This window comes from Streptosporangium sp. NPDC002721, assembly GCF_042888905.1.
Taxonomy (GTDB): Bacteria; Actinomycetota; Actinomycetes; order Streptosporangiales; family Streptosporangiaceae; genus Streptosporangium.
The window spans coordinates 292,317-349,779 of sequence record NZ_JBIAQI010000008.1; the positions used below are offsets into that span (position 1 = coordinate 292,317).

At 71.3% G+C, this 57,463-nt stretch carries 50 protein-coding genes and 2 pseudogenes (1 of these 52 running past the window's edge); 14 read left to right on the plus strand and 38 right to left on the minus strand.

Annotated features, from left to right (window positions below):
• The 3 genes from ACFYWM_RS13585 to ACFYWM_RS13595 form a co-directional block, all read left to right on the plus strand.
• Positions 1-404: WD40 repeat domain-containing protein (locus ACFYWM_RS13585; RefSeq protein WP_389913453.1), on the plus strand; the 404-nt coding region annotated here is incomplete at its 5' end.
• Positions 405-410: 6 nt separating this feature from the next.
• A complete protein-coding gene (locus tag ACFYWM_RS13590) occupies positions 411-1,064 on the plus strand; it encodes an SLATT domain-containing protein (RefSeq protein ID WP_389913456.1) in 654 nt (217 codons plus the stop codon).
• 107 nt (positions 1,065-1,171) lie between these two features.
• Complete coding sequence (locus ACFYWM_RS13595) at positions 1,172-1,444, plus strand: DUF1778 domain-containing protein (RefSeq protein WP_389913460.1); 273 nt, start codon at positions 1,172-1,174, stop codon at positions 1,442-1,444.
• Positions 1,445-1,473: 29 nt separating this feature from the next.
• Here ACFYWM_RS13595 and add read toward each other — a convergent pair whose 3' ends face one another.
• Positions 1,474-2,508 (minus strand): adenosine deaminase, encoded by a 1,035-nt coding sequence (add, locus tag ACFYWM_RS13600; protein WP_389913463.1) that lies wholly within the window; start codon positions 2,506-2,508, stop codon positions 1,474-1,476.
• 179 nt (positions 2,509-2,687) lie between these two features.
• Here add and ACFYWM_RS13605 point away from each other — a divergent pair.
• Positions 2,688-3,143, plus strand: a pseudogene (locus ACFYWM_RS13605) (Clp protease N-terminal domain-containing protein); the annotation flags it as partial.
• A 309-nt stretch (positions 3,144-3,452) separates the two neighbouring features.
• On the opposite strand, the gene ACFYWM_RS13610 reads toward ACFYWM_RS13605, so the two are convergent.
• Positions 3,453-4,487: a GNAT family N-acetyltransferase gene (locus ACFYWM_RS13610; RefSeq protein ID WP_389913466.1), complete on the minus strand. Its 1,035-nt coding sequence runs from the start codon at positions 4,485-4,487 to the stop codon at positions 3,453-3,455.
• Positions 4,488-4,665: 178 nt separating this feature from the next.
• On the opposite strand from ACFYWM_RS13610, the gene ACFYWM_RS13615 reads away from it, so the two are divergent.
• A complete protein-coding gene (locus ACFYWM_RS13615; RefSeq protein WP_389913469.1) occupies positions 4,666-6,066 on the plus strand; it encodes an NAD(P)/FAD-dependent oxidoreductase in 1,401 nt (466 codons plus the stop codon).
• A 184-nt stretch (positions 6,067-6,250) separates the two neighbouring features.
• Positions 6,251-7,864 carry an amidohydrolase gene (locus tag ACFYWM_RS13620; protein WP_389913472.1) on the plus strand — a complete coding sequence of 538 codons (1,614 nt, stop codon included), beginning with the start codon at positions 6,251-6,253 and terminating at the stop codon, positions 7,862-7,864.
• Between the two features lie 4 nt (positions 7,865-7,868).
• On the opposite strand, the gene ACFYWM_RS13625 is transcribed toward ACFYWM_RS13620, so the two are convergent.
• Both ACFYWM_RS13625 and ACFYWM_RS13630 read right to left on the minus strand, forming a co-directional pair.
• Complete coding sequence (locus ACFYWM_RS13625) at positions 7,869-8,471, minus strand: DUF4276 family protein (RefSeq protein ID WP_389913475.1); 603 nt, start codon at positions 8,469-8,471, stop codon at positions 7,869-7,871.
• A complete protein-coding gene (locus ACFYWM_RS13630; RefSeq protein ID WP_389913479.1) occupies positions 8,468-9,619 on the minus strand; it encodes an AAA family ATPase in 1,152 nt (383 codons plus the stop codon). The genes ACFYWM_RS13625 and ACFYWM_RS13630 overlap by 4 nt, the downstream gene beginning before the upstream one ends.
• Positions 9,620-9,970: 351 nt before the next feature.
• On the opposite strand from ACFYWM_RS13630, the gene ACFYWM_RS13635 reads away from it, so the two are divergent.
• The gene (locus ACFYWM_RS13635; RefSeq protein ID WP_389913482.1) at positions 9,971-10,387 is read left to right on the plus strand and encodes an Imm10 family immunity protein; all 417 of its coding nucleotides are present in this window, start codon (positions 9,971-9,973) and stop codon (positions 10,385-10,387) included.
• 49 nt (positions 10,388-10,436) lie between these two features.
• On the opposite strand, the gene ACFYWM_RS13640 is transcribed toward ACFYWM_RS13635, so the two are convergent.
• From ACFYWM_RS13640 to ACFYWM_RS13655, 4 genes are all read right to left on the minus strand, one after another.
• Positions 10,437-11,651 carry a cytochrome P450 gene (locus ACFYWM_RS13640; RefSeq protein WP_389913485.1) on the minus strand — a complete coding sequence of 405 codons (1,215 nt, stop codon included), beginning with the start codon at positions 11,649-11,651 and terminating at the stop codon, positions 10,437-10,439.
• A 76-nt stretch (positions 11,652-11,727) separates the two neighbouring features.
• Positions 11,728-13,338, minus strand: a complete 1,611-nt coding sequence (locus tag ACFYWM_RS13645) for an acyl-CoA reductase (RefSeq protein ID WP_389913488.1) — start codon at positions 13,336-13,338, stop codon at positions 11,728-11,730.
• On the minus strand, positions 13,335-14,729 hold the full coding sequence (locus ACFYWM_RS13650) for a hypothetical protein (RefSeq protein WP_389913491.1): 1,395 nt from the start codon (positions 14,727-14,729) through the stop codon (positions 13,335-13,337). The genes ACFYWM_RS13645 and ACFYWM_RS13650 overlap by 4 nt, the downstream gene beginning before the upstream one ends.
• Entirely contained in the window at positions 14,726-16,348 is a 1,623-nt protein-coding gene (locus ACFYWM_RS13655) for a beta-ketoacyl reductase (protein ID WP_389913494.1), read from the minus strand. Before ACFYWM_RS13655 ends, ACFYWM_RS13650 begins: the two co-directional genes overlap by 4 nt.
• A 296-nt stretch (positions 16,349-16,644) precedes the next feature.
• On the opposite strand from ACFYWM_RS13655, the gene ACFYWM_RS13660 reads away from it, so the two are divergent.
• A complete protein-coding gene (locus ACFYWM_RS13660; protein ID WP_389913497.1) occupies positions 16,645-17,247 on the plus strand; it encodes a hypothetical protein in 603 nt (200 codons plus the stop codon).
• Between the two features lie 53 nt (positions 17,248-17,300).
• Here the strand turns inward: ACFYWM_RS13660 and ACFYWM_RS13665 are convergent.
• Positions 17,301-20,483 (minus strand): annotated as a pseudogene (locus ACFYWM_RS13665) (type I polyketide synthase); the annotation flags it as partial.
• 68 nt (positions 20,484-20,551) lie between these two features.
• Entirely contained in the window at positions 20,552-21,313 is a 762-nt protein-coding gene (locus tag ACFYWM_RS13670; protein ID WP_389913500.1) for an EF-hand domain-containing protein, read from the minus strand.
• 381 nt (positions 21,314-21,694) lie between these two features.
• Here ACFYWM_RS13670 and ACFYWM_RS13675 point away from each other — a divergent pair, with 381 nt between their 5' ends.
• Entirely contained in the window at positions 21,695-22,510 is an 816-nt protein-coding gene (locus ACFYWM_RS13675; protein ID WP_389913503.1) for an MBL fold metallo-hydrolase, read from the plus strand.
• 347 nt (positions 22,511-22,857) lie between these two features.
• Here ACFYWM_RS13675 and ACFYWM_RS13680 read toward each other — a convergent pair whose 3' ends face one another.
• The gene (locus tag ACFYWM_RS13680) at positions 22,858-23,109 is read right to left on the minus strand and encodes a DUF6343 family protein (RefSeq protein ID WP_389913506.1); all 252 of its coding nucleotides are present in this window, start codon (positions 23,107-23,109) and stop codon (positions 22,858-22,860) included.
• 314 nt (positions 23,110-23,423) lie between these two features.
• Between ACFYWM_RS13680 and ACFYWM_RS13685 the strand changes: the two genes are divergently transcribed.
• On the plus strand, positions 23,424-23,930 hold the full coding sequence (locus tag ACFYWM_RS13685; RefSeq protein ID WP_389913510.1) for an SPW repeat protein: 507 nt from the start codon (positions 23,424-23,426) through the stop codon (positions 23,928-23,930).
• Between the two features lie 157 nt (positions 23,931-24,087).
• Here ACFYWM_RS13685 and ACFYWM_RS13690 read toward each other — a convergent pair whose 3' ends face one another.
• From ACFYWM_RS13690 to gap, 5 genes are all read right to left on the minus strand, one after another.
• Positions 24,088-24,435: an RNA polymerase-binding protein RbpA gene (locus ACFYWM_RS13690; RefSeq protein WP_012892502.1), complete on the minus strand. Its 348-nt coding sequence runs from the start codon at positions 24,433-24,435 to the stop codon at positions 24,088-24,090.
• Between the two features lie 77 nt (positions 24,436-24,512).
• Positions 24,513-24,743, minus strand: coding sequence for a preprotein translocase subunit SecG (gene secG / locus ACFYWM_RS13695; RefSeq protein WP_030905020.1), 231 nt, complete (start codon positions 24,741-24,743; stop codon positions 24,513-24,515).
• A 132-nt stretch (positions 24,744-24,875) separates the two neighbouring features.
• On the minus strand, positions 24,876-25,661 hold the full coding sequence (tpiA, locus tag ACFYWM_RS13700) for a triose-phosphate isomerase (RefSeq protein ID WP_389913513.1): 786 nt from the start codon (positions 25,659-25,661) through the stop codon (positions 24,876-24,878).
• Between the two features lie 81 nt (positions 25,662-25,742).
• Complete coding sequence (locus ACFYWM_RS13705; protein WP_389913516.1) at positions 25,743-26,930, minus strand: phosphoglycerate kinase; 1,188 nt, start codon at positions 26,928-26,930, stop codon at positions 25,743-25,745.
• A complete protein-coding gene (gene gap, locus ACFYWM_RS13710; protein ID WP_362685673.1) occupies positions 26,930-27,934 on the minus strand; it encodes a type I glyceraldehyde-3-phosphate dehydrogenase in 1,005 nt (334 codons plus the stop codon). Before gap ends, ACFYWM_RS13705 begins: the two co-directional genes overlap by 1 nt.
• Before the next feature lie 216 nt (positions 27,935-28,150).
• Here gap and ACFYWM_RS13715 point away from each other — a divergent pair, with 216 nt between their 5' ends.
• Positions 28,151-28,666, plus strand: coding sequence for a hypothetical protein (locus ACFYWM_RS13715; RefSeq protein ID WP_389913520.1), 516 nt, complete (start codon positions 28,151-28,153; stop codon positions 28,664-28,666).
• A 194-nt stretch (positions 28,667-28,860) separates the two neighbouring features.
• Here ACFYWM_RS13715 and whiA read toward each other — a convergent pair whose 3' ends face one another.
• The 7 genes from whiA to uvrA form a co-directional block, all read right to left on the minus strand.
• A complete protein-coding gene (gene whiA, locus ACFYWM_RS13720) occupies positions 28,861-29,841 on the minus strand; it encodes a DNA-binding protein WhiA (RefSeq protein ID WP_329079024.1) in 981 nt (326 codons plus the stop codon).
• Positions 29,842-29,934: 93 nt separating this feature from the next.
• Positions 29,935-30,882 (minus strand): uridine diphosphate-N-acetylglucosamine-binding protein YvcK, encoded by a 948-nt coding sequence (gene yvcK / locus ACFYWM_RS13725; RefSeq protein WP_389913523.1) that lies wholly within the window; start codon positions 30,880-30,882, stop codon positions 29,935-29,937.
• Positions 30,879-31,751 carry an RNase adapter RapZ gene (gene rapZ / locus ACFYWM_RS13730; protein WP_389913526.1) on the minus strand — a complete coding sequence of 291 codons (873 nt, stop codon included), beginning with the start codon at positions 31,749-31,751 and terminating at the stop codon, positions 30,879-30,881. Before rapZ ends, yvcK begins: the two co-directional genes overlap by 4 nt.
• The gene (uvrC, locus tag ACFYWM_RS13735) at positions 31,748-33,694 is read right to left on the minus strand and encodes an excinuclease ABC subunit UvrC (protein WP_389913627.1); all 1,947 of its coding nucleotides are present in this window, start codon (positions 33,692-33,694) and stop codon (positions 31,748-31,750) included. The genes rapZ and uvrC overlap by 4 nt, the downstream gene beginning before the upstream one ends.
• A gap of 203 nt (positions 33,695-33,897) precedes the next feature.
• Positions 33,898-34,371, minus strand: coding sequence for a Rieske (2Fe-2S) protein (locus ACFYWM_RS13740; protein ID WP_389913529.1), 474 nt, complete (start codon positions 34,369-34,371; stop codon positions 33,898-33,900).
• A 191-nt stretch (positions 34,372-34,562) separates the two neighbouring features.
• On the minus strand, positions 34,563-35,072 hold the full coding sequence (locus ACFYWM_RS13745) for a Rieske (2Fe-2S) protein (RefSeq protein WP_389913532.1): 510 nt from the start codon (positions 35,070-35,072) through the stop codon (positions 34,563-34,565).
• 89 nt (positions 35,073-35,161) lie between these two features.
• Positions 35,162-38,002 carry an excinuclease ABC subunit UvrA gene (gene uvrA, locus ACFYWM_RS13750; protein ID WP_389913535.1) on the minus strand — a complete coding sequence of 947 codons (2,841 nt, stop codon included), beginning with the start codon at positions 38,000-38,002 and terminating at the stop codon, positions 35,162-35,164.
• Positions 38,003-38,271: 269 nt separating this feature from the next.
• On the opposite strand from uvrA, the gene ACFYWM_RS13755 reads away from it, so the two are divergent.
• Entirely contained in the window at positions 38,272-38,913 is a 642-nt protein-coding gene (locus ACFYWM_RS13755) for an MBL fold metallo-hydrolase (protein ID WP_389913538.1), read from the plus strand.
• 191 nt (positions 38,914-39,104) lie between these two features.
• On the opposite strand, the gene ACFYWM_RS13760 is transcribed toward ACFYWM_RS13755, so the two are convergent.
• The 13 genes from ACFYWM_RS13760 to ACFYWM_RS13820 all read right to left on the minus strand — a co-directional run bounded on the left by ACFYWM_RS13760 (position 39,105) and on the right by ACFYWM_RS13820 (position 52,832).
• Positions 39,105-39,374, minus strand: a complete 270-nt coding sequence (locus ACFYWM_RS13760) for a hypothetical protein (protein WP_389913541.1) — start codon at positions 39,372-39,374, stop codon at positions 39,105-39,107.
• A 129-nt stretch (positions 39,375-39,503) separates the two neighbouring features.
• Positions 39,504-40,337: a CDP-diacylglycerol--serine O-phosphatidyltransferase gene (gene pssA / locus ACFYWM_RS13765; protein WP_389913544.1), complete on the minus strand. Its 834-nt coding sequence runs from the start codon at positions 40,335-40,337 to the stop codon at positions 39,504-39,506.
• Entirely contained in the window at positions 40,324-40,971 is a 648-nt protein-coding gene (locus ACFYWM_RS13770) for a phosphatidylserine decarboxylase (protein ID WP_389913547.1), read from the minus strand. Before ACFYWM_RS13770 ends, pssA begins: the two co-directional genes overlap by 14 nt.
• Positions 40,972-41,098: 127 nt before the next feature.
• Positions 41,099-42,088, minus strand: a complete 990-nt coding sequence (locus tag ACFYWM_RS13775; RefSeq protein WP_389913550.1) for a TerC family protein — start codon at positions 42,086-42,088, stop codon at positions 41,099-41,101.
• Positions 42,089-42,395: 307 nt separating this feature from the next.
• Positions 42,396-43,523 carry a glycosyltransferase family 4 protein gene (locus ACFYWM_RS13780; RefSeq protein WP_389913553.1) on the minus strand — a complete coding sequence of 376 codons (1,128 nt, stop codon included), beginning with the start codon at positions 43,521-43,523 and terminating at the stop codon, positions 42,396-42,398.
• Positions 43,516-45,165 (minus strand): murein biosynthesis integral membrane protein MurJ, encoded by a 1,650-nt coding sequence (murJ, locus tag ACFYWM_RS13785; protein WP_389913556.1) that lies wholly within the window; start codon positions 45,163-45,165, stop codon positions 43,516-43,518. The genes ACFYWM_RS13780 and murJ overlap by 8 nt, the downstream gene beginning before the upstream one ends.
• Entirely contained in the window at positions 45,162-46,061 is a 900-nt protein-coding gene (locus tag ACFYWM_RS13790) for a hypothetical protein (protein WP_389913559.1), read from the minus strand. Before ACFYWM_RS13790 ends, murJ begins: the two co-directional genes overlap by 4 nt.
• A 4-nt stretch (positions 46,062-46,065) precedes the next feature.
• Positions 46,066-47,058, minus strand: a complete 993-nt coding sequence (locus tag ACFYWM_RS13795; protein WP_389913562.1) for a copper transporter — start codon at positions 47,056-47,058, stop codon at positions 46,066-46,068.
• On the minus strand, positions 47,055-48,266 hold the full coding sequence (gene steA / locus ACFYWM_RS13800; RefSeq protein WP_389913565.1) for a putative cytokinetic ring protein SteA: 1,212 nt from the start codon (positions 48,264-48,266) through the stop codon (positions 47,055-47,057). The genes ACFYWM_RS13795 and steA overlap by 4 nt, the downstream gene beginning before the upstream one ends.
• Before the next feature lie 178 nt (positions 48,267-48,444).
• Positions 48,445-50,157, minus strand: coding sequence for a DNA repair protein RecN (gene recN, locus ACFYWM_RS13805; protein ID WP_389913568.1), 1,713 nt, complete (start codon positions 50,155-50,157; stop codon positions 48,445-48,447).
• 90 nt (positions 50,158-50,247) lie between these two features.
• The gene (locus tag ACFYWM_RS13810) at positions 50,248-51,153 is read right to left on the minus strand and encodes an NAD kinase (protein WP_389913571.1); all 906 of its coding nucleotides are present in this window, start codon (positions 51,151-51,153) and stop codon (positions 50,248-50,250) included.
• A gap of 549 nt (positions 51,154-51,702) precedes the next feature.
• On the minus strand, positions 51,703-52,521 hold the full coding sequence (locus ACFYWM_RS13815; protein WP_389913574.1) for a TlyA family RNA methyltransferase: 819 nt from the start codon (positions 52,519-52,521) through the stop codon (positions 51,703-51,705).
• The gene (locus tag ACFYWM_RS13820; RefSeq protein ID WP_389913577.1) at positions 52,518-52,832 is read right to left on the minus strand and encodes a hypothetical protein; all 315 of its coding nucleotides are present in this window, start codon (positions 52,830-52,832) and stop codon (positions 52,518-52,520) included. The genes ACFYWM_RS13815 and ACFYWM_RS13820 overlap by 4 nt, the downstream gene beginning before the upstream one ends.
• Positions 52,833-53,361: 529 nt before the next feature.
• Here ACFYWM_RS13820 and ACFYWM_RS13825 point away from each other — a divergent pair.
• A complete protein-coding gene (locus ACFYWM_RS13825) occupies positions 53,362-53,709 on the plus strand; it encodes an SCP2 sterol-binding domain-containing protein (protein WP_389913580.1) in 348 nt (115 codons plus the stop codon).
• 465 nt (positions 53,710-54,174) lie between these two features.
• Here the strand turns inward: ACFYWM_RS13825 and ACFYWM_RS13830 are convergent, their stop codons facing one another.
• Both ACFYWM_RS13830 and ACFYWM_RS13835 read right to left on the minus strand, forming a co-directional pair.
• Entirely contained in the window at positions 54,175-55,194 is a 1,020-nt protein-coding gene (locus tag ACFYWM_RS13830; RefSeq protein WP_389913582.1) for an HAD-IIA family hydrolase, read from the minus strand.
• 436 nt (positions 55,195-55,630) lie between these two features.
• The gene (locus tag ACFYWM_RS13835; RefSeq protein WP_389913585.1) at positions 55,631-56,062 is read right to left on the minus strand and encodes a tetratricopeptide repeat protein; all 432 of its coding nucleotides are present in this window, start codon (positions 56,060-56,062) and stop codon (positions 55,631-55,633) included.
• Positions 56,063-56,173: 111 nt separating this feature from the next.
• Here ACFYWM_RS13835 and ACFYWM_RS13840 point away from each other — a divergent pair, with 111 nt between their 5' ends.
• A protein-coding gene (locus tag ACFYWM_RS13840; RefSeq protein WP_389913587.1) for a DUF1015 family protein crosses the window boundary here: on the plus strand, positions 56,174-57,463 show its 5' portion. It continues 51 nt past the right edge of the window; 1,290 of the gene's 1,341 nt are visible here — the first part of the coding sequence; it begins with the start codon at positions 56,174-56,176; its stop codon lies beyond the right edge, outside the window.

The following is a 57,463-nucleotide window of genomic DNA, read 5'->3' on the forward strand; positions in this document are numbered from 1 at the left end:
ACCTCGCCACCGGCGGCACCGACGCGACCATCCGCATCTGGAACCCCGCCACCGGAAACCTCATCCGCACCCTCAACGCCCACACCGGCTGGATCCACTCCATCGCCTGGAGCCCCGACGGCACCCGCCTCGCCACCGGCGGCACCGACGCGACCATCCGCATCTGGGACCCCACCACCGGAACCCACCTCGCCACGTTGATCTCCCTGCCCGACGGATCAGCCGCCTTCGGGCCCGACAACCTGGTCTACAAGCTCAGTGGCCCCCCTTCCGGCGTGTTCTGGTGGTCCGTCAACCTGTGCGCCTTCACTCCCGAGGAGCTCGCCCCCTATGTCCCCGGCATACGCCGCGTGCCGTACGACTCCCCCCTGATCGCCCTCCTCCCCCGCCCCGAAGACAGGTGACCCTCGATGTCCACCGCCGGCCCCGCGCCCTCCGGCGACCAAGCCCCGGAGGCAAGAGGCATCTCCGCTCCGGGCGGGCGCCGTACGTCCAGGCAGCCCGATCTCGGGGTCAGGTCCTTCCCGCTGGTCTCGGCCGAGGAGTGGCGCGTGCCCGAGGAGGTCCTGCGCCGGATGTATCTCGAAGCCGAGGAGCGAGCCGTCGAGGCGTACACGTGGTACATGCGCGACCGCGTCAAGAAGCGGGCCTCCTCCAAGACGCTGCGGGGGGCCGCGATCGTGCTGGCCGCCGCGGGCGGGCTCCAGCCGCTGGCCAGCGCGGCCGGGGCGGGGGGCGGCCTGGGATGGGGCTACGTGCTGCTCGCCTCGGCCGGGGTCTGCGTCGCGCTCGACCACTTCCTCGGGCTGTCGTCCCGCTGGATGCGGGACATGGTCTGCGCGCAGGAGATCCAGTCACGGCTGCACGACTTCCAGCTCGACTGGGCGGTGCTCAACGCGCGGGACGCGCTCGACCAGCGGCCGATTCCGGTGGAGGAGTATCTCGACCTGCTCAGGACCTTCATCACCGACCTGTCAGCGATCATGACCAGGGAGACCGGCGAGTGGGTCACCGAGTTCCAGAGCGGCCTGGCACAGCTCAACCTGCCCCCCGGCCAGAAGTGACCTCTCGCCACCTGGCGTATTCACGATGTGCGATCGAATGACCGCCGTCATGATGGTTCGCGGCAGAAGTTTGCCGTACGACCATCACACGACGGGGGGTGACGGTGATGACCGCCAAGACGCATCGCATCGAGGTGCGCCCGGACGCGTCGACCAAGGAACTCATCATGCGGGCCGCACTGGCCATGGGTGAGTCGATCTCCTCGTTCGTCCTGCGCGCGGCCCGCGCGGAAGCCGGCCGGGTGCTCGCCCGGCCCGACGTCACGCCGATGCCCGCCGATCAGTTCGACGACCTGGTCGACTCGCTCGACGAGCCGGACGAGGCACCCCGGCTCCGCGAGGCCGCCCGGCGGCCACGCGCCTATCACGAATCGGCATGACCTGACGGCCACCGGGTCGCGGTGAGCCGTCAGGAGGCCGTCCCGGAGTGCCGGGCGGCGACGGCGTCGATCTCGTCCTGGATCTCCTTCTTGTCCGCCGGGTCCATGGACGAGGCCTCGACCGCGTTGCGGGCCAGGGTGGTGAGGGTCTCGCGGTCCAGGCCCAGCCGGTGGGCGGCGACGTGATACTCACGGCTCAGGGTGGTGGCGAACATGGGCGGGTCGTCGCTGTTGAGGGTGACGAACAGGCCCTCCTCGATCATGCGGGGCAGCGGGTGCTCCTCGACGCGGGCGACCTGGCCGGTGCAGACGTTGGAGGTGGGGCAGACCTCCAGCGGGATCTGGGTCTCGCGCAGGCGGGCGACGAGGCGGGGGTCCCGCACGCAGGAGGTGCCGTGGCCGATCCGCTCGGCGCCCAGGAGGTCGAGGGCCTCCCAGATGGTCTCGGGGCCGGTCATCTCCCCCGCGTGCGGCAGGCTGCGCAGCCCGGCGGCGGTGGCGGCGCGGAAGGCGTCGGTGAAGACGTCGCGATACCTCGGGCGTTCCTGCTCGATCCCGGCCAGCCCGAAACCTACCAACGTCCGGGGAGGTTCCCGCAGCGCGTGGTCCAGGGTGACCCGGGCCGCCTCGGCCCCGTACTCGCCGGGGATGTCGAAAACGTACGCCATCCGCACCCCGTGCTCCTCGCGGGAGCGCCGGGCGGCCAGGTCGAGCGCCTCGGTGACCTCACGCATCGGCATGCCGACGACGTGGTGGGCGTACGGCGTGACGGTCAGCTCGACGTAGCGGCCGTTCTGCGCGGCGAGGTCGGCGGCGAGGCCGAGCACCAGGGTCGCCACGTCCTCCGGCTCGCGGACCAGGGCGTTGACCGCCTGATAGATCCGGGCGAAGTGCGGGAAGTCGGTGAACCGGTAGAAGGCGCGCAGCTCCTCCTCGTTCGTGGGGACGCCGCCGTCGGGGTGGCGGCGGGCGAGCTCCAGCACGGTGGGGACCGAGGCGGAGCCGATCAGGTGGACGTGGAGCTCGACCTTGGGCAGGGCGTCGATGAAGGCGTCGGTCGTCATGCCGGGACCCTACGCACGCCACCCCCGGACACGAAAGCCATTTCCGGTGAATCTAACCCAAAAATGTAAGCTTCCTCTGACAAGAGGACGGGAATTGCCCGGGGAGATGTCCTCCCGCCGAACGGCCGTCTGACGCATAGTGGGGGCAAGCACCTCGACACCCCTCACGGAGGCTTCCCGTGTTCGAGCGCTTCACCGACCGTGCCCGCCGTGTCGTGGTCCTGGCCCAGGAGGAGGCCAGGCGGCTCGGCCACGGCCACATCGGCACCGAGCACATCCTGCTCGGGCTGGTCCTGGAGGAGGACGGCGTCGCCGGTCGCGCCCTGCGGGCCTTCGACATCGGCGGCGAGCGCGTCAGGAACGACGTGGAGGAGATCATCGGCAGGGGCGAGGAGAGCCCCGGCGGCCACATCCCCTTCACCCCGCGCGCCAAGAAGGTGCTCGAACTGTCGCTGCGCGAGGCGCTCGGCCTGCACCACGCCTACATCGGCACCGAGCACATCCTGCTCGGGCTGCTCCGCGAGGGCGAGGGCGTGGCCGCCCAGGTGCTGACGGAACAGGGCGCGCGCCTTGGAGCCGTACGCGCCCAGGTGATCGCGCTGCTCGGGCGGCGCGGACCCGAGCGCGCGGTGACGGCGGAGGAGGGCTTCCAGGTCATGGGAGCGGCGTTCACCGCCAGGCTGGAGCGCATCCAGGAGAGCCTGGACCGGATCGAGCGCAGGCTGGACGCCGTCGAGACCTCCCGCGACGACAACGCGACCCCTCAGAACGACGCGACCCCTCAGAACGACGCGACCCCTCGGAACAACGACGACGGCGCCCCCCGGAAGGACGACGGCACGTCCCCGCCCCAGGAGGGGCAGGCCTCCTGAGGCGGGAGAATACGGCCTCACTGTTTTCGGGACCCCCGAGCGGTCTCGAAACGGGAAGGCCACGCGGTGGGATCAGTTGCTCGGGGACACCGTCGCCATCACGCCCACGGCCAGCCTCGCCTCCACCACGCCGGGGTCCTCGGTGTAGCTCAGGGTCGCGCCGAGCGAGACCAGGAGCCTGCGCATCCTGACGTTGTCGGACAGCAGGGTCGCCCTCACCTCGGCGAAGCCCAGGTCACGGGCCTGGCGGACGAGCATCCCGGCCAGGGCGGTGCCCAGCCCCCTGCCCTGCCAGCGGTCCTCGACCAGGAACGCCATCTCGGCGATGCCGGGGTCGGAGGTGAACATCAGGTTGGCCAGACCGACGACCTGGCCGTCGTGCCCGGCGACGAGCGACTGGCCGTGCGTGCGGTCGCAGAGCCGGTCGAAGACCTTCGGCGGCAGCACCGGCATCGAGGTGAAGTAGCGGAACCTGCGGGCCTCGGGCGAGCAGCGGTCGTGCAGGTCGCGTACGGCCTCGCGGTAGAGCCGGGTGAGCGGGCGGACCTCGACCTCGACGCCGTCGGAGAGCGTGATGTCGCGCTCGGCGCCGGACTGCTCGACGGCGGGCTGCGCCAGGCGGACGAAGGAGGCCGCGCGGGCGGCCTCGGTCAGGGTGAACGGCAGCTCGGCCCGGCGGATCCTGATCGCGCGGCGCGGGGCCACGGGCACGGTCAGCAGGGTCGGGTCCGGAAGATCACTCATCTCCGAACCGTAGACCCAGCGGGAGTCGTCGGCGCGCAGCAGCTCTCCCAGCAGCTCGGGCAGGCGCCAGGGCGTCATGCGCAGCCGGGAGGCGAGCAGCAGGACGCGGGTGGGCTCGTCGGTCAGCTCGTGGGCGGTGGCGGTGACGACCTGGACCCGGCGCCCCCCGGCGGCCTCCAGCGCCTCGCGCACCGCCTCGGCCCCGGCGGGGATGTCCGTGACGAACTCGTCGACCGTGCCGTCCACGTCGGTCTGCACGCTCAGGCCCAGGATGTTGCCACCCTTGGCGGCGAGCGCGGCGGCCAGCGAGGCGAGCCGGCCCGGCCGCTCGTCAACGGTCGTACGAATCCTCAGAAATCCCATCAGAACGCCCCCTCTTGTTGGGGATAGCCTTGCCTGGGACTGTTACGGGACTGCTACACATGAGTGAGCCCATCGTTACGTCTGAGAAGATCACTCATTACGCGGCAGTACGGCGTTTCTGCAACGGTTTCCGTTGACAGGCACACCCCGATAGACGGATATAGCAGGATATGAGGCCATGAGCACGCGCGTTCCCCTGACCGGGGACTTCGTCAACGGAGACGTCTCCTTCTGGTATCGCTCCCTCGGCATCCCCACCCCCGGCGCTCCCCTCGCCGGAGACCTCGACGCCGACGTGGCCATCGTCGGCGCCGGATACACCGGCCTGTGGACCGCCTACTACCTCAAGAAGGCGAGCCCCGGCCTGCGGATCGTCGTGCTGGAGAAGGAGTTCGCCGGGTACGGCGCCTCCGGGCGCAACGGCGGCTGGCTGGTCGGCGAGCTGGCCGGCACCCCCGAGCGCTACGCCAGGACGCACGGCGCGGACGCGGCCAGGCGGCTGCAGCGGGTGATGTTCGAGACGATCGACGAGGTCGTCGCGGTCGCCGCGGACGAGAAGATCGACGCCGACATCGTGAAGGGCGGCGTCACCACGGTCGCCACCAACACCGCCCAGGACCGGCGGCTGCACCAGCTGCTCGCCCACGAGCGCCACTGGGGCTGGACCGAGGAGGACGTGCGGCTGCTCGACCCCGCCGAGCGCGAGGAGCGCCTGCGGGTGGACGGCGCGGTCAGCGCGATCTGGAGCCCGCACTGCGCCAGAATCCAGCCCGCCAAGCTCGCCAGGGGCCTCGCCGAGACCGTACGGAACCTCGGGGTGGACATCTTCGAGCGCACCCCGGTCACCGAGATCGCCCCGCGCGAGGCCCGCACGCCGCACGGCACCGTCCGCGCCGAGTACGTCATCCGCGCCACCGAGGGCTTCACCGCCGAGCTGAGGCAGTACCACCGGGCGTGGCTGCCGATGAACAGCTCGATGATCGTGACCGAGCCGCTGGGCGCGCTGTGGGACGAGATCGGCTGGGCGGGCCACGAGCTGCTCGGCGACATGGCGCACTACTACATGTACGCCCAGCGCACCGCCGACGGCCGGATCGCGTTCGGCGGGCGCGGCAAGCCCTACCTGTACGGCTCGCGCGTGGACGACCGGGGCCACACCCACGAGTGGACGATCGAGGCCCTCTGGGAGCTGCTGACCGGGATGTTCCCCGCGCTGCGGGCCTCCCGGGTGGCGCACGCCTGGTCGGGGGTGCTCGGCGTGCCGCGTGACTGGTGCGCCACCGTGCACGTCGACCACACCACCGGCATCGGCTGGGCGGGCGGCTACACCGGCCACGGGGTGACCACGACCAACCTCGCCGGCCGTACCCTGCGCGACCTGATCCTGCGCGAGGACACCGAGCTCGCCTCCCTCCCCTGGGTGGACCGCAAGGTGCGGGGCTGGGAGGTGGAGCCGCTGCGGTGGATCGGCGTGCACACCATGTACGACCTCTACCGCCGGGCCGACGCGAGAGAGAAGGCCGGGCTTGGCCGCACCTCGGTGCTCGCCCGCGTCGCCGACTCCATCACCGGCCGCTGAACGTCGAGATCACCGGCCGCCGAGCGCCGGGACCACCGGACGCCGGTGGGCGCCGGTGGGCGCCGGTGGACTCCCGGAGAAACTCACGCTGGACCTCGGCCGGTCGAGCGTGCAATGTAAGTGATCAAGCGGCACCCCGGGGCGGCAGCGACATCCGGGCCACCGACAGAAGGATGGTGCACCAGTGAGCGACCTGCTCTTCCGGGGCGGCAGGGTCTTCCTCGCCGCCGACGCCTTCGCCGAGGCGGTACTGGTCCGGGACGGCCGTATCGCCGCCGTGGGCACGGAGTCCGACGTCGCGCAACTGGCCGCCCCCGGCCACGACACCGTCGACCTGGACGGCGGGCTGCTCACCCCCGGGTTCACCGACGCCCACATGCACCCGGTGCAGGCGGGCCTGGAGCGGGCCAGGTGCGACCTGTCCGGGGTCTACGGCCTGCCGGCGTATCTGGAGCGGATCACCGCCTACGCCGGCTCCCACCCGGACCACGGGTGGATCGACGGCGGCGGCTGGGACATGTCGGCCTTCCCCGGCGGCCTGCCGCACCGAACCCAACTCGACGTCATCGACCGCCCGGTCTACCTGATCCAGCGCGACCACCACGCCGCCTGGGTGAACACCCGGGCCCTGGAGGTGGCCGGGGTCACCCGCGACACCCCCGACCCCGCCGACGGCAGGATCGAGCGCGACGCCGACGGCACGCCGAGCGGCGTGCTGCACGAGGGCGCGATGGACCTGGTCGGCCTGCTCACCCCCCGCCCCACGGCGAGCGACCTGCACGACGCGCTGATGGACGCCCAGAGGCACCTGTTCTCCCTCGGCGTCACCGGCTGGCAGGACGCCATCGTCGGCTCCTACGCGGGCTACGACGACCAGCTGCCCACGTACGTCTCGGCGGCGGCCTCCGGCGCGCTGCGGGCCCGCGTCGTGGGCGCGCTGTGGTGGGACCGGGCGCGCGGCGCCGAGCAGATCCCCGAGCTGCTGGAACGGCGCCGCTCCGCCGAGGGCCTGGAGCGGTTCCGCGCCGGCTCGGTGAAGATCATGCAGGACGGCATCACCGAGAACTTCACCGCCGCGGTGATCGAGCCCTACTGCCGCTGCGGCGGCACCGGCCTGTCGTACGTCGACCCCGTGCTGCTGAAGGAGTGCGTCGCCGAGCTGGACCGGCACGGCTTCCAGGTGCACTTCCACGCCATCGGCGAGCGGGCCGTCCGCGAGGCGCTGGACAGCTTCGAGGGGACCGACCCGGCCAACCGGCACCACATCGCGCACCTGCAGATCGTCGAGCCGTCCGACCTGCCGCGCTTCGCCGCGCTCGGCGTGACCGCCAACCTGCAGCCGCTGTGGGCCACCCACCACGCCCAGATGGACGAGCTCACCCTCCCCTTCCTGGGCGAGGAGCGCTCCTCCTGGCAGTACCCCTTCGCCGACCTGCAGCGCAACGGCACCCTGTTCTGCGCGGGCAGCGACTGGCCGGTCTCCGAGGCCGACCCGATCCAGGGCATGCACGTGGCCGTCAACCGCACCGAACCCGGCGGCTCGATACACGCGGGCTACCCCACGGCGCAGACCCCGTTCCTGCCCGGCCAGAGCCTCACCCTGGCCACCGCCCTCACGGCCTACACCGCGGGCTCGGCCCGCATCAACCACGACGACGACGCGGGCACCATCGTCCCCGGCAACCGCGCCGACCTCGTCGTCCTTGACCGCGACCCCTTCACCGAACCCGCCGCCGACATCTGGCGCACCAAGGTCGCCATGACCTTCCTCGACGGCGAGGAAGTCTACCGCCGCTGACCCCTCATGCCCCGGCGGCCCGCATCAGGCGTTCGACGTCGCGCCAGAACTTGTCGAAGGAGGGCGCGTTCTTCCGCGCCTGTGCCATGTCGAAGATCGCGGCCAGGGCCGCCTGATCGGCCGTCGGACGGTAGGAGGTGCCGTCGGTCTTGCGTGCCGAGAGCCACCCCTTCGCGTCGCGGGGCCCCTCGGGATCGGCGGGTGGTTCGAGGGGGTCGGCCAGCCCCCTCCGGCCCGCGAGCGACGTGGCCGCGGCGAGGAACCACGCCTCGAACTCCCGGTTGGCGAGGACCGCCGAGATCTCCCGATCACCGCGTGCCAGCCGGGCCCGCTCCAGGAGCGCGGGGCCGGTCGTCGCGGGACAGTCGTCGTCGGCGTCGATCAGCAGCAGGATCCCGCCTCGCCCGTCGACCTGGTAGGAGGCCTGGAGTACGGCGCTCTCGATCCCTCCAGGAGCGACGAGCTTGGAGCGCGGAACCCGGCGGGGCGTCGGGATCCGTATCGCCCAGACCGAGAGTTCCTCCGCGATCCTGCGGAGCAGGACGGGCAGCGCGGCGACCTCTCCCTCCCCCTCGACGATGGCGGCGATGGTGACCGCCCCGGTCATTCGACCTCCTCTGCGCCGGGCCTGAGCTGGTTGCCGCGCATCAGCTCCCCGATGGTGGCCCGCCGGTCGTCGACGAGGCGGCGGCTCACGTCGTCGATCTCACCGATCGTCGTGAGCCCGTCCGTCATGGTCACGACGCGTACGGACGCCGGATCGAAGTCGTCGCGGTCGAGCAGGTCCGCGCTCTGCGTGGTGACCACCACCTGGACGTGCTCGCTCGCCTCGCTCAGCGCGTCGAACAGCACCCCGGCGGCCGCCGGGTGCAGCGACGTCTCCGGTTCCTCGATTCCCAGCAGGGTCGCCTCGCCTTCGAGTACGGCGGGCTGGAACAGCGCGGCCAGCAGCCCCGCCGCGCGCAGCGTCCCCTCGGACATCGCCTCGGGACCGAACACCAGCTCTCGATCCGCGTGACGGGTGAGGAGCTCGACGGTGGAATAGGTGTCCAGAAGCCGCTGATCGACCCCCACGGCCCCGGGAACGATGGCTCTCATGTAGTCGTCGATCCGTGCCTTGAACGCCGGATACCGCTGCGAGAGGGCCCCGAGCACCGATCCCAGCCTCCTACCCTCGTCATCCAGCGTGGCCCCGGCGGACCTGGACTGGACCTGCCGCATCAGGCCCACGTCCAGGTGGTAGAAGAGCATGCGGCGCAGGCTGCGGTAGACCTCGCTGAAGACACCCTGGGTGGCGGCCAACGGCAGATAGAGCCGATCCGGCTCGATACCACCCTCACCTGTCTGGTTGAAGAAGCCATGGGTCATGACGAAACTGACTTCTTCGAAACTCGACCGCGGCTGAGTGGCACGGACGAAACACTGCTCTTCGAGCACCAGAAGCGGACGGCGACCGGCGGGGTCCCGGCCGATGACGAAGCTGTACGTGACCGACAACGGCTCCTCGTCCGGCTGGATGACGAACTCCAGAAGGACGCCGAAACCCTTCGTGTCCTTCTGGCCCCGCCGGCTCACCTCGTCCAGTCCACCGCGTCTCATCAGGGCGTCGGCGGGTGTCGTCTCCAGCGCGTCCACCACGAACCTGAGCACGTCAAGAAAATTGCTCTTCCCCGCCGCGTTGGGACCGAGCAGGACCAGGAGAGGCGTGAAGGTGACATCGCACGACGCGATGCTCTTGTAGTTCCCCACCTTCACGCGTCGCAGAAACGGTACGGTCTGCCCCATCACACCCCCGCCATGTCGATCTGTCCTGTGACGGCGGCCGTGACCGGCGCCTACCCGCGTTCCACCGGGAAACCGGCGGCACCACGATAGCGGTTCGACCGGTCCAGAGATCGAAAAGGCAGTCAGGTCCCGAAGGCCGCCAGGTCTCCGGGAGCGATGCGCGCGGAATCGAAGAACACCTCAGGAGACGGGTTCGCCGACATCTGGCCTACCCAGGTCGCCATGACCTTCCTCGACGGCGAGGAGGTCTACCGCCGCTGACCTTTCCCAGCGGTGATCGACGCACCGGAACTGTCGCCGTGGCCCGCTACGCTCCGCGGCATGACTGTTCGGTTCACGGCCCGGGTCGCGGGAGTGGTGGAAGACCGCGAGCTGGAGTGCCTGTCCGCCGGTGTCGCCGAAAGCGACGACGGCGAAGGCATGGAGCTGATCTTCCAGTGCGGCCTGTTCGAGGACGAGGAGGAAGCGGAGGAAGAGGACGAGGAGACGGACAGCCACTGCCTGGTCATCACCGGCCAGGCGACCGCGTACGGAGCCGTCAGCGAGATCACCCTTCGCGACAGAGTGCTTCGCGTCGTCATCGCTCCGCACGCTCTGGAGGAGCTGGGGCTTGACGACCCCGAGATCGAAGCGGTCCTCGAGGTCGACGACGAGGTGATCGACCGGCTCCGGCCCGCCCTGCGACGCATCATGGCCTACGGCCCGGTCGAGGCGCGCCCGGCGGTCGTCCGGCTGTGACGTGCCGCCGGGCTTTCCTCCGGTGACATCCAGGACGCGGACGACCGCTCTACCGGCGCTGCCCCAGTGGCACCCGGAAGCGTACGGGCAGCCGGTCGAGACAGATGTGGCGGCCGTTCTCGTAGAAGCGGCGGGGTTCGCCGGCGAGCTCGTAGCCGGGGTGGCGGGCCAGCTCGCGCAGCACCACGAGGAATTCGGTGCGCGCGAGCTGGGCACCGATGCAGAAGTGCACGCCCGTCCCGAAACCGAGGTGGTGGACCTGCCCCCGGTCGAGCCGAAACCGCTCCGGGTCGGGGAACTCGGCGGGGTCGCGGTTGGCGGCCCCGGCGAGCAGGACGACCCGCGATCCCCGGGGAATCGTGACGCCGCCGATCTCGACGTCCCGGGTGGTGAGCCGGGTGCCGTGGTCGACCGGCGTCCAGAGCCGCAGCGTCTCCTCGACGGCGGCGGGCATCAGCTCGGGCCGCTTGCGCAGCCGGTCCTGCAGGCCGGGTTCGCGGGCCAGCTGCCACAGCAGGTGCGACAGGGCGTTCATCGAGGTCTCGTGGCCGGCGACGGCGAAGCCGACCATCATGACGTGCAGCTCCTCGTCGGTGACGGGCCGCCCGTCGATCTTCTCGCGCACCAGCGTGGACAGGTAGTCGTCGCCCGGCCGCTCCCTGGCCCGGCGGATCTCCTCCTGGAACAGCTCCGCGAACCGCGGCCAGAAGCCCTCCGCGCTCTCGTCGCTCGGCATGCGCGCCCAGGTGTTGCTGGTCAGCTCACGGATGCGGTGCTGCGCGGCGTCGGTGAAGCCGACCGCGAGCGACACCACGGCGAGCGGCAGCGGCACCGCGAGCTCGGCGACGAGGTCGCCGCAGCCCCGCGCGACGATCGGCTCGACCAGGTCCGCGACCAGGCGGCGGAGCTCGGGTTCGAGCTGTCGTGCCCGCGCCGGGGTGAACGGGGGCCTCATCAGGGCGCGGAACGCGGTATGCCGGGGCGGATCGTACTCCAGCGGCGCGAACGGCGGCGTGCCCGCGGCGCGGGGGAAGAAGACCCCCGAGGCCGAGCTGAAGGTCTCGTGGTCGCGCAGCGCCGCCTCCACGTCGCGGTAGTGCGACAGGATCCATACGCCGCCGTACGCGCGGGAGAAGGCGACCCGCGACCGGCCGCGGATGCCGCGGTGGACCAGGCAGGCCAGGTCGGGGTCGAAGCGCGGATGGTGGTGGTCGAAATCGGAGATGAGCTGCTCGACGACGTCCGCTTCCCGCTCCGCCCTCACGGCCGCTCCCTGTGGTTGAAGATCACCGAATGTCGGGGACAGGAGCCGTAGACGCCTGCCGCGAGGTGAGGACGGCTCATCGCGCGTCCCACGGGGGCGCCCCGGGATGCAGGTGGCCGAAAGGGTGGGCGTCGGCGGGGTCGTAGGTCTCGTCCACGATCCACTTGACCATCCGGCGCAGCGGCTCGATGGCGTCCTGCGGCAGCTCGCCCCGCACGCGGGTGGCGTAGCCGAGGGACACCAGCCGCTGGGCGCCGTAGAGGGGCACGACGTCGCGCAGCTCCCGCTTGAGCGCCTCGGGGTAGACGCCCACGGTCTGCGTGTAGGCGTTCATGCCGCGCACCGCGTCCCAGGCCGAGGCGACGGGCACCACGTTGACCACCCGGCCCGACAGCGAGGGGTGGAACTCCACCGGCTCGGGCAGCCGCGAGACGATGACCGCGCCCTCGTCGCGGCGCCCGCCGATCACGTCGTACCAGTCGGCGCTCGCCCGGATCGCGAGCAGGTCGGCGCGCAGCCCCGGATCGAACCGCCTGGCCTCCGTACTGACCTGCTCGGGAAGCCGGAGGATCTCCTCGTACAGCAACCCGCCCCAGCGGACGGCCCGGCCGGGGTCGGTGACGGCGTAGACCACGCGGGCGTTGAAGCAGCCGAGCTGGTTGAGGGCGCCGACGTCCACGGCGGCGAGCCGGGCGGTCTCGGCCATCCGCTCGTCGTCGGCGAACGCCTCGGGGCCGATGACGGTCGCGCTCAGCTTCGGGTCGAGGGAGACCAGCTCCAGGCCGGGCCTGACGTAGCCGGTGACGTGCCGGATGGAGGCCAGCCCACCCCAGGCCACGATCTTCTCGACGTGGGCCGGCTGGTAGAGCCGCCGCTCGAACGCCTCGGAGCCGCCCTTCCAGTACGCGACCGAGAGATGGCGGGTGAGCGGGTGGCCGGGGGCCATCTCGGCCATGGTCCGGGCGATCGCGAGCGCGGTCAGCGGGTCGTTCGACGGCGTCTTGACGATGGCGTCGCCGCGGGTGACGGCGTTGCGGATCACGGTGAGCGCGGCGATGACCGGGCTGTTGCCGGCGATGATGTGCACGGTCCGCGCGCCGAGTGCCCGGACCGCCGCACGGCCCCCGTCGGCGGTGGGCACCTCGTGCCACCCGTCGAGGTACCCGGCCCCGACGGTCCGCTCCACCACCGCCCGCACCGCCTCCGGGCGGAACAGGCCGGGAAGCTGCTCGTACGACGCGGCGAGCAGCGGCGGGGTCATGTCCGACCACGCGGCCGACCGTTCGAGGGCCTCCCGCAGCAACGCGTTGCGCGACAGCGCGAGGCGCGGCCCGAGCTCGGCCAGGAAGCCGACGATGTCGTCGACGCGCAGCGCGTGCAGGTCCCGCATGCGCGCCGGGTCGCCCAGCGGCAGCCGGTCGAGCAGGCCCACGGGGTCGGGGGCGAGGAAGGACGCCTCCTGTCCCCGGCCGGTGAAGGGGACCAGGCCGGTGGCGACCGTCTCGCCCCGGATGAAGGCGGGAATCGTCAGTTCGGCTCCCACGGCCTCCGCGGCCTCCGGGGCCCCCACCGCCTCTCCGGCTCTCACGGCCTCCGGGTCGTTCCCGGCAGAGGTCTCCCCGCGGGTCCAGGTCTTCCGCCCTACCGAGTCGTTCCCGGCGAGGGTCTCCTCCCGTCCCGCGCTCATGCCAGCGCCCCGTTCAGGAAGTCGAGGGCCTCGGTGAGCGCCTCGGGGGTCGCGGCACACGTGATCTTGTCGTCGCCGCCGCTGCCGCCGAACCTGCCGATGGCGGTGGACAGGCCGGGCGTGGTACGCCCGCACCGGCACGCCGACCAGTCGACCGTGACCTCGTCGCCGGAGACGAACCCACCCCAGTGCACGTCGGCCATGAGGTCGAGGAAGGCCGCCCGGCCCGTCCGCACCCCGTCACGCGGCAGCGGGGCCCCGGTCTCCGGGTCGAGGACGTAGAGGATCACCCAGGGCTCGATGTGGTAGCGCTCCGCGTCGCAGAGCAGGTTGACCGCCATCACCTCGGTCATCGCGTAGCAGAGCCGCAACCGGTGCACCCCGAAGAAGCGCCCGACCGGCTCCGCCCAGTCGGCCGGCAGCGCCGTGCCCTTCGCTCCCCCGCCGGAGAAGACGAACGAGTCGGGGGCGAAGACGGCCTCGATGCCCCGGACCAGCCCGGCGGTCGCCATGGCGTGGTGGACGCTCCACAGGCCGAGCGACGCCACGCGGCGCCCGCCGAGCGTGTCGGCCAGTTCCTCGACGAACCGCGCCATCCCGGCGCCGGTGGCCCGCTGCGCCTCCTCGAACTCCGCGCGGCGCGCCTTCAGCGCGGGCGGGATCTCCAGCCGGTCGACCTCACCCCTCGCCGCCGCCGCCCGCAACCGGCCCGCGAGGAACATGACGTCGGCGCTGAGCGAGCGGGGGTGCAGGGCGTGGAACCGGTCGGGGGTCCCCGCCATCTGCTCGGCCATCGCGCCCGCGTGCCGGTCGATCCCGCCGCGCCCGGCGCGGAAGCCCGGCCAGACCACGTCCATGGGCTCCCGCCACGACACCCCGTCGGGGAGCGCGTCCAGGCGCACCGTGCGGTACAGGGCCGCGTACTCCTGACGGGTGTGCGGGACGAACGACATCGTGCCGGACGTACCGGAGGAGTGGGCCGGCCGCAGGTCGGTCCGGGCGTCGAGGAGGTCCAGCCAGGCGTCGATCGAGTCGCAGCCGGAGAAGTCGATGCCGCCGAGGTCGACGGTGGTGAGCCTGCCGAGCCAGGTCGCCAGCTGGTCGAACCGGTTGTCCAGGAGCAGGGAGACGGGGTACGACTTGTAGACCGTGTGCGGGAACAGCAGGGGCGCCGCGTCGTCCAGCGTCCCGATCTCCCCGATGCGCTGCTCGTCGGCGATGGTGCGCAGCACCGGGATCCGGTCACGGAGCTCGGCGTAGCGCATCCGCAGCGCGGCGAGCTGCAGCGCGGCCAGCCGGTCGGGGGCGAGCGTGTGCATCCGCCATCGCGAGGGTCCGAAGAACCCGACGGGATCCTCCGCGAACAGGCGCACCTCGGTGTCCGCCGTCATACGTCACTCCTTCGTTGCTCGGCCAGGTAGTCGGTGATGTCGGAGACCGTGGGGCGGTTCCACAGCAGGCTCATCGGCAGGCCGACGCGCAACCGCTCGGAGAGGGTCCGGCGCAGCATGACCGCCAGCAGCGAGTCGACGCCCATCTCCGCGAGCGGGCGCCGCACGTCCACCGCCTCGGGATCGGTACGCAGGGTGGCCGCGACCGCTCGCCGCACCTCGCCCCGCAACAGGTCGGTGAGAGAGGTGCCGGACAGGGTCCGCCAGTCGGGGCCCTCGTCCGCGCCGGGGGCCGGGGGCGGGCCGGGGTCGCCGGCCAGGTCGCGCAGCAGCGGCGGACGGAGGATGCCGGGGGTGAGGGGCAGGACCCGCAGCACGGCCAGGTCGGCGCCGCCGGCCGGCCCGGCCGTGACCAGCGACTCCCACGCCAGGAACGCCTCGGCGGGGGTGATGTCCGCCGTGCCCCGGGCGCGCAGCTCCGCGTCGACGACCTCCGAGGAGGCCGACATGCCCAGGCCGTGCCAGCTCGTCCAGGCGAGGGAGAGGACCGCGTCGTCTCCCCCGGCCCGCCGGTACCTGGCCAGACCGGACAGGAAGGCGTTCGCCGCCGCGTACGACGCCTGCCCGGGAAGGCCGAGAAGCTGCCCGGCGGAGGAGAAGAGCACCAGGAAGTCCAGCGTCCCCGGCGGGAACGCCTCGTGGAGCGCGAGCGCCCCGGCGACCTTGGGCCACATCACCGCCCGCAGCGACTCCTCGTCGTACGCGCGCAGCAGCCGGTTGTCGACCACGCCCGCCGCGTGCACGACCCCGCGCACCGGCGGCAGGCCGAGCGCGCCGGGGTCGGCCAGCCGGGCGAGGCCGGCGGCGTTCCCCACGTCCGCGGCGACCGCCCGCACGGTGACGCCCCTCGCCTCCAGGGACCTGACCGCGTCGATCGCCCGCCGCGTCACCGGCTCGCGGACGGCGTCCCACCGGTCCCTGGCGGGCAGGGCGGTACGGCCCAGCAGGAGCAATCTGCGGGCACCCCGGTCGGCCAGCCATCCCGCGACGCGCAGGCCGAGGGCGCCCAGACCTCCGGTGACCAGGTAGGTGGCCCCGGCCCGGCAGAGCGGCCCCGGCCGCGCGGGCCGCCGTCCCGTGACCCGCTCTCGCGCCTCGGGGCGGTAGGGCACCAGGCGGGAGCCGCTCGCGGCGCCGTGCTCGACGGCGACGACGTCCTCCCGGCACCGGCTTCCCAGCAGCCGGATCAGGACCGAGAGGTCGTCGTCGCCCGGTTTCTCCGGCAGGTTGACGAGACCGCCCCACACCTCGGAGTACTCCGTGGCGGCCACCCGCGCCAGTCCCCACAGCGCCGTCTGTGCCAGCCCCGCCGGGCCCTCCGGCTCCCTGGCCGAGGAAGTGACGCACCACAGCCGGGCCCGGCCCGCCTCGCCCACCAGCCGCACGGTCTCCGCCAGACGCGCGGCGAGCCGGGTCGCGGTCGCCGCGATGTCCTCGCCGGTCTCCGTCGCGTCCGTCGCGCCCGTCACGTCCGCCGTGCCCTCCATCTCCATCACGCCCGTCACGTTCGCCGCGTCCGTCACGTCCGACGTACTCGTCACGACCGCTGAGCCCGTCATGTCCGGGGACCGTGTCCACCCGGATGCCCCGTCGCGCCAGCAGGCCACCGAGAGCGTGCGCGAGGCCGTCCCCGTCGCACGGCACCGCGCTCGTGCCCGTTCCGACCAGCACCACCCGGTGCGGCACCGCGCCGGACGCGCCCTCCTCCGGCAGGCCCAGCGGTTTCCAGACCACCTCGTGCAGGAGACCGCCCGTTCCTGTTCCCGCCACCGCGGGGTCCGGCTCGGGTTCCGGGGTGGTGTAACGCACCCCGCGCAGGACGGCCGCCGTCCGCCCGCCGGGGACGGCGACGCGGATGTCGACCGTGTCCGGCCCGGCGGCGACCACGCTGACCAGGGCCCTTCCCCCCTCCGGCGGGTCCTCCGACAGGGTCGCCTCGGCGATCCGTACCGGCATGCGCAGCTCGGCGCGACCCGCCAGGGCGATGGCCGCGACGCCTCCGGCCGAGAACGCGGCGTCCAGGATCGACGCCCAGGTCGGCCGGGGCAGGGTGCCCTCCGGGTCCGCCGCCACCAGTGCCGTCAGCGTGCCCGGGCCACGGCGTAGTTCCTCGATCCGCCAGGGGAAGCCCATGGCCGCCACGCCGGCTCCGGCGAGCGTGTCCACCACCCAACCGGCATCGACGACCTCGCCGTCCGGCCCGTCGTCCGGCTCAGCCCCCGGCGCGCTCGCCGGTTCGTCCCCCGGCCTGCCGGCCGGGCCTGGAGACGCCCCATCGTCCCGTCCGGCCGTGTCCACGTCGCCGGACGTCGCGAACCCGTCGCCGAGCAGGGCGACGCAGTGGGTGAGCCACCCTTCGCCGGGATCACGGTGGTCGCGGTCCGCACCGGGTTCCGGAGGGTGTTCCCCGCGACCCGAGGTGAGGCGGGAGGAGAGCCTGAGCGTCCCGTCCTGGTGAACGACCTGGAGCTCGCGCGACGCGGCCGTGGCGATGGGAACCCGCATCTCCACCTCGCGCAGGGTCCCCACCCCGTCCTGTCCGGTCTCCCGGACCGCCTTCGCCGCCGCGAGGAAGGTGTTCAGCAGCACGGCGGCGGGCACGATCTCCGTACCGTGGACGGGATGGGCGCCGGGGAACGGCCGGGTGGGGTGGTCCAGCGCGGTCCGCCACACGTCGGCCCGGGAGGTGGCGCACACCGCCGTCCGCGCCCCCAGCAGGGTGTGGCTCTCCGGCGCGTGCGACCTCCCCGCCGTCTCCGGAGGCTCGTGCTCGGCCCAGTGGCGTACGTGCAGCCAGGCGTTCGCCGGCAGGTCGACGAGCTCGCCCTCCCCCTGGAGCGCGGTCCAGTCGACCGGCACGCCGTGGCAGTGCAGCAGGGCGAGGTTGCCCGCCATGCCGCGCGGTCCGTCCTCGTCGCGCCGGACGCTGTGCGCCACGACGGCCTCCTGGACTCCCGCCGATTCGAGCGTCTCGGCGATCGAGTGGCACACCACCGGGTGCGCGGATATCTCCAAGAACGTCCGGTGGCCGTCCTCGGCCGCGGCGAGGACGGCGTTCGCGAAGAGCACCGGGGCGCGCAGGTTGGTCCCCCAGTAGGAGGCGTCCCGCGCGGCCGGGTCGCGGGGGTCGGGCAGCGCCGTCGTGTAGAGCGGGACGGCGGGCCCGGCCGGGCGGAGGTCGTCGATCGCCGCGCGCAGATCGGCACGGAGCGGGTCCATCTGCGGGCTGTGGAAGGCGACGTCGGAATCGATCCGCCGGACCTCGACGCCGTCGCGCGCCCAGCGCGCGGCCAGCCGTTCCAGCGCCTCCGGCGTACCGGCCATTACCGTGGAGTGCGGCGACGCGGCGACGGCCGGCGACACCGCGCCGACGCCCGCCACCCGGCGGGCCACCTCCTCGTACGGCAGCGAGACCATGGCCATCGCCCCGCGCCCGGCGACCCGGGACAGCAGCCGCGAGCGGCGGCAGACCAGCCGGGCCCCGTCGGCCGCGTCGAGCGCCCCGGCGGCCACGGCCGCGGCGATCTCCCCCACCGAATGGCCGATCACGGCCGAGGGCCGGACACCGGCGGAACGCCAGAGCGCGGCGAGCCCCACCTGGACGGCGTACAGCAGCGACTGGACGCGCCCGGTGCCGCCCAGCTCGCCCGCCCGGAGCGCCAGGACCGGGGAGAAGCCCATCTCCGCCCGGTAGACCGGGTCCAGCCGTTCGATCGTCTCCGCGAAGGCGGGTTCACCGGCCAGCAGGTCCCGGCCCATGCCCGCCCACTGGGCGCCGTGGCCGGAGAACACCCACACCGGGTCGCGCCCCCCTCCTGGCGGCACCCGGGCGGAGACGACGCCCCGGGGCGTGCCGGGGGTGTCGTCGGCCAGGGAGCGCAACCGGCCGACCAGCTCCGCCCGGTCCGCGGCCACCACGGCCGCGCGGGCCGTCAGGTGGGAACGGTGGCGGGCCAGCGTCCCGCCCACGGACGCCAGGTCGGCACGGTCGTTGCCGGCGAGCCAGTCGGCGAGCCGTCCGGCGGCCAGGCGCACGGCGGCCGGGTTCGCACTCGACAGCGGGTACACCCGCACCGGCCCGCGCCACGGAGCCACCTCGGAGACGCGGCTGCGGGCCCGCGCGACCGCCGGGTGGACCGCTTCCGGAACGGGCTTGACCTCCGGGCGTACGGCGTGATCGGCCTCGGAGAACGCGGCGTGCGCGGCTTCGGGGGTCACGACGCGAACGGCGGGAAGGACGGGGACGGCGTCTCGGAGGTCCTCTTCAAGGTCCTCTCGAAGGTCCTCTCGAAGGTCTCCTCGGTGGTCCTCCTGAAGATCCTCCTGGAGTACGAGGTGCGCGATCGTGCCGCCGTAGCCGTACCCGGCGACTCCCGCGCGCCGGGGACGGCCGGTGGAGAGCCACGGCCTCGTCGTGGTGACCAGCCGGAGGCCGTTGGCGCCCCAGGGGATGGACGGGTTCGGCCCGGACAGCATCGGGGTGGCCGGGATGACACCGTGCCCGATCGCGAGCACGGCCTTGATGAGGCCCGCGACCCCGGCGGCGGCCTCAAGGTGCCCGATGTTGGACTTCACCGAGCCGACCAGGCAGGGATCCCCGTCCTCGCGGCCCGCGCCGAGCACCGAGGCCAGCGCGCCCGCCTCGACGGGGTCGCCGACCGGCGTGCCCGTTCCGTGGGCCTCGACGTAGTCCACCGTGCCGGGGCCGACGCCCGCGCTCCGGTAGGCGCGGCGCAGGAGATGCTCCTGGGCCTCGCGGCTGGGGGCCATGATGCCCTCGGTCCGGCCGTCCTGGTGGACGGCGCCGCCGATGATCACGGCGAGGACCCGGTCACCGTCGCGCCGGGCGTCGCCGAGCCGCTTGAGGACCACGACCCCGGCTCCCTCGCCCCGTCCGTACCCGTCGGCCCGCGCGTCGAACGACTTCGAGCGCCCGTCGGGGGAGATCGCCCCCGCGGCGTCCAGCACCACGCTGTGTCCGGGGCCGGCCAGCACCGTGACCCCGCCGGCGAGCGCGAGCGGGATCTCGCCGAGCCGCAGGCTCTGGCACGCCTGGTGGATCGCCACCAGGGAGGACGAGCAGGCCGTGTCCAGCGCCACGCTCGGGCCGCGGAGGTCGAGCGCGTGGGACACGCGGTTCGCGACGCCGCAGTGCGAGGCCCCGACCCCCGTCCAGGCCTCGATCCGCGGCAGGTCCTCCAGCAACCGGCGCCCGTAGTCGTCGGCGGCTACTCCGGCGAAGACGCCCGTGTCGGATCCGGCGAGACTCGCGGGCGGGATGCCCGCGTGCTCCAGCGCCTCCCAGGCGACTTCGAGAAGGATGCGCTGCTGGGGGTCCATCAACCGCGCCTCGCGCGGTGAGACGCCGAAGAACTCGGCGTCGAATCCCGAGATGTCGGCGAGGAAGCATCCGCGAGCCGTGGTCCGGCGCAGGACCGCCGCGTCCTCGGGACCACGGTCCGCGTAGCGCGCCCACCGGCCGGCCGGGACCTCGCCGACCGCGTCACCCTCGTCGAGCAGGAATCTCCAGAAAGCCGCCGGGGAGTCGATCCCCGCGGCGAACCGGCATCCCAGGCCGATCACCGCTATCGGTTCGCGGGCGGTGGTCACACAAGCTCCCTTCCGGTGGTCCAGGGGCCGAGCTCCGAGAGGCCCGGGGGAAAAGAAAGGCTCCCGGCGTGGCAGGAAAATCACGCCGGGAGCCTTTTGCGACGTCAACGGGTTGTCAGACCCAAGCGGGCCGGCAAAGGGCCTTCAACAGGTCAGAGTTTCACCCTGGTGCCGTCCCAGATATCCTTCTCCCAGATATCGCCGAAAAGCCAGTTTCCTCGGGCGTCGGGGTCGAGGCTCGTGTAGAACTCCTTCCATGCGGCGACGAGCTCGTCGACCGAGAGATTTCCGTTTCCGTTCACGTCGAGCTTTTCGAAAGAGATACGGCTGTTCTCCTCGGACGTGCCGAACGCCTTGTGGAACCTGGCGAACTCCTCCGCCCCGACCGTGCCGTTGTCGTTCTTGTCGCAGAGGTTCCACAGGGCCTGCGCGGCCGGCCGGAACGCCGTCTCGAAGCCGCCCGGATCGTCGATCCAGGCCTGCCGCATCCCCTCCCTGAACTCCTCGGGGGTGATCTTGCCGTCGTGGTCGGCGTCGAGCTTGCCGGTAAGGTGCTGCCAGAACTGGCCGAAGCTGCGGAGCAGCTCAAGGGCCTTGGGCGAGTCGAAGGGCTCCTCGAGATAGGCGATGACGCGCGCGCCGAGCGCGATGCAGTCGGCCATCTCCAGGATGCCGTCGCCGTTCTGGTCGCCGTGTCCGAAGCACACGTCGTACTTGCGCTCGATGAGGTCGCGTTGCAGGAGTTCTACCACCGTGACACCACTTTCTCGCCGATGGCCGCGGACAATGACGGCCGATTGAATTCGACGACGGCTTGTCGCCGCCGGTATTGCCAGCGATGAACAATGAGCGCAGGGACCGCTCGCGGGTGATGCCATTTCCGCGAGCACCGTATTTTCCCTGATCAGCGGCACCTACGGTTGATTATTATTGCGTCAAACGGGCGCCGTCAAGACGGCTGATACTTTCTTTTGCGAGCCATAAAGGCCGCGTATCGCCCGATATATCACCACAAAGAATGGGAAATTAAATAAACATCCATCGCAATCTGCGGGCGCACCGATCGGCCATCCCCGCGACCGTTCCCGCCGTCCCCACAGCCTTTCGTCACACCCGCGACCGGTCCCGCCGCCCCCACGGCACCTCGCCACACCCGCGACCGATCCCGCCGTCCCACAGCCCCCTCGCCACACCCGCGACCGATCCCGGCCCGCGGCCCTCTCCCCACGCCCCTCGCCGCCCCGGCGGGCCGGGCGATCTTATGGTGGGGAACGAACACGACCCGAGGAGCCTCCGTGAACGATCTGCCCATCTGCGTCACCTGCGGAGTCCAGTACGCCGCCCCCCGGGACGACTGCCCGATCTGCGACGACGAGCGGCAGTACGTCGGCTGGGAGGGGCAGCGCTGGACCTCCCTGAACGAGCTGCGCGCCACCGGGCACCGGCCGCTGGTCGCCGAGGAGGGCGGCGGGGTGGTCGGGGTCGGCACCGACCCCGCCACGGCCATCGGGCAGCGGGCGCTGCTGGTCCGCACGCCCGGCGGCAACGTGCTGTGGGACATGGTGACCCACCTCGACGACGAGCTGGTCAGGCAGGTCACCGAGCTCGGCGGGATCGACGCCATCGCGATCAGCCACCCGCACTTCTACGGCTCGATGGTGGAGTGGGCGCACGCCTTCGACGCGCCGGTCCACATCCACGCGGCCGACCGCGGCTGGGTGGGCCGCCCCGACGACTCCGTCGTGTTCTGGGAGGGCGACACCCACGAGATCCTCGACGGGCTGACGCTGATCAACGCGGGCGTCCACTTCGACGGCGGCCAGGTCATGCACTGGCGCGACGGCGAGGAGGGCCGGGGCGCCCTGTTCTCCGGCGACATCCTCCAGGTGGTCCAGGACCGCCGCTGGGTGAGCTTCATGTACAGCTACCCCAACCTCATCCCCGAGCGGCCCGGCACGATCCGCCGCGCCCTGTCGCTGCTGGAGCCCTACTCCTTCGAGCGCGTCTACGGCGGCTGGTGGAAGCGGATCGTGCATGCCGACGGCGCCGAGGCCGTCCGCCGCTCCGCCGACCGCTACCTGTCCTTCGCCCTGGACGACCGATCGAGGTGAGAGGGGCCTCTAGGCGACGGAGCACCGGAACGGAACCCCCGGACCGGGCGCCGGAGCCTCCGCGGTGAAAGACCGGGAAGGGATCCCGGAGGGCTCCGGAAGAACCTCGAAGCCCTGGCTCAGAAGTACTTCGAGGTGAGGCCGGCCGCGCGACGCCCGCCCGCAGAAGCCGCCGTCGCACAACCCCCGTTGTTGCCTGCCGTCACCGGTGTCTCCCGCATCACGTACGCGCGGGGAAGACCCATGTATCACGGATCTTCCCCGCACCTCGTACGGATGATCGGGACGACTCCCCGGCCGGCGGGACGAGCCGCCGGTGACGAGCACGTGCCTGTCCGCGCGGTCTCCTACTCGAAGAGGGTGTGCCGCTCGCCGCGCCGGCGTCTGCGGGCGATCCTGATCCCGACCACCACGATGTCCACCACGGCGACGGCTGCCAGCACGGCCAGGGCCACGGCGAGCGCGGTGATCCCGGCCCAAGCCGAGAGGGAGGCGAGGGCCGTGCACACCACCAGGCCGAAGGTCGCCAGGAAGAGCCGCAGGTTCAGCGCGCTCTTCGGGTGGTCGTGCGTTCCCGTCTTCTCGTTCATCTCGTCCATAAGGTCACCTCCGGGCAACCTCGTTCTCCCCCGGCTCTCCATGTCCGCGCGAGGGGTGTGCCCATCCCGTACCCACGACGTCCGGCGCCACCCCGGCGCCCACGCCGGTTCACCACGGGGCCCTCTCCTACCGTGCGGGAGGTCAAGAGAGGGCGGGCTCGCCCAGGAAGACCGTCGGAGCCCGTGTCCCGGTGATGTCATTAGCCAAACTTGTCCTCTTTTGGGCTGCTTGGAGCTTATGTCGGGTATATCAGCACAAATCCGCTTTGGCGGGAAATCGAGATTTACCGAAGAGCGGCAAGGGGGAATGGGGCATGACGAGACCCACAAGTCTGGAACACCACCCCGATCTCATCGAGATGCGGGAAAGGTACGAACGAGCGGGCTCCAGTTCGGTGGCCCAGACCATCGAGGGGCTGGGCCTTCTGGCGGGTCTGTATCTGGCGATCTCACCCTGGGTGGTCGGTTTCAACGGCCTGTCCAGGCTCGCCGTGAGCAACCTCGTCACCGGCATCGCGGTCGCCGCCCTCGCCCTCGCCTTCGCGTCCGCCTACGGCCGGACGTACGGGATCAGCTGGGTCGCTCCGGTCATCGGGATCTGGACCATCGTGTCCCCCTGGATCACCGGCTCGGCGACGAGGGGGAGCATCTGGAACAACGTCGTCACCGGCATCGTCATCCTCCTGCTCGGCCTGGGGGCGGTGGCGATGGGCTCCAAGAAAATGTCCGGCATGTCGCAAAGGAGAGACGTTTCTCACATGGGCGACTCATCTAGCAGATCAGATATGCCACACAGGCCGGACATGCCCAACAGGCCCTAGCCGGGGTGTGACACCGCCCCGGGGAGCGTACGGACCTCGCCCCCGACGACCTGGTCGCGGCCATGGCGCGCGAAAGACCCCCGTGAGGATCTCCCACGAGGGTCTTTCAGGCGTGCGTCTCGGTGTTCCCGGACCCGGTACGGGGCCGGGGAACCGGCTAGTAGATCGGGCGTGAGGAGGAGCGCAGCCGCTCCAGGGCCTCGGCCAGGATCTGCGCGCCGTCCTTGTCGCTGCGGCGCTCCTTGACGTACGCGAGGTGCGTCTTGTAAGGCTCGTTGCGCGGCGGCGCGGGCGGGTTGGCCTCGTCCTGACCGGCGGGGAGACCACACCGGGGGCAGTCCCAGAACTCGGGAACGGCCGCGTCGCTGGCGAAACTGGGGCGCGTCTCGTGCATGTTCGCGCACCAGAAGGGGACCCGGACACGGGGGGCCGCCTCGCCGCGCTCCGCCTCCCCCATGGGGCCGGCACCGACACGGCTGCCACGGATCGCGTTGCCACTACCCACGGATGAACTCCTTGCTCGATGGCCCCGCCGCTTGGGGATGCGGGGACTGAACCACTGTCACGCCTGTCGAAGCCGGGTCAGGGCCGCAGAAGCAGGCCCAGCGCGATGATGCAGACGAACCAGACGACACCGGTGATGACGGTGAGCCTGTCAAGGTTGCGCTCCACCACGGAGGAGCCTCCGAACGACGACGAGAAACCGCCACCGAACAGATCCGAGAGACCACCGCCCTTGCCCTTGTGGAGCAGGACGAGCAGCATCATCAGCAAGCTCGACAGGATGAGGGCGATGGAGATTCCGATTGTCACCGTTGACCTGTTCCCTATGTGCGCGTGACCCGCGTCCGGGCACGACCCTTGTGTACGCCGAAGGCGTGACGATTCAAACTTGCTCTAAGAGGGTATGACGTGCTGTCAAGTCGCACCCACCGAATGGCTCAGTCAGCTCGACAATTCGCCAAAACGGCAAATCTTGACGAACTCCCCGGGGTCGAGGCTCGCGCCACCGATCAGGGCACCGTCGACATCAGGCTGCGCCATGATGCCCGCGATGTTGTCAGACTTGACCGACCCACCGTAAAGGATACGGACACCGGCGGCCACTTCGGCGTCGTACAGCTCGGCGAGTCGCGCCCGGAGTGCCCCGCAGACCTCCTGCGCGTCGTCCGGGGTGGCCACCTCGCCGGTGCCGATCGCCCACACCGGCTCGTAGGCGAGCACGATGGAGGCTACCTGCTCGGCGCTGACCTTGCGCAGAGCGCCGTCGAGCTGGGCGACGCTGTGGGCCACCTGGTCACCGGCCCGGCGCACCTCCAGGCCCTCCCCCACGCACAGGATGGGGGTGAGCGAGTGCCGGTAGGCCGCCTGCACCTTGGCGTTGACGACGTCGTCGTCCTCGCGGTGGTACTGGCGTCGCTCGGAGTGGCCGGCGAGCACGAAGGTGGCGCCGATCTTGGCGAGCATGGCACCGGAGATCTCGCCGGTGTAGGCGCCGCCGTCGTACTGCGACAGGTCCTGCGCGCCGTAGACGATCCGCAGCTTGTCGCCGTCGACCAGGGTCTGCACCCCGCGCAGGTCGGTGAACGGCGGCAGCACGGCCACCTCGACCCGGTCGAAGTCCTTGTCGTTCAGCGCGAAGGCGAGCTTCTGGGTGTGGGCGATGGCCTCAAGATGGTTGAGGTTCATCTTCCAGTTGCCTGCCATGAGCGGCTTACGGGGTGTGCTCATCGTTCGCTCACCACTCCCTGATCACTGCGCGGACGGCGTCGGTCGTCGACCGGCCACTCCGCTCACCGCGTGGGTCCACTTCTACCGCTCCAGCGCCACGAGTCCGGGGAGGGTCTTGCCCTCCAGGTATTCGAGACTGGCCCCGCCACCGGTGGAGATGTGCGAGAACCCGTCCTCGTCCAGGCCGAGCCTGCGCACGGCGGCGGCGGAGTCTCCCCCGCCGACGACCGTGAAGGCCTCCGAGCCGATCAACGCCTCGGCGACCGCGCGGGTTCCGCCGGAGAAGGCCTCGAACTCGAAGACGCCCATCGGGCCGTTCCAGAACACCGTCCTGGCGTCGGCCAGCTTGCCCGCGAACAGCTCGCGGGTACGCGGGCCGATGTCGAGCCCCTCGCGGTCGGCCGGGATCGCGGTGGCGTCGACCACCTCGTACTCGGCGTCCTCGGCGAACTCGACGGCCGCCAGCACGTCGACCGGCAGGACGAGCTCCACGCCGCGCTTGGCCGCCTCGTCGAGGAAGCCCCGCACCTTGTCGAGCTGGTCCTCCTGGAGGAGGGACTTGCCGACCTCGTAGCCCTGGGCCTTGAGGAAGGTGTAGGCCATGCCGCCGCCGATGAGGAGCCGGTCGACCTTGGTGAGCAGGTTGCCGATGACGCCGAGCTTGTCGGAGACCTTGGCGCCGCCGAGCACCACGACGTAGGGCCGCTCGGTCTCGTCGGTCAGCTTCCTGAGCACCTCGACCTCGGCCACGACCAGCCGGCCGGCGGCGTGCGGCAGCAGGCCGGGCACGTCGTGGACGCTGGCGTGCTTGCGGTGCACCGCGCCGAAGCCGTCGCCCACGTAGACCTCGGCGAGGGCGGCCAGCTTGGCCGCGAAGGCGGCCCGCTCCTCGTCGTCCTTGGACTCCTCGCCCGGCTCGAAGCGCAGGTTCTCCAGAAGGGCCACCTGGCCGTCCTGGAGGCCCTCCACGACGTCCCGGGCGGACTTGCCGACCACGTCCGTGGCGAAGGCGACGTCGGCGCCCAGGAGCTCACCCAGCCGCTTCGCGACGGGGGCCAGGGAGTATTCCGGGTTCGGCTTGCCCTTGGGGCGGCCCAGGTGCGCGACGACGACCACGCGGGCACCCCTGCCCACGAGCTCCTTGATCGTCGGCACCGAGGCACGGATGCGGCCGTCGTCGGTGATGACGTCCCCGTCCAGGGGGACGTTGAGGTCGGCGCGTACCAGGACGCGCCGACCCTCGACGTCGAACTCGGAGATGTCCTTCATCAGAGGTCGGCGCCGACCAGCTCGATGAGGTCGACGAGACGGTTGGAGTAGCCCCACTCGTTGTCGTACCAGCCGACGACCTTGACCTGGTTGCCGATCACCTTGGTGAGGGGCGCGTCGAAGATGCAGGACGAGGGGTCGGTGACGATGTCGGAGGAGACGATCGGGTCCTCGCTGTAGGTGAGGTAACCCTTGAGCTCGCCCTCGGCCGCGGCCTTGAGCGCGGCGTTGACCTCCTCGACGGTGGTCTCGCGGCCGACCTCGACGGTGAGGTCGGTGGCCGAGCCCGTGGGGATCGGCACGCGCAGCGCGAAGCCGTCGAGCTTGCCCTTGAGCTCGGGCAGCACCAGGCCGATGGCCTTGGCGGCGCCGGTCGAGGTCGGCACGATGTTGATCGCGGCGGCGCGGGCGCGGCGCAGGTCGCTGTGCGGGGCGTCCTGCAGGTTCTGGTCCTGCGTGTAGGCGTGGATCGTGGTCATCAGACCCTTCTCGATACCGAAGGTGTCGTTGAGGACCTTGGCCATCGGCGCCAGGCAGTTGGTGGTGCAGGAGGCGTTGGAGATGACGGTGTGGCTGGCCGGGTCGTACTTGTCGTGGTTGACGCCCATCACGACGGTGACGTCCTCGTTCTTGGCCGGGGCCGAGATGATGACCTTCTTGGCACCGTTCTCGGCGTGCACGCGGGCCTTGTTGGCGTCGGTGAAGAAGCCGGTCGACTCGACGACGACGTCGACGCCCAGGTCGCCCCAGGGCAGCTTGGCGGGGTCGCGCTCGGCGAAGGCCTTGATCGTCTTGCCGTCCACGATGATCTCGTCGGCGGTGCTCTTCACCTCGTACGGCAGACGGCCGAGGATGCTGTCGTACTTCAGCAGGTGGGCGAGAGTGGCGTTGTCGGTCAGGTCGTTGACCGCGACGATCTCGATGTCCTTGCCGCTGGCAGCGACCGCGCGCCAGAAGTTGCGGCCGATGCGGCCGAATCCGTTGACGCCTACGCGGATGGTCACGGTGCCGATCTCCTCGTACGTCGATGCGCCGGTCTCTCGGGATCGGCGACTTGGGGCGGGCTGAAACCTCAACCACGAACCTTATCGGACCCAAATTGGCCTAGACCACTTGAGGGGGTGCTCCGTTATTCGTTAACCCACGAACAGGTATCGCACCATTCAAGTAAAGTGCCCGACTCGTCACCGCAAATACCTCCAACCCCAAGAGGAACCTCTATGACAGACAACGATCCACACCTGGCGAACGGGCTCCTACCAGGCGTTCTCATCGGACTGGTGGCCACCGTCGCCGGTGCCGCGGCCTACGGCGCGCTCATCGCCTTCAGCGGGTACGAGATCGGGTTCGCCGCCGTCGGCGTCGGCCTCCTCGTCGGCCTCGCCATGATCGCGGTCAGGCCGACCAGCCCGGTGCTGCCGCCGCTGGCCGCCTTCCTCTCCCTCGCCGGCGCCGCGCTCGGCCAGATCGCCGGAGCCGTCATCGTCTGGGTGGGAGTGTCCGGCGAGGGTTACGGCCCCGCCGTCGTACGGGTTCTCGACGCCTTTCCCGACGCCCTCAGGAACGACCCCATGTCACTGCTGTTCTGGGCGGTGGCCGCCTACGCGGGCTTCAGCTTCGTGAACAGGCGCGTCAAGAACGCCCGCGCGGCCCATGACGCCCGCGCCGCCTCGTCCGTCCCGCAACCGGACGAGGCCGGCCGCGTCAACTACTTCGAGCCCAGAAAGCAGCCCTGAGCGACGAGCCCTTCGGCTGCACGACCTTCGGCGGCACGATCCTTGGTGGCGCGATCCTTCGGCGGCGCGCCCTTTAGCGGCGCGATCCTTCGGCGGCGCCCCTTCGGCGGCACGCCCCTTTGGTGGCGCCCCTTCGGCGGCACGCCCCTTTGGTGGCGCGATCCGGCCTTTGGTGGCGCGATCCGGAAAAGGATTTACGGGGCCAGCATGTCGACGGTGAGATTGGCCTCGGTGTTGGGGATGCCGATGTCCTGGGCGCGCTTGTCGGCCATCGCCAGCAGGCGGCGGATGCGACCGGCGATGGCGTCCTTGGTCAGGGGCGGGTCCGCGAGCTGGCCGAGCTCCTCCAGGGACGCCTGCTTGTGCTCCACCCGCAGCCGCCCGGCGATCACCAGATGCTCGGGGGCCTCCTCCCCGAGGATCTCCAGGGCCCGCTGGACCCTGGCCCCGGCGGCGACCGCCGCGCGGGCCGAACGGCGCAGGTTGGCGTCGTCGAAGTTGGCCAGCCGGTTGGCCGTCGCGCGGACCTCGCGGCGCATCCGCCGCTCCTCCCAGGCCAGCACGCTGTCGTGGGCGCCCAGCCTGGTCAGCAGCGCGCCGATGGCGTCGCCGTCGCGGACCACCACCCGGTCGACGCCGCGCACCTCGCGGGCCTTGGCGTGGATCTTCAACCGCCGCGCGGACCCGACCAGCGCGAGCGCCGCCTCCGGCCCGGGGCAGGTGACCTCCAGCGACATCGAGCGCCCCGGCTCGGTGAGCGAGCCGTGCGCCAGGAACGCCCCCCGCCAGGCCGCCTCGGCGTCGCAGGTCGCCCCCGCGACGACCTGGCGGGGCAGGCCGCGGACCGGGCGCCCGTGGTTGTCGATCAGGCCGGTCTGGCGGGCGAGCGCCTCCCCGTCGCGGTAGACCCGCACGAGGTAACGCGAGCCCTTGCGCAACCCGGCCGGGGCCAGCACGAGCACCTCCGCCTTGTGCCCGAAAACCTCACCGATGTCCTTGATCAGCCGCCGGGCGGTGACATTGGTGTCAAGCTCGGCCTCGATCACGATCCGGCCGCTCACCAGGTGCAACCCGCTCGCGAACCGCAGCAGCGTCGACACCTCGGCCTTACGGCAGCAAGGCTTCAGGACCGGCAGCCTGCTCAGCTCGTCCTTGACCACACCTGTCATCGCCATGCGCGTTCGTCCTCCCCCATACAGACCCCATGCGACCCGAGATGAATCGGGCTCACAGAAGTTTCTCGCACTCCTGAGCACCGCTGACCAGGATCAACGCTTCTCACGGAAAATCTCGTCCAGGACGGAGGCAAGACGTTGTGCATCGTGTCGCGGGGAGCCGTCCTCGTCCGCCACGGAGGCCAGGACCAGCCGCCCGCCGAGGTCGGCCGCGGCCTTCTCCAGCTCCTCGCGGTCCTCGATCACCCCGGTGTCGGCCACGACGACGTCGATCTCCAGGGAGGGCGCGTGCTGGCGCAGCACCTCCAGGTGCTTCTGGGGGGAGAAGCCGTCGGTCTCCCCCGGCTGCGGGGCGAGGTTCAGGGCGACCAGGCGGCGCGCCCGGGTGGTGTGCAGCGCCTCGGCCAGCTCGGGCACCTTCAGGTGGGGCAGCACGCTGGTGAACCAGGAGCCGGGGCCGAACACCACCCAGTCGGCGTCGAGGACCGCCTGGACGGCCTCGGGGCACGCCGGCGGGTCCTCGGGCAGCAGCGAGATGGCCCGGACCCTGCCGGGGGTGAGCGCGCAGGCCACCTGGCCGCGTACCGTGCTCACCTCGCCGTCCAGCTCGACCTCGGCGGCGATGTCGAGCGGCACCGAGGACATCGGCAGCACCCGCCCGTGCGCGCCGAGCAGCCGCCCCAGCCAGTCGAGCCCGGAGACCGTGTCGCCGAGCCGCTCCCACAGCGCCACGATCAGCAGGTTGCCGATCGCGTGGCCGTGCAGGTCGCCCTCGCTGCGGAAGCGGTGCTGGACGACCTCGCTCCAGGTGCGCCCCCACTCGTCGTCGCCGCACAGGGCGGCCAGGGCCATCCTCAGGTCTCCCGGGGGGAGCACGCCGAGCTCACGGCGCAGGCGGCCGCTCGACCCCCCGTCGTCGGCGACGGTGACCACCGCCGTCAGCCGGGGGGTGACCCTCCGCAACGCCGACAGCGAGGCGTACAGACCGTGTCCTCCCCCCAGCGCGACGACCTTCGGACCCTCGTCCAGACCTTCGTTCACTCCCGGCCCACATCCCGATGGCTCACCTGCACCTCCATGCCACCCCTATCGCGCAGCCGGCCGCCGATCTGCTCGGCCATCGCGACGCTGCGATGCTTGCCGCCGGTGCAGCCGACGGCGAGCGTGGCGTAGCTCTTGCCCTCGCGGGTGTAGCCGGAGGCGATGATGGAGAACACCTCCTCGTAGGCGTCGAGGAGTTCCTTCGCACCCGCTTGGTTGAGAACGTACTCCCGTACGGGAGCGTCCAGCCCGTTCATGGGGCGAAGCTCGGGAACCCAGTGGGGGTTGGGCAGGAACCGGCAGTCGACGACCAGGTCCGCGTCGACGGGCAGGCCGTACTTGTAGCCGAAGGAGACGACGTTGACCCGCAGGCCGGGGCGGTCCTCGCCGCCGAAGAAGGCGACGATCTTCCCGCGCAGCTCGTGGACGTTGAGGTTGGAGGTGTCGATCACCAGGTCGGCGTTCGCCCGGACCTCGCGCAGGATGCCGCGCTCGCGGGCGATCCCGTCGACCAGGCGGCCGTCGCTCTGCAGCGGGTGCGGGCGGCGGACGTTCTCGAACCTGCGGACCAGCTCCTCGTCACTGGCCTCCAGGAACACCACGCGCACGGCGACGCCGCGCCCCTCCAGCTCCTCGATCGCGCTGTTGAGGTCGCTGGTGAAGGCCAGGCTGCGCACGTCGACCACCGCGGCCACCTTGTCGGCGGCCAGCTTGACCCGCCCCGCCTCCTCGGCCATGGCGAACAGCAACCCGGGTGGCAGGTTGTCGATGACGAACCACCCCAGGTCCTCCAGGGCCTTGGCGGCGGTGCTCCGCCCCGCCCCCGACATTCCGGTGACGAGGACGAACGCGGGCTCTCTTTCGCTCATGGGTTCTGCCCCTTCAAGGCCGACACGATCGTCTCGGCCGTCGAGGGGCCGATCCCGGGAACCTCGCAGATCTGCGCCGCGGTCGCCTCGCGCAGCCGTTTCACCGATCCGAAATGCTTGATCAACGCCTGCCTGCGAGCCGGGCCGAGACCGGGGACCTCGTCCAGAGCGCTTTCCTTGACGCTCTTCGACCGTTTGGATCGATGGTAGGTGATGGCGAAGCGGTGGGCTTCGTCGCGCACCCGCTGGAGAAGGTAAAGGGCCTCGCTGGAGCGGGCGAGGATCACCGGCAGGTCGTCGCCGGGCAGCCAGACCTCCTCCAGCCGCTTGGCCAGGCCGCACACCGCCACGTCGTCCACGCCCAGCTCGTCGAGCGCCCTGCGGGCCGCCGCGGCCTGCGCGGGACCGCCGTCGACGACGACCAGGTTGGGCGGGTAGGCGAACTTGCGCGGCTTGCCGGTCTCCGGGTCGATGCCCGGCGTCCGCAGGTCCTCGCCCGGCCCCCCGGCCGGATCGGTCTCCGGAGGCGCGTCGAGCTCCCCGACGGCGGAGCGCTCCTCCAGGTAGCGCTTGAACCGGCGGGAGATCACCTCGTAGATGGAGGCGACGTCACCCTCGGTGGAGCGCACGGAGAACCTGCGGTACTCGCTCTTGCGGGCCAGGCCGTCCTCGAACACCACCATGGAGGCCACCACGTCGGTGCCCTGCATGTGGGAGACGTCGTAGCACTCGATGCGCAGCGGCACCTGGTCGAGGTCGAGGGCGTCGGCGACCTCCTGCAGCGCCCTGCTGCGCGCGGTCAGGTCGCTGGCCCGCCTCAGCTTGTGCTGCTTCAGGGACTCGACGGCGTTGCGCTCGACGGTCTCCATCAGCGACCTCTTGTCGCCGCGCTGGGGGACCCTGATCTCCACCCGTGCCCCGCGGTACTCGCCGAGCAGCTCGGTGACCGCCTCGGCGTCGGGGGGCAGGACGGGCACCAGCACCTCCCTGGGCAGCGCCTCGGCGGCCGCGTCGCCGTACATCTGCAGGAGGAACTGCTCGACCAGCTCGCCCGGCGCGCCCTCGTCGACCTTGTCGACCACCCAGCCGCGCTGACCTCTGATCCGCCCGCCCCGGACGTAGAACACCTGGACGGCGGCCTCCAGCGGGTCCTCCGCCAGGGCGACCACGTCACAGTCGGTGTTGTCGCCGAGGACCACGGCCTGCTTCTCCATCGCCCGCTGCAGCGCCTGGACGTCGTCGCGCAGCCTGGCGGCCCGCTCGTACTCCTGCGCGACGGCGGCCTCGCGCATCTCGCGCTCCAGCCGCTTGACGAACCGGCCGGTGTTGCCCGCCATGAACTCGCAGAAGTCGTCGGCCAGCTCCCGGTGCTCCTCGGCGGTGACCCGGCCCACGCAGGGGGCGGAGCACTTGTCGATGTAGCCCAGCAGGCAGGGGCGGCCGATCTGCGCGGCCCGCTTGAACACCCCGCCCGAGCAGCTCCTGATCGGGAAGACCCGCAGCAGCAGGTCTACGGTCTCCCTGATCGCCCAGGCGTGGGAGTAGGGGCCGAAGTAACGGGTGCCCTTGCGCTTGGCGCCGCGCAGCACCTGGACCCTGGGGAACTCCTCCGCCATGGTGACCGCGAGGTAGGGGTAGGACTTGTCGTCGCGGTACTTGACGTTGAAACGGGGGTCGTACTCCTTGATCCAGGAGTATTCGAGCTGGAGCGCCTCGACCTCGGTGCCGACGACCGTCCAGTCGACGCCCACGGCCGTCGTGAGCATGGTCTGGGTGCGCGGGTGCAGGCCCGCGAAGTCGGCGAAGTAGGAGTTGAGCCGCTGGCGCAGGCTCTTGGCCTTGCCGACGTAGACGACCCGGCCCTCGGCGTCCTTGAACCGGTAGACGCCCGGGGACTCGGGGATGGACCCCGGCTTCGGCCGGAAACTCACCGGACCACCCACAGATCTCGCCACACGGAAAGCCTATCGGCCCGGACCGACAGGTTTCCTTACAGCTTTTCCCCCTGCCTTCCCAGGCCGCCCTCCGGACCTCTCCCTGCCACCCCTGCGGCCTTCCCCCGATCGCCCCTCTGCGGCCTTCCCCCGGCCACCCTCCGCGGCCCCCCGCCGGGACGTTCCTACCGGCGGGGGACTCGCGGCCGGGTTCAGGCGAGGACGATGGAGTCGCCGTCCACCTTGATCGCCTTCTCCTCCAGCGGCTCGGTGGCCGGGCCGGTCGCCACGGAACCGTCGGTGATCTTGAACTTGCTGCCGTGGCACGGGCAGTCGATGGTGCCGTCCGCGATCTTGTCGACGTCGCACCCCTGGTGCGTGCAGACGGAGCTGAACGCCTTGAACTCGCCCGCGGCCGGCTGGACGACCACGATCTTCTGGTCCTTGAAGACCTTGCCACCGCCCTCGGGGATGTCCGCGGTCTTGGCCAGGGCTTCCGCCGCGGAGCCGCCCCCGTCGGCGCCCGCGCTCGTCTCGGCCGCCTCCGGCGCCTGCGAGGAGGCGGTCGAGGACGCGTCCCCACCGCCCGCCGCGGGCTCTCCGTACCCCGCGCACGCGGTCAGCACCGCGGCCATCCCGGCCCCTCCGGCGCTCAATATCACCGTACGACGTGTCGTCTCAGTCATGAATATCCTCCAGAATCATCATCTTCAGGTACGGCTGGAACCCCGATGACGGTTCAGCATGCCGTACTCCGTGTCAGGAGACTGTGAAGAATTACCTCCTCGGCCCTCTTTCCGGGCCATCCAGAAAATCCCCTGGAAACCCTCACGGCGGGCTCCGGCCCCGGTCGAGGTCCGCGCCCGCCCGAAGGGGGTCAGACCATGATGATGCCGTCGCCCTCGACCTTCAGCGCGTACTGGACCAGCGGCGCCTCCGCCGGGCCCTTGAGGCACTTACCGGAGTCGGCGGCGAACTCGCTGCCGTGACAGGGGCAGTGGATGACACCGTCCCCGACCCTGCCGACCGCGCACCCCCGGTGCGGGCAGCTCGCCGAGAACGCCCTGAACGTCCCCGAGGACGGCTGGGTGATCACGATCTTCCACTTGTTGATCACCTTGCCGCCGCCGACCGGGATGTCCGCGGTCCGCGCGATGACCTTCCCCTTGATTCCCGGCGGCACGATGGCGGCGGCGGGCTCCCCGCCCGCGCACCCGGCCAGCGCCGCCCCACACGCCACGGCCCCCGCGGCGGCGATCACCTGCCTGCGCGCGGGCATGGCGGAGGTCTCCCGCGTGCTCACCTGCCCGCGCGCGGATATCGCGGAGGTCTCCTGCGTGCTCGCCTGCCTGCGTGCGGGCATGGCGGAGGTCTCCTGCGTACTCATCGCGACCCTTCTCGCAATGTTCGTCCCCGTCGGAAGCGGGCTGCCGCGTCAAGGGTATTGACGCGGCGGCCCGGTCCCGGATCCGGCCCTCAGCTGCCGAGGATCTTGCGCAGGAAGCGGCCGGTGTGGCTCTCGTCGACCAGGGCGACCTCCTCGGGGGTGCCGACGGCGAGCACGCTGCCGCCGCGGGAGCCGCCCTCGGGGCCCATGTCGATCAACCAGTCGGCGGTCTTGATCACATCGAGGTTGTGCTCGATGACGATGACCGTGTTACCCCCGTCGACGAGCTTGCCCAGGACGCCCAGCAGCCTGCGGATGTCCTCGAAGTGCAGACCGGTGGTGGGCTCGTCGAGCACGTAGATCGTCCGGCCGGTGGAGCGGCGCTGCAGCTCGGAGGCGAGCTTGACGCGCTGGGCCTCGCCGCCGGACAGGGTCGTGGCGGGCTGGCCGAGCCTGACGTACCCCAGGCCGACGTCGTTGAGCGTCTTCAGGTAGCGCTTGATCGCCGGGATGGAGTCGAAGAAGTCCAGGGCCTCCTCGATCGGCATGTCGAGCACCTCGGAGATCGTCTTGCCCTTGTAGTGGACCTCCAGGGTCTCCCGGTTGTAGCGCGCCCCGTGGCAGACCTCGCAGGGCACGTAGACGTCCGGCAGGAAGTTCATCTCGATCTTGAGGGTGCCGTCTCCCGAGCAGGCCTCGCACCGGCCGCCCTTGACGTTGAAGCTGAACCGGCCCTTCTGGTAGCCGCGGACCTTCGCCTCGGTGGTCTGCGCGAACAGGTCGCGGACCTTGTCGAAGACGCCGGTGTAGGTCGCCGGGTTGGACCGGGGAGTGCGGCCGATCGCCGACTGGTCGACGTGCACGACCTTGTCGACCAGGTCCATCCCGTTGACCCGCGCGTGGCGGCCGGGGACGGTGCGGGCCCCGTTCAGCTCCTTGGCCAGCGCGTTGTAGAGGATGTCGTTGACCAGGGTGGACTTGCCGGACCCCGAGACCCCGGTGACCGCGGTGAGCAATCCCAGCGGGAACTCCACGTCGACGCCCTTGAGGTTGTGCTCGCGGGCGCCCTTCACGGTGATCTGCCGCTTCTTGTCGCGCTTGCGGCGGGCGGCGGGGATCGCGATCGTCTTGCGGCCGGACAGGTAGGCGCCGGTCATCGAGTCTTCCGAGGCCAGCAGGTCGGCCACGGTGCCGGAGACGACGACCTGGCCGCCGTGCTCGCCCGCCCCGGGGCCGATGTCGACCACCCAGTCGGCGGCGGCGATGGTGTCCTCGTCGTGCTCGACCACGATGAGCGTGTTGCCCATGTCACGCAGCCTGATCAAAGTCTCCAGCAGCCGCTGGTTGTCGCGCTGGTGCAGGCCGATGGAGGGCTCGTCCAGGACGTACAGCACCCCGACCAGGCCCGAGCCGATCTGGGTGGCGAGCCGGATGCGCTGCGCCTCGCCGCCCGCGAGGGTGCCGGAGGCCCGGTCCATGGTCAGGTAGTCGAGGCCCACGTCGAGCAGGAAGCCCATCCGGGCGTTGATCTCCTTGACCACCCGCTCGGCGATGTGCATGTCGCGGTCGGACAGCTTCAGCCCCGCCAGGAACGTCGCGCAGTCGCCGATCGACATCGACGAGACGTCGGCGATCGAGCGGTCGGCGACCGTGACGGCCAGCGAGACCGGCTTGAGCCTGGCCCCCTTGCAGGTCGGGCACGGGATCTCCCGCATGTAGCCTTCGTACTTCTCGCGCATGGCGTCGCTGTCGGACTCGCCGTGGCGGCGCTGCACCCAGGGGATGACCCCCTCGAAGGTGGTGTAGTAGGAGCGCTGGCGGCCGTAGCGGTTGCTGTAGCGGACGTGGACCTGCTCGTCGTGGCCGTGCAGCAGGGCCTTCTGCGCCTTCTTGGGGAGCCGCTCCCAGGGGGTGTCGAGGCTGAACCCCATGGTCAGGCCGAGCGCCTCGACCAGGCGCACGAAGTAGTCGCTGGTGTGGCCGCCGGCCCACGGGGACAGGGCGCCCTCGCCCAGCGGCCTCTCGGGGTCGGGCACGACCAGGTCGGGGTCGACCTCCATCCGGACACCCAGGCCCGTACAGTCCGGGCAGGCGCCGAAGGGCGAGTTGAACGAGAACGAGCGGGGCTCCATCTCCTCGAACGACAGGTCGTCGTAGGGGCAGTAGAGGTGCTCGGAGTAGAAGCGCTCGCGGTTCGGGTCGTCCTCGGGCAGGTCGACGAACTCCAGGGTGATCGTGCCGCCCGACAGGCCCAGGGCGGTCTCGACCGAGCCGGTCAGGCGGCTGCTCGCGCCCTCCTTCACCGACAGGCGGTCGACGATCACCTCGATGTCGTGCTTCTCCTGCTTCTTGAGCGTCGGCGGCTGGTCCAGCCGGACCACGGTGCCGTCGACGCGGGCGCGGGCGAAGCCCTTGGCCTGGAGCTGGGTGAACAGCTCGGCGTACTCGCCCTTGCGGCCCCGGACCACCGGGGCGAGCACCTGGAAGCGGGTGCCCTCCTCCAACTCCATCACCCGGTCGACGATCTGCTCCGGGCTCTGCCTGGCGATCGCCCGCCCGCACTGCGGGCAGTGCGGCTTGCCGATCCGGGCCCAGAGCAGGCGCAGGTAGTCGTACACCTCGGTGATCGTGCCGACGGTGGAACGGGGGTTGCGGCTCGTCGACTTCTGGTCGATCGACACCGCGGGCGAGAGCCCCTCGATGAAGTCGACGTCGGGCTTGTCCATCTGCCCGAGGAACTGCCGCGCGTACGCCGACAGCGATTCGACATAGCGACGCTGACCTTCGGCGAAGATCGTGTCGAAGGCCAGGCTGGACTTGCCCGAGCCGGACAGTCCGGTGAAGACGATCAGAGAGTCTCGCGGCAGGTCCAGCGAGACGTCCTTGAGGTTGTGTTCGCGTGCACCACGCACGATGAGGCGGTCAGCCACAGCAGTCCCGACGTCGTTGGTAGAGGGTTGGAAGTAGTCGCGGGAAGACTAGCGAGAGGGGCCGACAATTTTCCGGACCGGCGTCCGGAGTCCTTTTCCCGCCCTCTCCAGACTACGGCCTTCCCTCAGACCCGGCAGGTGGCCCATGGTTTCAACGATGTGAACACCCCCCTTATGCCCCCGCCCCACCCGCCGGGCGGAATGATGAGGGTGACGAGGGCGGGGCACGCACCGTCCCGCCCCGCCGCGATCCCGTCCGAGGAGAATCCGTGACGTACACCGGTGATGTTCAGGTCGGCGGCCCCGCCGACCTGCGCGAGCTGCCCGCCCTGACGATCGCCAAGCTGGCCGTGGGCCCGTTCGACAACAACGCCTACCTGGTCCGGTGCACCAAGACCGGCGACGGCGCGCTGATCGACGCCGCCGCCGAGCCCGACCGGCTGCTCGAACTCATCGGCGACCGGCCGATCAGCAAGATCGTCACCACCCACCAGCACGGCGACCACTGGCAGGCCCTGGAGGAGGTCGCCAGGGCGACCGGCGCCTCGGTGATCGCCCACCCGCTCGACGCGGGGGCGCTGCCGGTGCCGGTGGACCTGGAGGTGGAGGACGGCGACGGGGTAACCGTCGGCGTGGTCAGCCTGGAAGTGATCCACCTGCGCGGGCACACGCCCGGCTCGATCGCCCTGTACCACCCGGGCCACCTGTTCACCGGCGACTCGCTCTTCCCCGGCGGCGTCGGCAACACCAACAAGGATCCCGAACGGTTCACCCAGCTCTTCACCGACGTGTCCGAGCGGATCTTCGACCGGCTCCCGGACGACACCTGGGTCTATCCCGGCCACGGTAAGGACACCACCCTCGGCGCCGAGCGCCCCTCGCTGCCCGAGTGGCGCGAACGCGGCTGGTGACACCACCGCCGGACGGCCGGGGCCCCGCGACCGGCCCCGGCCGCCCGGCGGGACACGGGCATGGCGGGGGCCCCGCGAACGGCCCCGGCGGGACGCGAGCGTGGCGGGGGTCCTGCGAACGGCCTCGGCGGGACACGGGCATGGCGGGGGCCCCGCGACCGATCCCGGCGGGACGCGAGCGTGGCGGGGCCTCAGCCGCCGAAGACCCGCAGGATCCGGTCCGCGGCCTTGGCCGGATCCTCCACCCGCTCGACCAGGTCGCCCCATGACCAGCGGTAGAACCAGCCCTCGGCCAGCGGGACGCAGTCGAGGGTCTCGCTGAACATCGCCGCCTCGGGATCGCTCACCCGCAGCGAGGGCGGGCTCCGCTTGAGCGTCACGCTCATGCCTCTCAGCTCCAGCTCTCGGGCGAGCATGCCGAGGAAGTAGGTGCGGGTGTGCTCGTGCGGCTCGGTTGCCATGAGGCAATTGAACGCAGCCGCGCCGGACATGGGAAGCGGGCCGGGGCGTTCGGGGACGGATGCGGGTCCGGGCATGGCGTGTCCGCGACCATCCGCCATGCCCTCGCGAAACCGGCGTGGGCGGGGCGGTCAGCCGACCCCGGCGGACGCCTTGCGCTGCTCCTTGCGCTTCTCCCGCTTGAACATCAGGACCCGCAGCGGGATCGCGGCCACGATCGTCATCTGCATGACGGCCCCGACCTTGATCAGCGTGTCGCCGCCGGCCAGGCCCGCGACCCAGATGGTCAGGCAGGCGACGTTGATCATCATCCAGGCGAGCACGGCGGCCGCCAGGTTGCCCTTGGGCTTGGGGTACTCGATCCGGCTCACCATGAGGTACGCCACCCCGAAGACGGGCAGGATCGCCCAGATCGACGGCGGGAACAGCAGCACGATCGAGACCACGGTCATCGCGCCCATCGGGATGGGCAGCCCCATGAAGTCGCCGCTCTTGGTCTTCACGCAGGCGAAGCGCGCGAGCCTGATGACGCCGGCCAGCAGCACCGACGACGCGGCGGCCATCACCAGCAGGAAGGGGATCTGCTGGTTGAACCCCGCCCAGATGACCACCATGAAGGCCGGCGCGAAGCCGAAGCTGATCACGTCGGCGAGGTTGTCCAGCTCCGCGCCCATGGCCGAGGCGCGGAACTTGCGGGCCACCAGGCCGTCGAACAGGTCGCAGGTGGCGCCGATCAGCAGGAGCACCACGGCGGTGCCGAAGAACCGGGGGTCGGCCGCGAAGGGCTTGTCCTGCTGCAGCGCGCTGATGGCCGACCAGGCGAGCACGCAGACCGCGAGGAAGCCGCAGAGGGCGTTGCCGAGGGAGAGGGAGTCCGCGGCCGACAGGCGGAACGCCTTGCCCACGGGTCCTCGTGGCTCGTCGTCCGTCTCGTCCATCGGCCAGCTCGCGTCAGCCGTGGTCAAGACCCGTCACCCCCGCGACCGTCTTCTGGCCCACCGTGACGGCCGGGGCGATCCCCTCGGGAAGGTAGACGTCGACCCGCGAGCCGAGCCTGATCAGGCCGATCCGCTCGGCCCTGGCGACCTTCGCCCCCTCGGCCACGTAGGGCACGATGCGGCGCGCGACCGCGCCGGCGATCTGGACCAGCTCGATGTCGCCGAGCGCGGTGTCCAGGTGCCAGACGACCCGCTCGTTGGTGTCGCTGTCCTTGTTGAAGGCGGGCAGGTATCCCCCGGACACGTGCTCCACCGAGGTGACCGTACCGGCCAGCGGCGCCCGGTTGACGTGCACGTCGAGCGGGCTCATGAAGATCGCGACCCGGGTGCGGCCGTCCGGCCACGGGTCGATGCTCTGCACCACGCCGTCCGCGGGCGACAGGATCCGCCCGGTGCCCGGAGTGCGCTCCGGGTCACGGAAGAACCAGAGCATTCCGCCGGTGAGCGCGGTCAGCGGGACCGCCGCCAGCGCCCAGCGCCGGTCGCGACGGGTGAGCAGGGAGGTCACGGCGGCGGCGGCCACGGTCGGGAGCAACCACGGGGAGACGCCACGCGCCAGGCCCAGCGGGCCTGGCGTGTGGCTTGCTGAATCGTGGGACACAGGGAACCTTTGTGATGTCTTGCGGCATTAGACCGGTATGTCTACCCGCTCTGGGGCAGGATGTTACCCATCTCTTAGCCCTTATAAGGCGCAATGAGACAAGCAAAGCGCCTCACACGCCGATTCGCTAGCCCTGCTCGACACTCGCCGGGGTGGTGTTTTCCTTGCCCGCGCGGTTGTCACGCCGGGCCTTGATCAAGCTGACCACGGTGGTGACGATCATCGTGAGGACGATGACCGACAGCGACAACCAGATCGGCACCGTGGGGGCCCAGGAGACACCACTGGAGTGCAGAGCCTCGAGGATCAGCTTAACCCCGATGAAACCGAGGATGAACGCGAGACCGAAGCTCAGGTAGACCAGCTTCTGGAGCAGGCCGCCCAGCAGGAAGTACAGCTGGCGCAGGCCCATCAGGGCGAACGCGTTCGCGGTGAAGACGATGAAGGCGTCGGTGGTCAGGCCGAAGATCGCCGGAATCGAGTCGAGCGCGAACAGCAGGTCGGTGGTGCCGATGGCGATCATGACGATCAGCAGCGGGGTGACCAGGCGCTTGCCGTTGACCTTGACGATGATCTTGGAGCCCACGTAGTCGTCGGTGTGCGGCAGCACCCGCCGCGCCCAGCGCAGCACCGCGTTCTCCTCGAGGTGCTCCTCCTTGCCGAACTGGCGGACGAGCTGGACAGCCGTGTAGATCAGGAACAGGCCGAAGACGTAGAACAGCCAGCCGAAGTTGGCCAGGGCCGCGGCGCCGATTGCGATGAAGATGCCACGCATGACCAGCGCCATCAGGATGCCGATCAGCAGCACCTTGTGCTGGTGCACCTTCGGCACCGCGAAGCGGGTCATGATGATGTAGAAGACGAATAGATTGTCGATACTCAGGCTGTACTCGGTGAGATACCCGGCGATGAACTGGCCCGCGGGGGTGGGACCCGCGATGACCCACAACCCGATGCCGAAGAGCACTGCGAGGCTGACGTAGAAGCCGACCCAGAACCCGGCCTGCTTGAGGGTGAACTCTCGGGCCTCGCCCCGATCGACGACCCAAAGGTCGAAGGCGAGGACGACCAGGAGTCCGCCGATGACGGCGAACCATACCCAGACAGGAACATTCACAACTGATAAACCTCCGGCGGCGCGCACGACAGACTGCCGGAGGTCTCTCCCGCCCGCGTGAACCCAGGTCGACATGAAACGGGTCGACAACACGGACCGACAGCCCCGGGGGCCTCGTGGAGCGAGGCAACACCGTGATGACGAGACTGCCGCGAAGGGATACTCCCCCCCTAACCACGCCAGTATAGGTGTCCGGCATGGCGGCGCCTAATCCAACATCACGATGCCCTCGTTTGTTCCCGAAACCCCGGAATCCGCCGTTAAAACTCGCTCCAAACCAGCCGGGAGGAACCCGGTATGACCCCGCTCAGGAGAGCCCGTCGTAAACCGCGAGCACCGCCTCGAGCGCCTCCCGCTCGCCCGGCAGCCCACGCCCCCTCCGGGCGGCGGCCCCGGCCAGCTCCCCGGCGAACCCCTCGTCAGCGAGCACCCTCGCGACCGCGTCGCGCATCGCGGCGACGTCCCCGTACGGCACCAGCAGCCCGGCCTCGCCCACCATCGCCGGGATGCCCCCCACGGCGGTGGCGACGACCGCCGTACCCGCCCGCAGGGCCTCCTGCACGGTGAGCGGCTGCCCCTCCCAGCGGCTCGGCACCACCAGCGCCCTGGCCACCCCGAGCAGGTCTCCCACGTCGGCGCGGTCGCCGAGCAGCCGCACCGGCAGGTTCTCCCGGTCGATCCGCCCCTGCAGCTCCCCCCGCAGCGGCCCGTCCCCCGCCACCAGGAACACCGCCCCGGGCGCCCGCGGCCCCCGGTCGCGGGCGGGCCCGGCGTCCCCGGGAGTCTCCCGCAGGGCCTTCGCGACGTCGAGCAGGCTCTCCAGCCCCTTCTGCTGGGCGAGCCTCGCGACCGTCAGGAAGATCACCCGGTCACCCGTGCCGAGCTCTCGCCGTACGTCCTCGGGATCGCGCCCCGAGGCGGGCAGCGGGGGCGCGGGGACGACGGCGGCCTCGACCCGCCGGGCCCCCAGGCGGGCCATCCGCTCCCCCAGGTCCGGGGAGACGACCAGGATCCGGTCGGCGCGGCGGGCCACGATCCGTTCCAGGAGGGCGTGGACGGCACCGACGGCGCCGCCCGCGGTGGCGGCGTTGTGCAGGGTCACCACCAGGCCGGTCCCGGTCCCGGCCAGCGCGATCGCCGCCAGGGCCCCGGCCCGCAGCCCGTGGGCGTGCACGGCGTGCGCCCCGCGCAGCGTCCGGAGCGTCGAGATCGCCCGCAGGTCGTCGAGCGGCCGGGGCCGGTCGGAGATCGGCACGGGCGCGAAGCGCGCGCCGAGGGCGGCGAAGCCGAAGGCGCGCTCCGTGCTCGGCGGGCCCGCCACGACCACCCGGTGGCCGCCGCGCACCAGCCCCCCGGCCAGCATGGCCACGTGCCGGCCGACCCCTCCCGCGCTCGTCCCCAGCACGAGCGCCACGCGCGTCCCCTGGTCAGCCATCGGAACGGCTCTCCTCCCTCGCGGGACCCCGGCGCAGCCTTGCCAGCAGCGCCTGGGCGTCCTCCCTGTCGATCGTCATCGCCACGGCCGCGAACACGGCCACCCCGGCCGCGCCCGCGGCCAGCCCGACCGCCACGGACGCCCACGTGGACACCGCGCCGAAGGCGCCGACCAGGGCCAGCCCCGCCCCCCAGGCCGCGGCGCCGCCCGCCAGGGTGGCCAGGAGGGTGCGCGGCGTCCCCGCCAGCGTGGCCGCCCCCCTGGCGCGGAGCACCGCGACGGCCAGCAGCAGCCCGCCGACGGTCATGCCGACGGTGCTGCCCAGCGCGATCCGCCCGACCACGTGGGCCGGGTCCTCCGCGGTGCGGGCGAGCACGACCTGGGCCGCCAGCGCGACGGCCCAGCCGGCCACCGAGGCGACGGCCGCCGACCGGCCCCGCCCGCAGGCGTACAGGACGCGGGCCAGGTGCAGCATGAGCGCGTACCCGACCAGGCCCGGCGCGAACAGCGCGACGCCCCCGGCCATCTGGGCGGGGTCGCCGCCCTCGGTCCCCTGGAGGAACACCCTCGAGACCGGTACGGCGACCGCCGCCATCACCCCGGCCGCGAGCCCCGTCACCAGCAGCACGGCCCGGGTGGTGGAGGCGGTCAGGGCGTCGAAGCCCGGCCCGTCCCCCTCGGCGGCCCTGGTGGACAGCACCGGGAACGAGCTGGTGGCGATCGGCACCACGAGCACCGCGTACGGCAGCTGGTACAGCGCCCAGGCGTAGGTGTAGGCGGCGATCGCGCCCTCGCCACCCAGGCCGTTGGCCAGGCGGATGACGACGATCAGCGCGACCTGCTGCGCGACCAGCACGGCGAGACCCGCGGTGGCGAGCCCGCGCGCGGTGGCCGCGACGCCCGGCGGGAACGTCAGCGTGGGCCGCAGCCGCAGCCCGAGCCGGGACACCGGGCCGACGACGGTGAGCACCATCGCGGCGGCGGCGACGGTCGCGCCGAGGGAGAGCGACAGCTGCCCGGCGCCGCTGAGCTTCGACAGGTCCCCGGCGGCCTCCCCGTTGACCGCCTCGAACAGCAGGTTGGAGGCGACGATGAGCAGGCTGGAGACCAGCGGCGCCAGGGCCGGGCCCATGAACCGCCGGTGGGCCTGGAGCACCCCGTACAGCACCACGGCGAGCCCGAAGAAGATCATCCGAGGGGCGAAGACGACGAGCATGCCGGTGCCGGCCTCGACGACGCCGGCCAGGTCACATCCGTGCGGATCGCCCATGAGCAGCGAGACGATCGGCCCGGCGAAGGCGACGATGAGCAGCGTCAGCGGCACCAGGACGAGCATCGCCCAGGTGAGCAGCGCCGAGGTGGTCCTGCTCACCTCCGCCCTGGCCTCGGGGTCGTCATCGGCCCTGGAGGCCGCGGAGGCCAGCACCGGCACCACCATCCCGGCCAGCACCCCGCCCGCGACCAGCTCGAAGACGATGTTGGGCACGTAGTTGGCGGTGTTGTAGGCGGTGCCCAGGCAGCTGTTGCCGACGCTCTGCGACTGGACGAGATAGCGGCCGAACCCGACGAGCCTGGCCAGGACGGTCACGACTGCGATGAGGAGTGCCGCTCCCGCGACCCCCCGCGCGATCCTCGTGCTCATCGGGGGGTGGGTGCCTGCTCCACAGGGCGACGTCCGAGCATGTCGACGCGGTGCAGGAGGGGGTTGCCCGCGATCACCTTGGTGAAGCTGACCTTCTCCGAGGCCGCGGTCAGCGCGACCACGGTGCCGAGCACGGCGAGCCGTCCGGGGCGGCCCAGGGTGACGGTGGCGGCGAGGCCGAGGAGCGCGCCCAGCGCGTTGGCCCCCGCGTCGCCGAGCATCGCCCGCTCGCCGAGGTCCTCGGGCAGCAGCGCGGCGGCGGCTCCCATGGGGAGCGCGACCAGCGCGGCCGGGACCGGGTCTTTCTTGAGCAGCCCCGCGGCGAGCAGGGGCGCGCCGGCGAGCAGGCCCACCTTGATCGCGCGCCCCGGCCGCAGGTCGAAGAGGTTGGCGAGGTTGGCGCTTCCGGCGATCACCCCGCCGTTCACGATGACATCAAAAAAAGCGCGGGGGACGTCGAAGGGGTTACGGGAGGTGACGGCGGCGGCGGCGAGGCCGGTCGCGCCGATGCCGAGGATCTTCACGGCCCCGCTGGTGACCTCGCCCTTGGCCAGGGCGCTCAGGTGCCCCCTGAACCCCTTGGACGAGGTCGCGCCGTACAGGTCGTCGTAGGCGCCGAGACCGCCACTGCCCGCCACCGCGAGCAGCGCCGCCGCCCGGACCCCACTGGGCAACCCGGGCGTCACGGCCGCGGCGGCACCGGCGCCGGCGACGAACGCCGGGCCCTCCAGCAGGGTGATCGGCTCGCCCCGGTGGTTGGTCCGGGCCCAGGTCTCCGTGTCGCCGACCGGTGGCCTGCGGGTGAAGGCGGTGTACGCGGCACGCGCGGCGGCCGCGCCGAGGAACGCGCCGGCGAGGGCGCCCACGAGGGCGCGGGGGAAAGCGCGACGAGCCATCGGGTCATCCTCCGGAGGTGGCCGTGGCGGCCGTGGGGGCGGCCGTGGGCGTGGGGGTCGGCGTCGCGCTGGGCTCGATGCCGGAGACGCCGGGGCCGATGCCGTACTGGCCGGCCAGCCCGGTGAGTTGCTCCCGGAGAGCGTAGACCACCACGACCCGTCCCGCGGGCATATCGGCGGTGTCGACGCTGGAGACCTTCTCGGTGAGGGCCGCGTCCTCGCGGAGCGCGGCGATGGCCCCGCCGGTCGCGGCGGAGGTCTGCGTGCCGGCCAGCACCGTGCCCTGGCCCGCGTCGTCCAGGCCGACCGCCAGCGTCACGAGCGCGCCCGCCTGCGCGGACGCGGTCTCCCCGGTGTACGCCTCCGCGGGGGCGATCACCAGGGCCACCTCCGCGCGCTTGGCGGGCTCGCCGGTGACGGTGAGCAGGCCACCGCGCTGGAAGGCGTCGAGGATGCCGGCCCCCGCCGGGTGCTCCTCGCCCACCTGGCTGGCGTCACTGGTCAGGATCGCGCCGGCCAGCACCTCGGCCGCCTTGTCGTAGGCCGTGTCCTCGACGGAGAAGACGGTCTCGGGGGCCTTGGCGCCGACGGCCAGCTTGTCGATGAAGCCCGCCTGGTCGGGATCGGTGTAGCGGTCGGTGAGGGTGATCCGGCCGGTCACGGTCGCACCCGCCTCCTCGATCACCTGCTGCGCCGCCTCGCGCACGCTCGCCGTGCTGCCCGCGGCCTCGACGATCACGATCTTCTCGCCGGCGAGGGCGTCCCGGACCAGCCGGGGGGTGTCGGCGGCCACGAAGGCGTCGTTGGCGGCCTCGCGCTTCTGCAGGGCCTCGACCTGGTCACGAAGCTCGTTGTTGCCCTCGCGGAACTGGTTGACGGCCAGCTCGCTCGCCTTGATGACGGGGTCTTCGAGCAGGGTGGTGCCCAGCACGATGCCGACCGACAGCGCGAGGAAGATCGCGACGATGGAGACGAGGTGATAGCGGAAATCGATCACGAGAAGAGTCCGACCAGCCAGAAGATGAAGCCGCTCCAGACGTCGCGCATGCTGTCCAGCCAGATCTTGCCCACCGGGGAGACGACGATCGCCACCCCCATGGTGATCAGCGTGGTGGCGACGAGCAGGAGCAGGGACGGTGTGGAGATCCGGCTGCGGTAGAGCCGGCTGACGCCTTTCGCGTCGACGAGCTTGCTGCCCACCCGCAGGCGGGTGAGGAAGGTGCTGGCCATGCCGGAGCGGCCCTTGTCGAGGAACTCCACCAGGGTCGCGTGGGTGCCGACGGCGACGATGAGATCGGCGCCCTTGTCGTCGGCGAGCAGCATCGCGATGTCCTCGCTGGTGCCGATCGCCGGGAAGAGCACCGCGGTGCGGCCCAGCTGCTGGACCCGCTCCAGGCCCGGTGCCCTGCCGTCGCGGTAGGCGTGCACGACGAGCTCGGCGCCGGTGGTGAGCGCCTTGGTGGAGACGGAGTCGAAGTCCCCGACGATGATGTCGGGCAGGTATCCGGCCTCCAGGAGCGCGTCCGCGCCGCCGTCCACGCCGATCATGACCGGGCGGTACTCGCGGATGTAGGGGCGGAGGGCGGCGATGTCCTCCTTGTAGTGGTAGCCGCGCACCACGATGAGGACGTGCCTGCCCTCCATGACGGTCCGGACGTCGGGAACGCCGATCCCGTCGATGAGCAGGTCGCGCTCGCGGCGGACGTACTCCATGGTGTTGGCCGCGAACGCCTCGATCTGCACCGTGAGCCCGGCCCGCGCCTCGCTCATCGCGGCCTCGACGGACTCGGCCGTCTGCACGTCGCCCTTGCCGACCACCTCGTCGTCGAGGTGGATGACACCTTCGTGCAGCCTGACCAGGTCGCCGTCCTTGATCCGCTCGAACAGCTCGGGGGTGGCGTTGTCGACGAACGGCACCCCGGCGTCGACGATGATCTGCGGGCCCAGGTTGGGATAGCGGCCGCTGATGCCGGAGGCGACGTTGACGACGCCCGCCGCGCCGCACGCGACAAGCGCCTCCGCGCTCACCCGGTCAACGTCAACGTGATCGATAATCGCGATTTCCCCGGCCCTGAGGCGCTTGGTCAGCCTCTTGGTCCGCCGATCGATTCTCGCCACTGCCGTCACCCCGGGAAGGTCGGTGACCTTCCTGCGGCGGAGGTACCCGGTGAGCCTGTCTTTCAGCCCGTCAATCGGCACCTTCATCACGACCATCCTGCCAGAGGGAACGACCGGGAGAGCCAAACAGGCGGCAGCGTGTCAGATCCGTCATCAGAAATCCCCGGCGTCCACTTTCTCGGAACACGCGAATTACTCCTTCAACCCTCCACGTACTCGTCTCCCCCTTTATCCGGCCTGTCCGGCCCTGTCTCAGGGGCTCAGGTCACGCCTTGTCGGCGGCGGCGATCGACAGCAGCTCCTCCGCGTGCGCACGGCCCAGCTCGGAGTCCTCGAGCCCGGCGAGCATGCGGGAGAGCTCGCGCGCCCGGCCGTCCTTGTCGAGGGCGATCACGCCGCTGCGCACCACGCTCCCGTCGTCGGCCTTCTCCACGACGAGATGCTGGTCGGCGAAGGCCGCCACCTGGGGAAGGTGGGTGACGACGATCACCTGGGAGGTGCGGGCCAGCCGCGCCAGCCTGCGGCCGATCTCCACCGCGGCCTTGCCGCCCACGCCCGCGTCGACCTCGTCGAAGACGAACGTCGGGACCGGGTCGGCGCCGGCGAAGACCACCTCGATGGCGAGCATCACCCGGCTCAGCTCGCCGCCGGAGGCGCCCTTGTTCAGCGGCAGGAGCGGCGAGGCCGGGTGCGGCGCCATGCGCAGCTCGACCTCGTCGACGCCCTGCGGGCCGAACTCGGAGGTGGCGGCGATGGTGACGACGACCCTGGCGTGCGGCATGGCCAGCGCGGTGAGCTCCTCGGTGACGGCCTGCCCGAACCGCTCCGCGGCCGCCGTCCTGATCCGGGTCAGCTCGGCGGCCAGCTCGGTGAGGAGCTGGGTGATCTCCTCGTGCTCGCGGGTGAGCTCGCCGATCCGGTCGTCGTCGCCGTCGAGCTCCGCCACCCGGGCGGCGGCCCGCGCGGCCCAGGCGAGCACCTCCGCGGTGTCCTGGCCGTATCTGCGGATGACGTGGATGAGCACGGCCCGCCGCTCCTGCACGACCGCGAGCCGGCCCGGGTCGGCGTCGACCGACTCGAAGTACGCGGCCAGCTCGGTGGCGACGTCGGAGATCAGATAGCCCGCCTCCGCGAGCCGGTCGGCGATCCCGGCGAGCGCGGGGTCGAAGTCGCGCACCGCCTCGACGGCCGCGCGGGCCTCGCCGACCAGCGCGATGGCGTCCGGCATGGACTGCTCGCCGGACAGCGGGTCACCGAGCAGCGCCCGGTGCGCCGTCTCCGCGGCGCCCCTGAGGGCGTCGGCGTGGGAGAGGCGCTCCTCCTCCTCGCGCAGCTCGACCTCCTCGCCGGGCTTGGGGTCGGCCTTCTCGACCTCGCCGAGCCCGAACCTGAGCTGGTCGGCCTCCTGGGCGCGCTCCCTGGCCCTGGTGGTCAGCTCCTCCAGCTGCTCCGCGATCTTCCTGTGCCGCTTGTACGCCTGCTCGTAGGCGCGCAGCGGCTTGACCAGCTCCTCGCCCGCGTAGCGGTCGAGGGCGGCCCGCTGGCGGCCCGGCTGCAGCAGCCGTTGCTGGTCCATCTGGCCGTGCACGGCCACCAGGTCCTCGGCCAGGTAGGTGAGGGTGCCGACGGGGACGGTACGCCCGCCCAGCCAGGCACGGCTGCGCCCCTCGACGGAGACCGTCCGAGAGATGATCAGCTCGCCGTCCTCGACCACGCCGCCCAGGTCCTGCACCTGCTGGGCGACCCGTCCGGCGGGGTCGACGACCAGCGTGCCCTCGATGGTGGTCTTGCCGGAACCGGGGCGCACGCGGGCGGGGTCGGCGCGGCCGCCGAACAGCAGCCCCAGACCGGTCACCACCATGGTCTTGCCCGCGCCCGTCTCGCCCGTGACCACGGTGAATCCCGGCGCCAGCTCCAGGACGGCCTCGTCGATCACGCCGAGCCCCTGGATGCGGACCTCCTCGACTCTAGGTCGCACTGGTCCCTCCCGTCACATCGAATTCACCGAACATCAGTGCGGTGCGCGGGCACGATCCTACGCTCTCGAGGCGTCGCCCGCCCGGACGAACTAGGGCCTCACACGGCCACGCCACCCCTGTACGGGGAGATCGAACTTGGCGACCAGCCTGTCGGTGAACGGCGCCCCGGTGTCCTCCAGACCGTGCAGCCGCGCCAGCCGTACCGGCAGCGCCGCCCGCCTGAGCTCCACCCTCGCACCGGCGGGCAGGTCGAACCTGCGGCGGCCGTCGCACCACAGCACCGCGCCCGCCGTCTCCGTCTGGACCTCCAGCGCCAGCTTGGAGCGGGGCGAGACCACCAGGGGGCGGGCGAAGAGGGCGTGGGCGCTGATGGGGACCAGCAGCAGGGCCTCCACCTCGGGCCACACGACCGGGCCTCCGGCGGAGAAGGCGTACGCGGTCGAACCGGTCGGTGTGGCGCAGATCACTCCGTCGCACCCCCAGCGCGACAGCGGGCGGCCGTCGATCTCGGCGACCACCTCGAGCATCCGCTCGCTCTTCTCGACGGTGGCCTCGTTCAATGCCCAGCTGTCGGCCAGCAGCTTGCCGTTGAGGCGGGCGGTGACCTCTATGGTCATCCGCTCCTCGACGTCGTAGCGGCCGTCCACCACGCTGTCGACCGCGTCCGCCAGGTCCTCCACCTCGGCCTCGGCGAGGAAGCCCACGTGGCCGAGGTTGACCCCCAGCAGCGGCACCCCCGCCGGGCGGGCGAGCTCGGCCGCCCTCAGGAGACTGCCGTCCCCGCCGAGCACGATCATCATCTCGGCGGCGTCGACCGCCGCGGAGCCGGCGGGTACCACGTCGGCCCCCGCGCAGGCGATCTCGTCGGCCTCGGCGCTGAGGACGCGCACGATCAGCCCGGCGTCCACGAACCGCTGGATCACCATCCGGGCGCTGTCGACGGCCGCCTCCCGCCCGGTGTGCGCGGTGACCAGCACGGTGCGCTTGGTAGTCATCGACTCTCCTTGAGCGTGGAGACCCTCGCCCCGAGGCGGGGAGGGAGACGCGACGCGGCGCGGCGCGTTTCGGTACCGTGCCCGGCGACGGCGACGACCGGGTTACTACGAGTGTGCCCGGCGGTGCCCCCGCCGGACCGGCGGGGGCACGAGACACCTGTGAAGCTGGTGTGGGACCTCAAGGAAGTTCTCCTGGCGGGCGACCGGCGGTGATTCGGGAACTCTCACGGATGATCACGGGATTCTCCCCGTCCGGGGACTCCAGGGATTCTGGGGGGTCGGGCGGAGGATGCCAAGTCTCCACTCCCCCGGCTCCCGGATGTCCGGGAAACCGTGGGCGGGAGTCGGGAGTCGGGAGTCGGGAGCGGGGAGTTTGGGGAGCGCCCACCGGAAGCCCTCCACGGGCGGGAGCCGGGAGCAGGAAGTCGGGGGGTCGGGGGCAGGGGCCGGGGAATCGAGGAGTCGGGGAGCGCCCACTGGAAGCCCTCCACGGGCGGAAGTCGGGAGCAGGAAGTCGGGAGGTCGGGGAATCGAGGAGTCGGGGAGCGCCTACCGGGGCCCCTCCGCCACGGCCCGCTCGATCTCCGCGTCAAGATCGGGGACCGGCGGAGCGCCCTCTCCCTTGCCCAGCCAGATGACGTACTCGACGTTGCCCGACGGCCCCGGCAACGGGCTCGCGGTCACCCCTCGCACGCTCAGGCCGAGGGCTCGCGCGGCTCCGGCCACATCCCGTACGGCCCCGGCGCGAAGTTCCGGGTCGCGGACGACCCCGCCCGCGCCGACCCGCTCCCTGCCGACCTCGAACTGGGGTTTGACCAGCATCGCGAAGTCGGCCCGCCCGGCGGCGCACAGGGCCAGGGCCGGCAGCACCAGGCGCAGGGAGATGAAGGAGAGGTCACCGACGATCAGTGTGGGAGCCTCGCCGACCATGTCGGGTTTGAGGTCCCTGACGTTGACCCGCTCCATGACCGTGACCCTGTCGTCGGTCCGCAGCGACCACGCGAGCTGGCCGTACCCGACGTCGACGGCCAGCACGTGGGCCGCTCCGGCGCGCAGCAGCACGTCGGTGAAGCCTCCGGTCGAGGCGCCCGCGTCCAGGCAGCGGCGCCCTTCGACGGTGAGGCCGAGGGGGCCGAAGGCCTCCAGCGCGCCGAGAAGCTTGTGCGCGCCCCGCGAGACGTAGTCGGGCCCCTCCGCCGCCTCCGCGACCACGATCGCCGAGGCCGTGTCGACCTGGGTGGCGGGCTTGGCTGCGACCTGGCCGCCGACGCTGACCCGGCCGGTCTCGATGAGCTGGGCCGCCTGTTCCCTGGACCGCGCCAGTTTCCGGCGGACGAGCTCGCTGTCGAGGCGTGTCCGCCGGCTCACGGGCGCCGGTCCGGGGTGCCGTCCGCCCTGGCGGGCCCCTGTCCTGGAAGGGTGTGCGCCAGAGCCGGCCCCGGCCCCGGGACACCGTGCCCCGAGGTGATCATCCGCTCCGGTGGAGCATCGGCCGCGGCGGTCTCCGGCCCTGAGGCGCCGTTCACCGCGGCGAGCGCCTGCTCCAGCCCGGTGAACACCTCCTCGAAGACGTCCGCGTGCGCCGAGACGGGCAGGGCAGCGAGGCGGGCGAGGCCGCCCAGCGCGGCGTCCACCCGCTCGTCGCCCGTCCCGTCCGTCTTCTCCAGCAGGTCCGTCATGCGCCCCCTCCGGCACCGCTCCTGGCCGTCTCGGCCCTTGTGACCGTCTCCACGGCCCATTCCTCCGTACGATCGTACGAACCGCACGAACACGGTCGCCGCCGCACGGGCACGACGCTCGCCGGCCTCGCGCCCGTGGATTCCCCGACCGTATCGGAACCCGAGCCCCTCGTCGCCTCGGCGGCCTTCCTCCGCTTTTCCGGCTTCAACCGTGCCCGCACTCGCGCCCTCCCCGCCGCGGACCGGTCTCACACGGGGCGATCCGCCGCCGGCCGACCCGGGGCGGCCGGAAGGAAAGGGGTTCTCCAAAAGTGGGTAAACCGTGAACTATCACGGGGCCCTCGCTCGTTGTCATCCCATTAAGGTCGGCGACCGCCAACGCGTACCCGCGGTGTTCCGACGCCAGGGCAGGAGCCTCTTTCTCCGGCACACCCCCCGCGCCGGATTGCATGCCGTACCCATGTGGAACGCTACCGTCCGTACCTGCAAGGGATTCGGATCGGTCAGGGAGAGAAGGGAGCGCCACGCGATGGCGACCGTCGACGAGTGCCGGGTGGCACTGCGCAAACTCGGCGAGCAGTTCGACGAGGTTGACCAGGAGAGCCGCGCCAAGCACGTGGTCGAGCGCAGCATCAGCTGCCACGTCAGGGATCTCGGCGTCACCTTCTACGGCCGCATCCACCACGGCGGCCTCGGCCCCTTCGAGGATCTGCCGGCGAACGACGGCAGGCAGGCCGAGGTGAAACTGACCATCGGCAGCGACGACCTCATCTCCCTGGTCAACGGGGAGCTCGACATGGGACGAGCCGTTTTCAGCGGGCGGGTCAAGGTCGACGCCAGTTTCGGCGACCTCATCCGCCTGCGCAAACTGCTTTGAGGATCCCGCCCTCGGGCGGGATCACGCGGCAGGAGGGTCGCCGAGGCCGACGACGGCCGGCTCGGCCACGGCCTCCCTCCCGGCCGACGACGCGGCGTCACCTCGGATCCGGGTGGACTCACCCGGATCCGCACGGGATCCAGGCGATCCACACGGACCCGCGCAAACTCCAGGCGACCCACACGGGTCCCCTGGAATCCAGATGGCCCATGCGGGTCCACACGGGGTCGAGATGATCCATGTCGGCCCGGTTCCGTGGAATCCAGATGATCCATGCGGGTCCACACGGGGTCGAGATGATCCATGTCGGCCCGGTTCCGTGGAATCCAGATGATCCATGCGGGTCCACGCGGAATCGAGATGATCCATGTCGGCCCGGTTCCGTGGAATTCGGATAACCCGTGGGTTCCCACGGAGACGGGCCAATTCACGCGGGAGGGAGTCAGGCGAGCCGGAGCGGCCATCTCAGCCGGAGCGCGAGGTGCGCGACGAGAGCACGGAATCGAGCGCCGCCTTCACGGCGTCCTCGTCCGCCCCGTCCTCACCCGCCGCCTCCCAGGTCGCGGCGGACGCGGCGCGGAGCCCGTCGAGCGGCTCGCCCCCGCCTTCGAGGGTGAGCGCTCCCTCATCCCAGCGGGCCGTCCACCCTTCGCAGGTCCAGCCGCTCCCGAGCCGCCGTACCTCCGGGTAGGGCCGGTGCAGGCCGGACAGATCATCGGCCAGGTAGGTGGGCCGGTGCCGTGGAACGGCGGTCAGCACGTCGAGCGGGCTCGCCACACCGGTCAGGACCAGCAGGCTGTCCACCCCCGCGTTGTTCGCCCCCTCGATGTCGGTGTCGAGCCGGTCGCCGACCACCAGGGGCCGTCGCGATCCGGTACGGAGCATCGACTCCCGGTGCAGAGGCGTCTCGGGCTTTCCCGCGACGATCGGCTCCACCCCGGTCGCCGTGGCGATGACCCTGGTCATCGCGCCGTTGCCGGGAAGCTCGCCCCTGCCGGTCGGCATGGTCGAGTCGGCGTTGGCGGCGACGAAGAGCGCCCCCTCCCTCACCGCGAGCGTCCCCTCGGCCAGTAGACCGTAGGAGAGATCGGGGGCGATGCCCTGGACGACCGCGACCGGGGCATCCAGGGCGGTGCTGACCGGACGCAGCCCGTGGGCGCGCAGCGCGGAGCGCAACCCCATCCCGCCGACCACCAGCACCGCCGCGCCCGGTTCGACCCGCTCGGCCACCAGCCGCGCGGCGGCCTGAGCGGAGGTCACGACATCCTCGGGGGCCGCCGGGGCGCCCAGCGCACGCAGGTGCTGGGCGATGGCGGCGGGGGTGCGTGAGGCGTTGTTGGTGACGTAGGCAAGGCGCACACCACTTTCCGCCGCCCGGCTGAGGGCCTCGGGAGCCCTCGGTACGGCGTCGCGCCCGAGATACACCACCCCGTCGAGGTCAAGGAGAAGAGTGTCATACGGGTCGATCAGCGTATTCGTGTCCACCGGCCCATTTCATCACCCGCGTTCCATCACCCGCACGGGCCCGTGCGCGGGAGCGGCCTGGATCACATCCAGCGAACCCCCGGATCGCGCCTGACAAGCACCTACGACCACACCGGCAGACCGACCTGGATCCACACGCGAAGGACACACCTACCACCGCACCGACAACCCGATACAGATCGCAATCGCATACGACGAACACCCACGGCCACCTCGGTAACACCGCTCCCCCGGCAACCTCGTCACCTCGGCAACCCCGCCACTCCGCCGACCCCGCTGACCCCACACAAATCACACGACGAACACCTGGCATCACACCGGCAACCGCACCCGAACCGCGTACGACGAACACCATGGACACATCGGCGACCCCGCACAGACCACACCGCGGACATGAGCCCACAGCGGCTTCCTTGTCTGGATCACATCCCGTGAATCACGTCCTGCGGGCACGCAACGTGGCGCGAACGCTCTTCAACGCGGAAACGTAGTGCCGCAGGTCGGGCCGCATCGCGACGGCGATGGCCAGTGGTTCCTGAGCCCCCTCCATGTCCCCGGTACGCCAGAGGGCGAGCCCAAGCCCGAAATACGCATAGTCCTCAGCCGGATTCGCATCGATGATCAAGCGAAAACTGTCGACGGCGTCGGCGTACTGCCGGGAGTTGAACTGCGCTCTGGCGAGAGCCTCCCGGATGCTCCGCGACTCCGGCTCCGCGTCGGCCGCCCGTTCCAGCAGCGCGGCCGCGGCAGCCGGACTCCCCTCGGCCAGCAGCCGCATACCTCGTTGGAACCACTCGTAGACGTCCCCGACCGGAGCGCCCGTCTCGGGGCTGGGGGAATCAGACGGACCGCCACGTCCTTGGACCATTATGTGAGGCCTCCTTCATCGACAGACGACAGATCTGGCCGATTCCCTGACGGACCGGGCACCACCACAGACTCGAAGCGGCCCCCGGCCGTTTCAGGCCTTTATGGCAGCATGCCCTCTATGGCGAATCCTGAACTGCCGATACCCGACGGGCTGGTGCTACGCCCGTTCCGCGGCGTACGGTTCGCGGTCGACGATCTGGCCGGCGTCACCTCACCGCCTTACGACCTCATCGACGAGGCCGGCGTGCGAAAGCTGCTCGACACCCACCCCAACAACGTGGTGCGTTTGATCCTTCCCGGCACCGACCAGCAGAGATACGCCGAGGCGCGGGAGACGCTTCACCAATGGCTCTCCTCCGGAGTGCTGACCGCCGACGAGACGCCCGCGGTCTACGTCTACGAGCAGTCGGGGCCCGGGGTCCTGCAGCGCGGAATCATCGGCGATGTGGGCCTGGCAGGTCCGGAACTGCACATCGTCTTGCCCCACGAGAACGTGATGCCCGGACCGGTCGCCGACCGGCTGGCGTTGATGAGCACCACGGAAGCCAACCTCGAACCCATCTTCCTGCTCTACGACGGCGCGGGCGGCGCCACCACCCGCCTCGTCGACCAGATCGCCGCGTCCCGTCCCCCGCTGGTGGAGGCGAAGACCGAGGACGGGGTCAGACATCGGCTGTGGGCCGTCACCGACACCGGGGAACTCACCTCCATCGACACCGATCTCCGTCCCCGCCAGGCTCTCATCGCCGACGGACACCATCGTTACGCCACCTACCTCGCGCTCCAGCGGCAACACCGAGCCGCCACCACCGGCGCTACGACGGCCGCGGCGGAGCCCGAGCCGTGGGATTTCGGTCTTGCGCTCCTGGTGGACTCCAGCGCCTACCCGCCGGATCTGAAGGCCATCCACCGGGTCATTCCCGAGCTGCCGCTCGAGGAGGCACTGGCCAAGGCCAAGGGCTCGTGGCGGGTGCGGGAGCACGCGGACCTGCCCGAAGGCCTGGCCGCACTGGAGGAGACCACCGGACCGGCCTACCTGCTGTCCTCCGGCGGGCTCACCCACCTTCTCAGCGACCCTGACCCCGATCAACTCGAATACGCCATGCCGTCCGAGCACTCGGCCAGGTGGCGAGCGTTGAACACCTCCATCCTCGCGGAGTTTCTCCTGCCGAAGGTCTGGGGGATGCGGGACGACGAACAGTCGGTGCGCATCGTCCACCACGATCCGGAGGCCGCCGTACGGCTCGCACGGGCCTCCGGTGGCACCGCGGTGCTGTTGCGCCCGCTCGCCGTCGACGAGGTGCTCGCGGTCGCGGCTCAGGGGGAACGGGTGCCTCGCAAATCCACCTCCTTCGGCCCGAAGCCCAGAACCGGTCTGGTCCTGCGCCTGCTCACCCCT

Excerpts from the sequence above, each read along its gene's own strand:
- ACFYWM_RS13590 (WP_389913456.1), top strand. The coding sequence starts at position 411 with ATGTCCACCGCCGGCCCCGCGCCCTCCGGCGACCAAGCCCCGGAGGCA.
- ACFYWM_RS13595 (WP_389913460.1), top strand. The coding sequence starts at position 1,172 with ATGACCGCCAAGACGCATCGCATCGAGGTGCGCCCGGACGCGTCGACC.
- add (WP_389913463.1), bottom strand. The coding sequence starts at position 2,508 with ATGACGACCGACGCCTTCATCGACGCCCTGCCCAAGGTCGAGCTCCAC.
- ACFYWM_RS13610 (WP_389913466.1), bottom strand. The coding sequence starts at position 4,487 with ATGGGATTTCTGAGGATTCGTACGACCGTTGACGAGCGGCCGGGCCGG.
- ACFYWM_RS13615 (WP_389913469.1), top strand. The coding sequence starts at position 4,666 with ATGAGCACGCGCGTTCCCCTGACCGGGGACTTCGTCAACGGAGACGTC.
- ACFYWM_RS13625 (WP_389913475.1), bottom strand. The coding sequence starts at position 8,471 with ATGACCGGGGCGGTCACCATCGCCGCCATCGTCGAGGGGGAGGGAGAG.
- ACFYWM_RS13635 (WP_389913482.1), top strand. The coding sequence starts at position 9,971 with ATGACTGTTCGGTTCACGGCCCGGGTCGCGGGAGTGGTGGAAGACCGC.
- ACFYWM_RS13645 (WP_389913488.1), bottom strand. The coding sequence starts at position 13,338 with ATGAGCGCGGGACGGGAGGAGACCCTCGCCGGGAACGACTCGGTAGGG.
- ACFYWM_RS13650 (WP_389913491.1), bottom strand. The coding sequence starts at position 14,729 with ATGACGGCGGACACCGAGGTGCGCCTGTTCGCGGAGGATCCCGTCGGG.
- ACFYWM_RS13655 (WP_389913494.1), bottom strand. The coding sequence starts at position 16,348 with ATGACGGGCTCAGCGGTCGTGACGAGTACGTCGGACGTGACGGACGCG.
- ACFYWM_RS13660 (WP_389913497.1), top strand. The coding sequence starts at position 16,645 with ATGTCGACCGTGTCCGGCCCGGCGGCGACCACGCTGACCAGGGCCCTT.
- ACFYWM_RS13680 (WP_389913506.1), bottom strand. The coding sequence starts at position 23,109 with ATGGACGAGATGAACGAGAAGACGGGAACGCACGACCACCCGAAGAGC.
- ACFYWM_RS13685 (WP_389913510.1), top strand. The coding sequence starts at position 23,424 with ATGACGAGACCCACAAGTCTGGAACACCACCCCGATCTCATCGAGATG.
- tpiA (WP_389913513.1), bottom strand. The coding sequence starts at position 25,661 with ATGAGCACACCCCGTAAGCCGCTCATGGCAGGCAACTGGAAGATGAAC.
- ACFYWM_RS13705 (WP_389913516.1), bottom strand. The coding sequence starts at position 26,930 with ATGAAGGACATCTCCGAGTTCGACGTCGAGGGTCGGCGCGTCCTGGTA.
- ACFYWM_RS13715 (WP_389913520.1), top strand. The coding sequence starts at position 28,151 with ATGACAGACAACGATCCACACCTGGCGAACGGGCTCCTACCAGGCGTT.
- whiA (WP_329079024.1), bottom strand. The coding sequence starts at position 29,841 with ATGGCGATGACAGGTGTGGTCAAGGACGAGCTGAGCAGGCTGCCGGTC.
- rapZ (WP_389913526.1), bottom strand. The coding sequence starts at position 31,751 with ATGAGCGAAAGAGAGCCCGCGTTCGTCCTCGTCACCGGAATGTCGGGG.
- ACFYWM_RS13740 (WP_389913529.1), bottom strand. The coding sequence starts at position 34,371 with ATGACTGAGACGACACGTCGTACGGTGATATTGAGCGCCGGAGGGGCC.
- ACFYWM_RS13745 (WP_389913532.1), bottom strand. The coding sequence starts at position 35,072 with ATGAGTACGCAGGAGACCTCCGCCATGCCCGCACGCAGGCAGGCGAGC.
- ACFYWM_RS13760 (WP_389913541.1), bottom strand. The coding sequence starts at position 39,374 with ATGGCAACCGAGCCGCACGAGCACACCCGCACCTACTTCCTCGGCATG.
- ACFYWM_RS13780 (WP_389913553.1), bottom strand. The coding sequence starts at position 43,523 with ATGGCTGACCAGGGGACGCGCGTGGCGCTCGTGCTGGGGACGAGCGCG.
- murJ (WP_389913556.1), bottom strand. The coding sequence starts at position 45,165 with ATGAGCACGAGGATCGCGCGGGGGGTCGCGGGAGCGGCACTCCTCATC.
- ACFYWM_RS13790 (WP_389913559.1), bottom strand. The coding sequence starts at position 46,061 with ATGGCTCGTCGCGCTTTCCCCCGCGCCCTCGTGGGCGCCCTCGCCGGC.
- steA (WP_389913565.1), bottom strand. The coding sequence starts at position 48,266 with ATGAAGGTGCCGATTGACGGGCTGAAAGACAGGCTCACCGGGTACCTC.
- ACFYWM_RS13810 (WP_389913571.1), bottom strand. The coding sequence starts at position 51,153 with ATGACTACCAAGCGCACCGTGCTGGTCACCGCGCACACCGGGCGGGAG.
- ACFYWM_RS13820 (WP_389913577.1), bottom strand. The coding sequence starts at position 52,832 with ATGACGGACCTGCTGGAGAAGACGGACGGGACGGGCGACGAGCGGGTG.
- ACFYWM_RS13825 (WP_389913580.1), top strand. The coding sequence starts at position 53,362 with ATGGCGACCGTCGACGAGTGCCGGGTGGCACTGCGCAAACTCGGCGAG.
- ACFYWM_RS13835 (WP_389913585.1), bottom strand. The coding sequence starts at position 56,062 with ATGGTCCAAGGACGTGGCGGTCCGTCTGATTCCCCCAGCCCCGAGACG.